Annotated in this window: 54 protein-coding genes and 1 tRNA gene (2 of these 55 running past the window's edge); 18 read left to right on the top strand and 37 right to left on the bottom strand. The window is 33.5% G+C overall.

Features of this window, described 5'->3' with window-relative positions; all coding sequences use genetic code 11:
- Positions 1–32, bottom strand: the beginning of a protein-coding gene (locus BUR17_RS09900; RefSeq protein WP_074230121.1) for a glycine zipper domain-containing protein. The gene continues 502 nt to the left of window position 1, outside the view; only the first 32 of its 534 coding nucleotides appear in the window; it begins with the start codon at positions 30–32; its stop codon lies beyond the left edge, outside the window.
- A gap of 240 nt (positions 33–272) precedes the next feature.
- Here BUR17_RS09900 and BUR17_RS09895 point away from each other — a divergent pair, with 240 nt between their 5' ends.
- The gene (locus BUR17_RS09895) at positions 273–452 is read left to right on the top strand and encodes a hypothetical protein (protein ID WP_074230120.1); all 180 of its coding nucleotides are present in this window, start codon (positions 273–275) and stop codon (positions 450–452) included.
- A gap of 97 nt (positions 453–549) precedes the next feature.
- On the opposite strand, the gene BUR17_RS09890 is transcribed toward BUR17_RS09895, so the two are convergent.
- From BUR17_RS09890 to folB, 4 genes are all read right to left on the bottom strand, one after another.
- Positions 550–620, bottom strand: a tRNA-Cys gene (locus BUR17_RS09890).
- Positions 621–669: 49 nt separating this feature from the next.
- Positions 670–1,179, bottom strand: a complete 510-nt coding sequence (locus BUR17_RS09885) for an RDD family protein (protein ID WP_074230119.1) — start codon at positions 1,177–1,179, stop codon at positions 670–672.
- Positions 1,180–1,198: 19 nt separating this feature from the next.
- The gene (locus BUR17_RS09880; RefSeq protein ID WP_074230118.1) at positions 1,199–2,560 is read right to left on the bottom strand and encodes a DUF4403 family protein; all 1,362 of its coding nucleotides are present in this window, start codon (positions 2,558–2,560) and stop codon (positions 1,199–1,201) included.
- A gap of 26 nt (positions 2,561–2,586) precedes the next feature.
- Positions 2,587–2,973, bottom strand: a complete 387-nt coding sequence (gene folB / locus BUR17_RS09875; RefSeq protein ID WP_074230279.1) for a dihydroneopterin aldolase — start codon at positions 2,971–2,973, stop codon at positions 2,587–2,589.
- Between the two features lie 54 nt (positions 2,974–3,027).
- On the opposite strand from folB, the gene BUR17_RS09870 reads away from it, so the two are divergent.
- Complete coding sequence (locus BUR17_RS09870; protein ID WP_074230117.1) at positions 3,028–3,228, top strand: bacteriocin-like protein; 201 nt, start codon at positions 3,028–3,030, stop codon at positions 3,226–3,228.
- Positions 3,229–3,290: 62 nt separating this feature from the next.
- Here the strand turns inward: BUR17_RS09870 and nadA are convergent, their stop codons facing one another.
- The 3 genes from nadA to BUR17_RS09855 all read right to left on the bottom strand — a co-directional run bounded on the left by nadA (position 3,291) and on the right by BUR17_RS09855 (position 5,914).
- Positions 3,291–4,310, bottom strand: a complete 1,020-nt coding sequence (gene nadA / locus BUR17_RS09865) for a quinolinate synthase NadA (RefSeq protein WP_074230116.1) — start codon at positions 4,308–4,310, stop codon at positions 3,291–3,293.
- A 99-nt stretch (positions 4,311–4,409) separates the two neighbouring features.
- Entirely contained in the window at positions 4,410–4,982 is a 573-nt protein-coding gene (gmk, locus tag BUR17_RS09860; protein ID WP_074230115.1) for a guanylate kinase, read from the bottom strand.
- A gap of 74 nt (positions 4,983–5,056) precedes the next feature.
- The gene (locus BUR17_RS09855; RefSeq protein WP_074230114.1) at positions 5,057–5,914 is read right to left on the bottom strand and encodes a YicC family protein; all 858 of its coding nucleotides are present in this window, start codon (positions 5,912–5,914) and stop codon (positions 5,057–5,059) included.
- A 295-nt stretch (positions 5,915–6,209) separates the two neighbouring features.
- Between BUR17_RS09855 and miaA the strand changes: the two genes are divergently transcribed.
- Complete coding sequence (gene miaA / locus BUR17_RS09850; RefSeq protein ID WP_074230113.1) at positions 6,210–7,130, top strand: tRNA (adenosine(37)-N6)-dimethylallyltransferase MiaA; 921 nt, start codon at positions 6,210–6,212, stop codon at positions 7,128–7,130.
- 357 nt (positions 7,131–7,487) lie between these two features.
- On the opposite strand, the gene BUR17_RS09845 is transcribed toward miaA, so the two are convergent.
- From BUR17_RS09845 to BUR17_RS09830, 4 genes are all read right to left on the bottom strand, one after another.
- Positions 7,488–8,900: an efflux transporter outer membrane subunit gene (locus BUR17_RS09845; protein WP_074230112.1), complete on the bottom strand. Its 1,413-nt coding sequence runs from the start codon at positions 8,898–8,900 to the stop codon at positions 7,488–7,490.
- A gap of 285 nt (positions 8,901–9,185) precedes the next feature.
- Positions 9,186–12,368, bottom strand: coding sequence for an efflux RND transporter permease subunit (locus tag BUR17_RS09840; protein WP_074230111.1), 3,183 nt, complete (start codon positions 12,366–12,368; stop codon positions 9,186–9,188).
- Positions 12,369–12,617: 249 nt separating this feature from the next.
- Positions 12,618–13,778, bottom strand: coding sequence for an efflux RND transporter periplasmic adaptor subunit (locus tag BUR17_RS09835; protein WP_074230110.1), 1,161 nt, complete (start codon positions 13,776–13,778; stop codon positions 12,618–12,620).
- A 347-nt stretch (positions 13,779–14,125) separates the two neighbouring features.
- Positions 14,126–14,749 (bottom strand): TetR/AcrR family transcriptional regulator, encoded by a 624-nt coding sequence (locus BUR17_RS09830; protein WP_228418658.1) that lies wholly within the window; start codon positions 14,747–14,749, stop codon positions 14,126–14,128.
- A 272-nt stretch (positions 14,750–15,021) separates the two neighbouring features.
- Between BUR17_RS09830 and BUR17_RS09825 the strand changes: the two genes are divergently transcribed.
- Complete coding sequence (locus BUR17_RS09825) at positions 15,022–15,576, top strand: thioredoxin family protein (protein WP_074230108.1); 555 nt, start codon at positions 15,022–15,024, stop codon at positions 15,574–15,576.
- Between the two features lie 1,314 nt (positions 15,577–16,890).
- Here BUR17_RS09825 and BUR17_RS09820 read toward each other — a convergent pair.
- Positions 16,891–17,793, bottom strand: a complete 903-nt coding sequence (locus BUR17_RS09820) for an AraC family transcriptional regulator (protein WP_074230107.1) — start codon at positions 17,791–17,793, stop codon at positions 16,891–16,893.
- Positions 17,794–17,915: 122 nt separating this feature from the next.
- Here BUR17_RS09820 and BUR17_RS09815 point away from each other — a divergent pair, with 122 nt between their 5' ends.
- From BUR17_RS09815 to BUR17_RS09805, 3 genes are all read left to right on the top strand, one after another.
- Entirely contained in the window at positions 17,916–19,145 is a 1,230-nt protein-coding gene (locus tag BUR17_RS09815; protein WP_074230106.1) for an MFS transporter, read from the top strand.
- A gap of 2 nt (positions 19,146–19,147) precedes the next feature.
- Positions 19,148–20,626: a trehalase family glycosidase gene (locus BUR17_RS09810; RefSeq protein WP_074230105.1), complete on the top strand. Its 1,479-nt coding sequence runs from the start codon at positions 19,148–19,150 to the stop codon at positions 20,624–20,626.
- 187 nt (positions 20,627–20,813) lie between these two features.
- On the top strand, positions 20,814–23,252 hold the full coding sequence (locus tag BUR17_RS09805) for a TonB-dependent receptor (RefSeq protein ID WP_074230104.1): 2,439 nt from the start codon (positions 20,814–20,816) through the stop codon (positions 23,250–23,252).
- Between the two features lie 88 nt (positions 23,253–23,340).
- Here BUR17_RS09805 and BUR17_RS09800 read toward each other — a convergent pair whose 3' ends face one another.
- Together BUR17_RS09800 and BUR17_RS09795 are read right to left on the bottom strand one after the other, a co-directional pair.
- Positions 23,341–24,129, bottom strand: a complete 789-nt coding sequence (locus BUR17_RS09800) for a hypothetical protein (RefSeq protein ID WP_143747552.1) — start codon at positions 24,127–24,129, stop codon at positions 23,341–23,343.
- Positions 24,130–24,175: 46 nt separating this feature from the next.
- Positions 24,176–24,814 carry an MBL fold metallo-hydrolase gene (locus BUR17_RS09795; RefSeq protein WP_074230102.1) on the bottom strand — a complete coding sequence of 213 codons (639 nt, stop codon included), beginning with the start codon at positions 24,812–24,814 and terminating at the stop codon, positions 24,176–24,178.
- 61 nt (positions 24,815–24,875) lie between these two features.
- On the opposite strand from BUR17_RS09795, the gene BUR17_RS09790 reads away from it, so the two are divergent.
- Positions 24,876–26,087 (top strand): type IX secretion system plug protein, encoded by a 1,212-nt coding sequence (locus BUR17_RS09790; protein ID WP_074230101.1) that lies wholly within the window; start codon positions 24,876–24,878, stop codon positions 26,085–26,087.
- Between the two features lie 171 nt (positions 26,088–26,258).
- Here the strand turns inward: BUR17_RS09790 and BUR17_RS09785 are convergent, their stop codons facing one another.
- From BUR17_RS09785 to BUR17_RS09770, 4 genes are all read right to left on the bottom strand, one after another.
- On the bottom strand, positions 26,259–26,525 hold the full coding sequence (locus tag BUR17_RS09785; RefSeq protein WP_074230100.1) for a hypothetical protein: 267 nt from the start codon (positions 26,523–26,525) through the stop codon (positions 26,259–26,261).
- The gene (locus tag BUR17_RS09780; protein ID WP_074230099.1) at positions 26,525–26,752 is read right to left on the bottom strand and encodes a hypothetical protein; all 228 of its coding nucleotides are present in this window, start codon (positions 26,750–26,752) and stop codon (positions 26,525–26,527) included. Before BUR17_RS09780 ends, BUR17_RS09785 begins: the two co-directional genes overlap by 1 nt.
- Before the next feature lie 215 nt (positions 26,753–26,967).
- Positions 26,968–27,990 carry a ferrochelatase gene (hemH, locus tag BUR17_RS09775; RefSeq protein ID WP_074230098.1) on the bottom strand — a complete coding sequence of 341 codons (1,023 nt, stop codon included), beginning with the start codon at positions 27,988–27,990 and terminating at the stop codon, positions 26,968–26,970.
- Positions 27,991–28,060: 70 nt separating this feature from the next.
- Entirely contained in the window at positions 28,061–28,939 is an 879-nt protein-coding gene (locus tag BUR17_RS09770; protein WP_074230097.1) for a NifU family protein, read from the bottom strand.
- 95 nt (positions 28,940–29,034) lie between these two features.
- Between BUR17_RS09770 and BUR17_RS09765 the strand changes: the two genes are divergently transcribed.
- On the top strand, positions 29,035–29,616 hold the full coding sequence (locus tag BUR17_RS09765; RefSeq protein WP_074230096.1) for a hypothetical protein: 582 nt from the start codon (positions 29,035–29,037) through the stop codon (positions 29,614–29,616).
- 3 nt (positions 29,617–29,619) lie between these two features.
- A complete protein-coding gene (locus BUR17_RS09760; RefSeq protein ID WP_074230095.1) occupies positions 29,620–30,135 on the top strand; it encodes a gamma carbonic anhydrase family protein in 516 nt (171 codons plus the stop codon).
- Between the two features lie 160 nt (positions 30,136–30,295).
- Here the strand turns inward: BUR17_RS09760 and BUR17_RS09755 are convergent, their stop codons facing one another.
- Positions 30,296–30,739, bottom strand: a complete 444-nt coding sequence (locus BUR17_RS09755; RefSeq protein ID WP_074230094.1) for a hypothetical protein — start codon at positions 30,737–30,739, stop codon at positions 30,296–30,298.
- A 65-nt stretch (positions 30,740–30,804) separates the two neighbouring features.
- Here BUR17_RS09755 and BUR17_RS09750 point away from each other — a divergent pair, with 65 nt between their 5' ends.
- From BUR17_RS09750 to ribB, 5 genes are all read left to right on the top strand, one after another.
- A complete protein-coding gene (locus tag BUR17_RS09750; RefSeq protein ID WP_074230093.1) occupies positions 30,805–32,931 on the top strand; it encodes a helix-turn-helix domain-containing protein in 2,127 nt (708 codons plus the stop codon).
- A gap of 53 nt (positions 32,932–32,984) precedes the next feature.
- The gene (locus BUR17_RS09745; RefSeq protein ID WP_074230092.1) at positions 32,985–33,266 is read left to right on the top strand and encodes a hypothetical protein; all 282 of its coding nucleotides are present in this window, start codon (positions 32,985–32,987) and stop codon (positions 33,264–33,266) included.
- Positions 33,267–33,368: 102 nt separating this feature from the next.
- The gene (locus BUR17_RS09740; protein WP_074230091.1) at positions 33,369–33,791 is read left to right on the top strand and encodes a hypothetical protein; all 423 of its coding nucleotides are present in this window, start codon (positions 33,369–33,371) and stop codon (positions 33,789–33,791) included.
- A gap of 102 nt (positions 33,792–33,893) precedes the next feature.
- Complete coding sequence (locus BUR17_RS09735) at positions 33,894–34,892, top strand: LLM class flavin-dependent oxidoreductase (protein ID WP_074230090.1); 999 nt, start codon at positions 33,894–33,896, stop codon at positions 34,890–34,892.
- Between the two features lie 227 nt (positions 34,893–35,119).
- The gene (gene ribB, locus BUR17_RS09730; RefSeq protein WP_074230089.1) at positions 35,120–36,241 is read left to right on the top strand and encodes a 3,4-dihydroxy-2-butanone-4-phosphate synthase; all 1,122 of its coding nucleotides are present in this window, start codon (positions 35,120–35,122) and stop codon (positions 36,239–36,241) included.
- 118 nt (positions 36,242–36,359) lie between these two features.
- Here ribB and fmt read toward each other — a convergent pair whose 3' ends face one another.
- The 5 genes from fmt to folK all read right to left on the bottom strand — a co-directional run bounded on the left by fmt (position 36,360) and on the right by folK (position 42,494).
- Positions 36,360–37,307, bottom strand: a complete 948-nt coding sequence (gene fmt / locus BUR17_RS09725) for a methionyl-tRNA formyltransferase (RefSeq protein ID WP_074230088.1) — start codon at positions 37,305–37,307, stop codon at positions 36,360–36,362.
- A gap of 153 nt (positions 37,308–37,460) precedes the next feature.
- Positions 37,461–39,362, bottom strand: coding sequence for a RecQ family ATP-dependent DNA helicase (locus tag BUR17_RS09720; protein WP_074230087.1), 1,902 nt, complete (start codon positions 39,360–39,362; stop codon positions 37,461–37,463).
- A gap of 78 nt (positions 39,363–39,440) precedes the next feature.
- Complete coding sequence (locus BUR17_RS09715) at positions 39,441–40,895, bottom strand: OmpA family protein (RefSeq protein WP_074230086.1); 1,455 nt, start codon at positions 40,893–40,895, stop codon at positions 39,441–39,443.
- A 50-nt stretch (positions 40,896–40,945) separates the two neighbouring features.
- On the bottom strand, positions 40,946–42,055 hold the full coding sequence (locus BUR17_RS09710; RefSeq protein WP_074230085.1) for a flagellar motor protein MotB: 1,110 nt from the start codon (positions 42,053–42,055) through the stop codon (positions 40,946–40,948).
- A gap of 25 nt (positions 42,056–42,080) precedes the next feature.
- Complete coding sequence (gene folK / locus BUR17_RS09705) at positions 42,081–42,494, bottom strand: 2-amino-4-hydroxy-6-hydroxymethyldihydropteridine diphosphokinase (protein ID WP_074230084.1); 414 nt, start codon at positions 42,492–42,494, stop codon at positions 42,081–42,083.
- 18 nt (positions 42,495–42,512) lie between these two features.
- Here folK and sppA point away from each other — a divergent pair, with 18 nt between their 5' ends.
- Positions 42,513–44,267: a signal peptide peptidase SppA gene (gene sppA / locus BUR17_RS09700; protein WP_074230083.1), complete on the top strand. Its 1,755-nt coding sequence runs from the start codon at positions 42,513–42,515 to the stop codon at positions 44,265–44,267.
- Positions 44,268–44,337: 70 nt separating this feature from the next.
- Here sppA and BUR17_RS09695 read toward each other — a convergent pair whose 3' ends face one another.
- The 5 genes from BUR17_RS09695 to rpmB all read right to left on the bottom strand — a co-directional run bounded on the left by BUR17_RS09695 (position 44,338) and on the right by rpmB (position 46,391).
- Positions 44,338–44,595, bottom strand: coding sequence for a GlsB/YeaQ/YmgE family stress response membrane protein (locus BUR17_RS09695; protein WP_074230082.1), 258 nt, complete (start codon positions 44,593–44,595; stop codon positions 44,338–44,340).
- 54 nt (positions 44,596–44,649) lie between these two features.
- Positions 44,650–45,603 (bottom strand): signal recognition particle-docking protein FtsY, encoded by a 954-nt coding sequence (ftsY, locus tag BUR17_RS09690; RefSeq protein ID WP_074230081.1) that lies wholly within the window; start codon positions 45,601–45,603, stop codon positions 44,650–44,652.
- Positions 45,604–45,789: 186 nt separating this feature from the next.
- Entirely contained in the window at positions 45,790–45,942 is a 153-nt protein-coding gene (locus BUR17_RS09685; protein WP_066674993.1) for a DUF4295 domain-containing protein, read from the bottom strand.
- 19 nt (positions 45,943–45,961) lie between these two features.
- Positions 45,962–46,144 (bottom strand): 50S ribosomal protein L33, encoded by a 183-nt coding sequence (rpmG, locus tag BUR17_RS09680; protein ID WP_027373683.1) that lies wholly within the window; start codon positions 46,142–46,144, stop codon positions 45,962–45,964.
- 4 nt (positions 46,145–46,148) lie between these two features.
- A complete protein-coding gene (rpmB, locus tag BUR17_RS09675) occupies positions 46,149–46,391 on the bottom strand; it encodes a 50S ribosomal protein L28 (protein WP_034760742.1) in 243 nt (80 codons plus the stop codon).
- Between the two features lie 239 nt (positions 46,392–46,630).
- On the opposite strand from rpmB, the gene BUR17_RS09670 reads away from it, so the two are divergent.
- Positions 46,631–48,343, top strand: a complete 1,713-nt coding sequence (locus BUR17_RS09670; protein ID WP_074230080.1) for a T9SS type A sorting domain-containing protein — start codon at positions 46,631–46,633, stop codon at positions 48,341–48,343.
- Positions 48,344–48,443: 100 nt separating this feature from the next.
- Here the strand turns inward: BUR17_RS09670 and lnt are convergent, their stop codons facing one another.
- Positions 48,444–50,087: an apolipoprotein N-acyltransferase gene (gene lnt / locus BUR17_RS09665; protein ID WP_074230079.1), complete on the bottom strand. Its 1,644-nt coding sequence runs from the start codon at positions 50,085–50,087 to the stop codon at positions 48,444–48,446.
- Between the two features lie 55 nt (positions 50,088–50,142).
- On the opposite strand from lnt, the gene BUR17_RS09660 reads away from it, so the two are divergent.
- Positions 50,143–50,565, top strand: a complete 423-nt coding sequence (locus tag BUR17_RS09660; RefSeq protein ID WP_074230078.1) for a VanZ family protein — start codon at positions 50,143–50,145, stop codon at positions 50,563–50,565.
- A 109-nt stretch (positions 50,566–50,674) separates the two neighbouring features.
- On the opposite strand, the gene proC is transcribed toward BUR17_RS09660, so the two are convergent.
- The 6 genes from proC to BUR17_RS09630 form a co-directional block, all read right to left on the bottom strand.
- The gene (gene proC, locus BUR17_RS09655; RefSeq protein ID WP_074230077.1) at positions 50,675–51,478 is read right to left on the bottom strand and encodes a pyrroline-5-carboxylate reductase; all 804 of its coding nucleotides are present in this window, start codon (positions 51,476–51,478) and stop codon (positions 50,675–50,677) included.
- A gap of 15 nt (positions 51,479–51,493) precedes the next feature.
- On the bottom strand, positions 51,494–52,063 hold the full coding sequence (locus BUR17_RS09650; RefSeq protein ID WP_074230076.1) for a hypothetical protein: 570 nt from the start codon (positions 52,061–52,063) through the stop codon (positions 51,494–51,496).
- Positions 52,064–52,141: 78 nt separating this feature from the next.
- On the bottom strand, positions 52,142–53,290 hold the full coding sequence (locus BUR17_RS09645) for a cytochrome-c peroxidase (RefSeq protein WP_074230075.1): 1,149 nt from the start codon (positions 53,288–53,290) through the stop codon (positions 52,142–52,144).
- A gap of 170 nt (positions 53,291–53,460) precedes the next feature.
- Positions 53,461–54,978: a DUF6850 family outer membrane beta-barrel protein gene (locus tag BUR17_RS09640; RefSeq protein ID WP_074230074.1), complete on the bottom strand. Its 1,518-nt coding sequence runs from the start codon at positions 54,976–54,978 to the stop codon at positions 53,461–53,463.
- Positions 54,979–55,009: 31 nt separating this feature from the next.
- Positions 55,010–56,236: a DUF4876 domain-containing protein gene (locus tag BUR17_RS09635; protein ID WP_074230073.1), complete on the bottom strand. Its 1,227-nt coding sequence runs from the start codon at positions 56,234–56,236 to the stop codon at positions 55,010–55,012.
- Between the two features lie 26 nt (positions 56,237–56,262).
- A protein-coding gene (locus tag BUR17_RS09630) for a TonB-dependent receptor (protein ID WP_074230072.1) crosses the window boundary here: on the bottom strand, positions 56,263–57,671 show its 3' portion. It continues 1,351 nt past the right edge of the window; the window shows 1,409 of its 2,760 coding nt (coding positions 1,352–2,760); its start codon lies off the right edge, out of view — the gene reads right to left on this strand; the stop codon is at positions 56,263–56,265.

Here is a 57,671-nt window from a genome sequence, read left to right as displayed (position 1 = left end):
GAGATTACACCTGCTAAAACTATATTTTTCATAACTCAAATTTTTCTATTTATTAAAACTTTTAAAGTCTATGTGATGATAATTTCAATTATGAAGCCAAGGTTTAGTTAAGGAAGTGTTAAAATCATAAAAATACTTTCATTTTGGATAATAAAAGGAGGTAATATTAATTTTTTTTAATACTTTTTTCTTAGCTTAAATCTCTTGTTGTGGAGAATTTGTTTTTTGTTACCGTCTGTTTTACATATCTTTATAATACTAAAAACTAACCAATGGAAACTTCAGATTATTTTTCACTCCTTGAAAATTTTATATTATTAGGGTTTGCTTTACTGTTTATTTTTTTTATTTCTTCTTTTTTGAAACACCGTAGTAGTAAATCAGGATTTTGGTATTACAGTCAAGGATTCCCTCATTATAAAAAATACTTTTCAAAAAGACAAGCTTATTAATTTGAATATCAATGAGTTGTTTTTTTTTTTTTGTTGAATGGGTGGAATTTTAAGAAATAAAAAATCCCTAAACTAATATAGATTAGGGATTGATTAGAGGTGCCTAGCGGATTCGAACCGCTGTAGATGGTGTTGCAGACCACTGCCTAGCCGCTCGGCCAAAGCACCATTTTTAGGTGGTGCAAATATAGGAAAATTATAATGTTCTCCAAATTTTTTACGCAATTTCTTTTATTCCGATGGCATCAATTTCGTTCTTGGTCTGTCTTTCAGCCTCATAATTTTTAATGTTAATGACTCTGGTATCACTCCAGCTATCGTGCCATCCATTTTCTCCAAAAAAAGATAAGGCGTCAAAAGGAACCAAACGTATAATGTTTCTCATAAAATAATCACTAATAGTAGGTTCTTTACCATCTGTCATGATCACTTTTGTTCCGGTAATGTATTTTCCGAGACTTCTTCCTTTGGTAAAATATTCAATTAAAAAAATATAAAAGAAAAATATAATACTAGTAATGATAATATCTGCAACTCTTCCTAACTCTGCAAGCTTATAAAAGAATTTAGTAAAATAATATATTCCAAAGATTCCGTCTAATATACCGCCTAGAAAACCTAAGGCTAAAAAAATACAATTAAATGCAATTCTGTCAACGAGAATATTGAAGAATCTCATCCATTTTGTAGCTCTGTGTCTGTCGATAATCTGTAAATATTTTCTCATAGTTATGTTAGTTTTTAGTTTAAAATCCTTTTAAAGTAAATCTCAAATTTGCATTCGTATCAATTACAGCTGTAATTCCTGAGTCATTTAAAAGAATTTGATGAGGTTTCAAATTAAAAACTTTACCGCTCATTTTCAGTCCTTTGTAATATTCTTTATTAAATGCTTCTTCGATGCTTTTTTTGGATGATGTTTCAAGTTCACTTGTGGGAATTCCGTATTCATCTTCAATCATCTTTACAATTTTGCCTTTGAAAAGAGAAGTTGCTAATTTCTGAAGAATGTTAGATGTTTTAAGCTTGAATTTTGTGTCCGAAAGCACTATTTTTTTCTTAGTTTCATCATAAATAGGAATCCCTGAAATAAAAGACGTTCCATTCACATAACCTTCTGTATCGGCTTCTATCATAATACGATTGGCTTCTCCATACACTTTGATATCCGTAATTTTAACTTTAGAATTTCTGACATCAAATTCTTTATTTAAAAATGTTTTTTTTGCGATTCCGGTAGCTTCAGAAAAAGGAATATTCGCAGTGGTCTGCAATACAAACTGATCAGCCAAAAGCGGAATAAAATTAAAATTCATCACCGCTTTTACAGGTTGAGACGATTCTGGTTTTGTTCCGGTATAAGTTTCTGAGAAAATATCGATGCCGATATTAGTATCAATTTGATTTCCGTAAAATTTAAGCGGGGTTATATTAACGTTGATAGGAGTTATTTTCAACCAGGTATTGTATTCCTCTGAAATATTGAAAGGTTGAGAAAAAGCGTTCCACGCTAAAACTGCATACTGCTGAAAATTAAGCTGTGCAGCCATTTGCTGATCAATGGTTTTAGAGAATTTGTATTGCTGTTCTTTCAGGCTTTTTTCAACCAAAGAAGTAATTGGGATTTTAATTTTTCCAAAATCTAAAACTGGTTTTTTTACCCATTTAAATCCCATTGGTTGTGTAAAAGTACTTACCGTCCAGTTATTTTTAAAACTTAAAGCTGTTTTAAAATACATTACGGTTTCAAAAGTCGTTTCCTGATACGTGTAAACCCCTAAAGTTCCAATCCCTTTTTCTGCCCAGATTTTTAAAGGAACTTCAATCGCAATATTTTGATTGGCATCTCCAACTAATCGTATTGGTCGGGTTTTCCAGACTTTTACTTTAAACTGATCATTGTCGTTATCGGTATAAGAATCATCCTGAAAGATCATATCTTTTACCGAAGCATTTATCATATTGCTGATTTCCGATAACGGAATAGTCACCGGCATTGTAATGCTAGATTTTATTTTCGGAAAATTGTAAATAGCATCACCTGAAGTATTGTTTTGCCCAAAAATACCGATAGAAAATAATAGAAATAATATTTTAAATACCTTCACTGTGTTTTGATTTTTAAAATTGAAAATTACTCATTTTCTGTAATTCCGCCTAATAAAAAACTTTTTTCAAGCTCAATACTTGCACCTTTCATTTCACCTTTCATTGGCGGACTTGTTTTGGTAATTCTTAATTTGATGTAAGAAATCTGACTGAATTTTTCGTTGATTTTAGTAATAATTCTTCCCGCAACGTGCTCCAACAATTTAGACTGAATTTTCATCTCATCATGAATGATTTCATTAATATCTGCGTAACTGATCGTATCATTTAAATTATCAGAAATCGCAGCATCCCACAAATCTGTGTGAATTTCAGTATTTAAAATATAATAAGTTCCGATAATATTTTCTTCGGGAAGAACGCCGTGGTAAGCGTAAATTTTTACATCTTCTAAAAAGATTTTACTCATGATTTTATATATATAAACAAAAGTATTATATTTAATAACTAAACAAATCAAATAAATATGAAAAATCTAAAAAAATTAAACCGAGGAAATTTAAAAGCTATTAATGGTGGCGCAGTTTGTAATGAAAATTGCCCTCCCGGACCTTATGGACCAGGTCCTGGTTTTCCACGTTCATGTGAAGCGTACAATGCTTTACCAAAATGTTGCCAATCTAAAGTTTTAGTACATATGGATTGTGTAGATGGAGGCCTTTCATAAATTGAAAATACTTTCTCAGTGAAAAAGTAAAAGAGCTGTCTCAAGTGAGGCAGCTCTTTTTATTATTTAATACTTTTCGAAAGATCGAGCATTGCCTCAATCGGTTTCAAAGCTTTCAGTCGAAGTTCTTCTTCAATTAAAATTTCAGGAAGCTCATATTTCATACACAAATATAATTTTTCCATTGTATTTCTCTTCATATAAAAGCATTCTGAACAGTTACAGCTTTCGTCAAAAACCAAAGCAGGAATCAATTCTTTGTGTGGTGCACGTTTTCTCATTTCGTGAAGAATTCCTTCCTCAGTTGCAATAATGAATTTCTGACAATCATCTTTTTCAACAAAATTCAAAAGAGCAGAAGTAGAACCGATGAAGTGAGCCAATTTCAAAACAGCTTCTTCACTTTCAGGGTGTGCAATCATTTTTGCATCTGGATTATCAGCTAACTGCTGTGCAATTCTTTCCATGGAAAATGCTTCGTGCACGATGCAGCTTCCGTCCCAAAGGATCATATCGCGACCGGTTTTTTTAGATAAATATCTTCCTAAATTTTTATCCGGAGCGAAAATAATTGGTCGGTCAGTCGGTAAAGCTTCAATCACGGTTTCTGCATTTGAGCTGGTTACAATGATGTCACTTTCTGCTTTTGTTTCAGCGTTACAGTTGATGTACGTTGCGATCAAAGCATTTGGATGTTGCTCACGCATTTTTCTCAAACCTTCACCTGAACAACCGTCTGCCAAAGAACAACCTGCCATTGTATCAGGAAGGACAACTTTTTTCGTCGGGTTCAAAATTTTTGCGGCTTCAGCCATGAAATGCACTCCGCAGAATACGATCATATCGGCATCTGTATCTTTTGCCTGTCTTGCCAATTGAAGAGAATCTCCTAAGAAATCAGCAATATCCTGAATTTCTCCTGGTTGATAATAATGCGCCAGAATAACGGCATTTTTTTCTTCTTTCAGCTGGAGAATCGCTTTTACCAAGTCTTCTCCTTGAGGAATGTCAATATCTTTCAAATCTAAAAATCCTTTTACAGGAAGGGTAGATTTAGCTTTTTCTAATGTTTCGGTGCTCATTTCAGCCTCAATGTTTTTCTTTTATAGAAGTTAGATTTTAGAAATTAGAAGTTAGTTTTTAGCCCAAATTTACGGGTGTTTTTTACTAACTTCTAATCTCTAACTTCTAGTTTCTCCTATAAAACTTTTTATTAAACTTTCTATTTCTATTTTTGCTTCACTCAAATCGCTGTTGATGACGATTTTGTCAAATTCTATCGCATAGGTAAGCTCTTCTTCAGCTTTTTCTACGCGGGTTTTTATGGTTTCGGCATCATCAGTGTTTCTTGAGATCAATCTTCGTTCCAATTCGGCAATCGAAGGTGGTTCTATGAAGATGGATAATGCTTTTTCTCCAAAATATTTTTTTAATGAAATTCCGCCTTTTACGTCTACATCAAAAATAACAACTTTTCCCTGATTCCAGATCTTTTCAACCTCAGATTTTAAAGTTCCGTAATATTTATCGGTATAAACTTCCTCAAATTCTACAAAAGCATCTTCAGAAATTCTTTGTCTGAATTCTTCTGGCGAAATAAAATGATAATCAACAGCGTGAGTTTCACTTCCTCTCGGCTGTCTTGTTGTACACGATATAGAAAATTCCAATTCAGGAATTACTTCCAGAGAATGTTTTACTAATGTCGTTTTCCCGCTTCCCGATGGCGCTGAAAATATGATAACTTTATTCATATAGTTGTTGGTTGATAGGTTTTAGTTGATAGTAGAAAAAATCCAACAACCATCAACAAAAAACTATCAACTAATTATAATACGTTTAACGTTTGCTCTTTAATTTTTTCCAAATCATCCTTCATCATCACCACCAATTTCTGAATTTCAGCGTGATTGGCTTTTGAACCTAAAGTATTGATTTCTCTCCCAATTTCCTGTGAAATAAAACCAAGTTTTTTTCCATTAAAATCTTCATTTTCCATTACTTCAGAATAATATTTCAAATGCTGAGAAAGTCTTACTTTTTCTTCAGAAATATCTAGTTTCTCTGTGAAATAAGCCATTTCCTGATAAAAACGAGTTTCGTCAACATTTTCAAATTCTTTTAGAGTTTTCATGTAACGTTCTTTCACAGAATTGATTCTCACTTCTTCATAAGGAATAACTTCTGAAAGATATTTGTCTATATTTTTGATATTTCTTTCCAGTTCTTCGTGAAGGATTTTTCCTTCTGTTTTTCTGAATTCCTGGAATTTATCAACCGCATTATTAACGATTTTCGCTAAAGCTTCCCATTCACCTTCAGTTAATTCGTCGGGTCTTGAAGTAATCGCATCCGGAAGTCTTACCGCCATTTTAAGGTATTCAAAATCAGGTCCGTCTGAAGCGATATTTTTAAGCTCATTCATGTAAGAATCAATTAAACCTCTGTTGATTTTCACATCATTGGTTTCTTCAAGATTCTCAATATTAATGTAGCAATCTACCTTTCCACGGATGATTCTATCGTTGAGAATTTTTCTTACTTCAAATTCTTTTTCTTTGTAACGTAAAGGAATTTTGATATTTAAATCAAAGCTCTTGCTGTTCAGTGATTTAATATCGATTGAAATTTTTTTTCCTTCAAAAACACTTTCGGCTCTACCGAAGCCGGTCATTGATAAAATCATAGTTTTTTATTGTTGTACAAAGATAAACATTTAAGTCTATAGTGTGATAAGATGAAATTTTAGCATCATACTTTGTAATTGTACAATTTTAAATTTATTTTGAACCATTAAGATTTTAATTAAGAAGTGAAGAATATTAAGATTAGCATCACTTTAGAATAATACTTTTTAAAAATCTATTTGATTTTTCTTAATTAAACTTAACCACTTAATTATTCTTAATGGTTCAATTGAATCATTCTTTTAAAGTATTTTGTGGTTAAAAATAAAGGCTCATTTTTCGTAAATTTGCAACGTGAAAAATAAAAATTTGATTTCTGTTGTAGGACCTACCGGAATTGGAAAAACAAGATTGGCCATTGATTTGGCGAAACATTTCAGTACAGAAATTGTTTCCTGCGATTCGCGCCAGTTTTTTAAGGAAATGATCATCGGAACGGCTTCTCCATCTGCAGAAGAATTAGCGGAAGCACCTCATCATTTTATTGGAAATCTTTCGGTTGAGGAATATTATTCGATCGGACAATACGAAGAAGATGCCTTAAAAAAACTCAATGAACTTTTTGAAAAATATGATACTGTCATTTTGGTTGGCGGAAGTATGATGTATGAAAAAGCGGTGATCGAAGGTCTGAATGATTTGCCTGAAGCTAATGAGGAGAATCAAGCTAAACTACAGGAAATTTTAGATAACGAAGGAATAGAAAAACTTCAGGAAATGTTGAAAGAACTCGATCCTGAATATTTTTCGGTTGTGGATTTTCACAATCATAGAAGGCTTTTACGTGCCATTGATGTAATTTGGCAGACGAATAAAAAATATTCTGAATTAATTGCTGTTTCGCAAGATTCAAGAGATTTTGAAACGATTCGAATCGGAATTGAAGCTCCGAGAGAAGAATTGTATGACAGAATCAATAGGAGAGTGGATATTATGATGGAGAAAGGTTTGCTGGATGAAGCAATAGGTTTAGAAAAATTTAAACATTTGACCGCTTTGAACACGGTTGGCTATTCTGAATTATTTAAATATTTTGATGAAGAATGGGATTTGGAATTTGCAGTTTCTGAAATTAAGAAAAACAGCCGAAGATATGCAAAACGTCAACTGACCTGGTATCGAAAAGCGGATGATATTCATTATTTGCAATTGGGATATTCTGAAAAAGATTTTAATGGTCTGATTGAATATATTAATGAGCAAACTCAAAAGTAATTTTTTTAACGCAAAGATTTATTTTTATTCTGAATATTTTTAAAGAGCAAAGAATTGAATCAATTTTATTGATTCTGATAAAGCTTGCTTAAGCGACTTTGTTGCTATTCTTTGCTCCTTAAAATTACATATCTTTTAAATAAAACTTTGCATTTAAATTTATACCATTAAGATTTTTATTAAGAAGTTAAGTTGAATTAAGAAAAATCAAATAGATTTGAAAGACAATGAGCCTAAAAGCGAGGCTAAACTTAATATTTCTTAACTCCTTAATTAATCCTTAATGGTTCAAAATGTATTCATATAAAAAATGCGATCCCGAGAGACCGCATTTCATTAACAATATAATTAAATTTACTACTTCCAACCGCCACCTAAAGCTCGGTATAGATCTACAATACTGCTTAATCTCTGTCTTTTTACCGACGCAAGATTCAATTCAGCCTGTAAAGAATTTCCCTGAGCTGTAATCACTTCTAAGTAATTTGCCATTCCGCCTTTGTAAAGCATTTCAGCGCTTTTAATTCCGTTTTTTAAAGTTGTTACCTGTTCGGTTGCTTTTTGTTCCTGAACTTTTAAACTTTCATTAGAGACCAAGGCATCAGAAACTTCACCAACTGCATTTAAAACGGATTGACGGAATGCCAAAACGTTTTTCTCTCTCTGAATTTTAGCAACATTCAAATCTGTTTTCAACTGTCTTTTTTGGAAAATAGGCTGAGTCAAACCGCCCAAAACTGAACCGAACAAAGATGCCGGAATTTGAAACCAGTTGTCAATTTTAAATGAATTGACTCCGCCGTTTGCGGTAATTTTCAGTGCAGGATACATATTTGCCTGCGCAATTCCTACCAAAGAATTTGATTCTAATAAAACCAATTCCTGCTGACGAACATCCGGACGACGACTTACCATCGCTGCTGGAAGTCCTGCAGAAATATCTTGTGGTAAAGAAGTATCAGACATTTCAATGGTTCTGTTGACTTTATTTGGATTTTCACCCACCAAAATACTCAAAGCATTTTCCTGAATCGCAATATTTTGTTCCAATTGAGTAATCAAAAGTTCTGTAGATTGCTTTTGAGCAGTCGCCTGCTGAACTCCTAAAGAAGTCGTATCACCGCTTTGCCACAATTTTTCTGTAAGAGAAAGGGTATTGGTGCTTAAATCTAAGTTTGATTTTGCAATCTGTAATTGTTTATCAAGCATCAATAAATTGTAATATCCCTGAGCAATTGCAGCAACAACCTGTGTCTGAATTGCTTTTGTCGCTTCATAAGTCTGCAGATACTGCATTTTTGAAACTTCTTGTTGGTTTTTAATTTTACCCCAAATGTCTGCTTCCCAAGATAAGTTGAATGCAGCATTGTAATCTTCAACGTGACTTTGACCTAAAAACAGATTTAAGCTTTGTCCGTTCATGCTGTTTTTGGAAGGCTTTGAGATTTGTGCGGAAACTCCGAAACCTACATCAGGATATTGAAGATATTTTGCCTGTTTCAGTTTTTCCTGTGAAGAAGCGACCTGTTTTAAAGCAATTTGTAGATCGTAATTGTTTTTAATTCCTTTTTCAATTAAATCCTGTAAAATGGGATCGTTGAAAAACTGTTTCCATTCTAAGTTTGCGACGCTTGCAGTGTCTGCGGTTACAGTATATTTGAATGTTTCGGGAAGTTCGGGTTTTGTTTCCTGATATGCCAATTTTGGCACACAGGAAACAGCACCTAATGCGATCCCAAAAGCGATGATTATATTTTTTACTCTTTTCATAAGTCTATATATTTAAATTGATCACAAAACTTTGAGTGATAAGCAAAGTTGTCTTTAGTAGGAGATAATATTTTGCTTGTTTTGAACCATTAAGGATATTTAAGAAGTTAAGTTGGATTAAGAAAAATCAATAGATTTTTTAAGAACTGTGCTTCAAGTGAAGCTCATCTTAATATTCTTAACATCTTAATAAAAACCTTAATGGTTTAGAAAATCTTTAAATTAAATTTGAAGAAAAATTTTATAAGATTTTTATTTCTCAAAGTTTTGTTGATCATTTTTTTATTAATGTGCTGTTGCCAAAAGTTCTTCCTCCAATTTTTGTTTTTGAAGTCTTTTTTGTTTTCTGCTTGGCATTTTTTCATGTAAATACTGGAAGATCACATACATCACCGGAATGATGAAAATCCCGAAGACAACTCCTGTAAACATTCCACCAACAGTACTGATTCCGATAGAGTGATTTCCTTTTGCTGCTGCACCTTGAGTCCAAACCAATGGAAGCATACCGATGATGAAAGCAAATGAAGTCATCAAAATGGGTCTTAAACGTAATCTTGAAGCCTGAAGCGCTGATTCAATCAATGTTTTTCCTGCTTTTCTTCGCTGAACGGCAAATTCTACGATCAGGATCGCATTTTTCGCTAACAATCCGACGAGCATGATCAATCCGACCTGAACGTAAATGTTATTGTCAATTCCCGCTAATCCTGTGAATGCAAACACTCCGAAAATCCCTGTTGGAATAGTTAAAATAACGGCAAACGGAAGGATGTAACTTTCGTACTGAGCTGCCAGTAAGAAATACACGAACAAAATACTTAGCATAAATACAAAAGCAGTTTGTCCACCGGTTTTGATCTCTTCACGAGTAATCCCTGTCCATTCGTAACCATAACCTCTTGGAAGTGATTTTTGAGCAACTTCTTCTACGGCTTTAATGGCGTCTCCAGTACTGTAGCCAGGTTTTGGAGTTCCATTAATGGTCACTGCGTTGAATAGGTTGTTTCTTGAAACCGTTTCTGGTCCGAAAGTTCTTTTTAACGTTACCAAAGTTTTTACAGGAACCATTTCGCCCGATTTATTTTTAACATAAATTCCTTCCATAGAATTAGCATCGGTTCTGTAAGGAATATCTGCCTGAGCCATTACTCTATAATATTTACCGAATCTGTTGAAATCTGAAACGAAACTACTTCCGTAATAAATCTGCATGGTCTGCATCAATTCTGTAATAGAAACTCCCAACTGATTGGCTTTATCGGTATCAACATCAATGGTATATTGAGGATTTCCGGCTGCGTAGGTTGTAAAAGCAAAAGCAATTTCCGGGCGTTTCATCAACTCTCCAATGAAAACCTGAGTATTGACTCCCAATTGTTCAAAAGATCCGTTGGTTTTGTCCTGTAACATAAATTCAAATCCTGAAACGTTACCAAAACCTTGTACGGTAGGGAAGTTGAAGAAGAATGCGTTTGCATCTTTTACCTGTGCTACTTTTCCGGTTAAAGCCGCTGCAATCTGATCCGGATCTTTCATTTCACCACGATCTTCGTAATCTTTCAATTTAATAAAACCTGCAGAATACGGTGAAGCATTGGCGTTACTGATAAAGTTCATTCCATCGGCTACCCAAAGGTGATTTTTAGCTTTTTCACCATTGATAATTTTATCAATCTGTTCAGTAGCTCTGTGCGTTCTGTCTAATGAACTTCCGGGAGGAGTATTCACAGCATACAAAACAAATCCCTGATCTTCTGTAGGAATAAATCCTGTTGGTGCTTTATTGATCAAGAAAACACTTGCTGTTGTGATTGCTGCTAAACCTGTAACCGCAACCCATTTATTTTTAATTAAAAACTTAAGGCTGTAAATGTATTTTTTGGTCATGTTATTAAAGTTCTTGTTGAAAGCATTAAAAAACTTTGCTCCAAAACCTTTTTTCTGACCGTGTTCTCCATGTTCTCCTTGAGGATCATTTAATAATAAAGCACATAAAGCAGGACTTAATGTCAATGCATTAATTGCTGAGATCATAATCGCAATCACCAAAGTAAAGGCAAACTGTCTGTAGAAAACCCCTGCAGGACCCTGCATAAAACCAACCGGTATAAATACCGCACACATCACCAATGTTATGGAAATAATCGCTCCCGAAATTTCACTCATTGAGTTTGTCGTTGCTTGCTCAACCGGCATTCCGGTTTGTTCCATTTTAGAATGGACAGCTTCTACAACGACAATCGCATCATCCACAACAATACCAATGGCTAGAACTAATGCGAACAATGTCAACATATTGATGCTGAAACCAAATAGCTGAAGGAAGAAAAATGTACCAACAATTGCTACTGGAACGGCAATCGCAGGAATTAATGTAGATCTGAAATCCTGAAGGAAAATATATACTACAATAAATACCAAAATGAATGCGATAATTAAAGTTTCTACAACCTGATGAATCGACGCATCCAAAAAGTCTTTGGAATTGTACATGATAATTGGCTCAACTCCCTTTGGAAGCGAAGGCTTCATCTGCTCAACCTGCTTTTCAATATCAGTTAAAATTTCGTTCGCATTAGAACCTGCAGTCTGCAAAATAGCAAAACCTGCAACTGGTTTTCCGTCAACTCTGTTCGCTGCCGTGTAGGTATATGAACCGAATTCTACTCTTGCAACATCTTTTAATCTTAAAAATGAACCGTCACTATTCGATTTGATGGCAATATTTTCGTAGTCTTCGTTTTTGTTTAATTTACCTTTATATTTTAAAATATACTCGTAAGTTTCCTTGCTTCCTTGTCCCAAACGTCCTGGAGCGGCTTCAAGATTGTGATCTTTTACAGCATTCAAAACTTCCTGCGGAGAAAGATTATTGGCAGCCAATCTGTCTGGTTTCAGCCAAAGTCTCATCGAGTAATCTCTCGTCCCGAAAACCTGAGCCTGAGCAACTCCCGGAATACGTTGTATTTGTGGAATCACATTGATCTTCAAATAATTTTGTAAGAAAAGTTCGTCATATTGTTTCGGGTCATTACTAGAAAGTCCCATGAACATGATCATACTGTTCTGAACTTTTTGAGTCGAAATTCCCGCCTGTACAACCTCCTGTGGAAGCTGGCTCATTGCTTTTGAAACACGGTTTTGAACATTTACCGCTGCATTATCCGGATCTGAACCTTGCTTGAAAAATACACTCAAGGTCATTGATCCGTCGTTACTTGAGTTTGACGTCATGTACGTCATGTTCTCAACACCGTTTACCGCTTCCTCAATCGGAACAGCAACGGAACGGGCGACAACTTCTGCATTCGCTCCCGGATAAAATGCCGTCACCTGAACACTCGGTGGTGCAATATCGGGAAACAGGGTTATCGGAAGGTTGAAAACCGACATCGCTCCCAATAGCAAAAGTATAATGGAGATAACCGTAGAAAGTACCGGTCTATCTATGAATTTTTTTAACATAAGAAGTTTATTTTTTAATGTTGTTTAAACTATGTTCTTACCACAAATCGAAGATTCGACGAAGTCAAAAGACACAATAGTTTTTAAACACATTAGTCACATTAAGTTTTAAGTATTGCTTTTAAAAAGAACACATTAGTTTTGAAAATCTTTGATCTTCGTTTTTGTGAACTTTATAATTTTAGCATTCTACTTTTTCAAACAGAAAAAAATATTTTGTGACTTTTGTGGTTAAAATTTAAACGGTTTTTACAATGGTCTTGCTTTCAAAAGACTGTCGGAAGAAATTGTTTTTGGTTGAATCATAACGCCATCTTTCAATGCACCAATTCCTGTGTAAACAATTTTTTCACCTGCTGCAAGTCCTTCAGAAATAAAATAATAACTGTCTGTTTTTCCAGAAATTGTTATAGGCTTGCTGGTTACTTTTTTATCCTTTCCAACAATATAAACATAGGTTTTATCCTGTATTTCGAAAGTTGATTCTTGTGGAATAACAAGCGTATTGGCGAATAATTGTGGCATACGAACTCTACCTGTATTTCCTGTTCTCAAAGCCCCGTTTGCATTTGGAAAAACGGCACGAACACTGATTGCACCTGTAGTTTTATCAAACTGTCCGTCAACAATGCTCATTTTACCTTTTTCAGGATATGTAGTGTTGTCGGCAATCACCAAATCTACCATAGGCATATTTTTAAGTTTTTCGTTTAAAGTTGCTCCGGGATATTTTTTCTGAAAACCGATAAAATCAAGTTCACTTAAAGAGAAGTACGCATAAATTTCACTGATGTCTGATAATAAAGTCAACGGATTGGCATCTGTTCTTGAAATTAAACTTCCTTTTTTGTAAGGAATTCTTCCGATGTATCCACTTACTGGTGCGGTAATCGTTGTAAATCCTACATTGATTTTTGCGCCACCAACTGAAGCTCTTGCTTGTGAAGCCGCAGCAACAGCTGCTGCGTAATTTGCTTTTGCAGTTCTCAACTGTACTTCAGAAACTACTTTTGCAGATACAAGAGGTTCAAGTCTGTCAACCTCAACTTTTGCTTTTTGAATATTGGCATTGGCAACCTGTAAATTGGCATTGGCCATATTCATCTGCTCTCCGTAAGCTCTTGAATCTATTTTAAATAAAGCTTGTCCGGCTCTTACATAAGCACCTTCTTCTACATAAATTTTATCTAAATATCCGTCAACCTGAGATCTTATTTCCACATTGTTTTTTCCTTCCAATGCGGTTGGAAATTCCTGATATATTGTTGCTGGAGATGTAGTAACAGTATAAACTGGCAATTCTGGAGCGGGTGGAGCGGCATTGGTACCTTCTGCTGCTTTTGTGCAATTTTGTAAAAGAATGATACTCGATATAAGTACGATTAATTTTGCTTTTGCAGTTGTTTTCATTTTAAGTTTTATTTTTTAATGAAGTGTTAATTTAAGTAATGTTGTTTTTATTTTAAATCATGTTATATTTTCTAACAGTGTTAATTGAGAAGTCAAAAAAATAACCTGATTTTAACTGGTGGTTTAGATTGTCATTTCCATGATTACAATTTTGGAGTTAAGTTTTTGGTTGAGTGGTTTTGCGTGTTATTTTTCTTAACAGTGTTAATGAGAAGGAAAAAAAAATGGCAAGAAATAATGTAAAAAAATCGTATTTCATTTTTAAAGTCTTTTATTTTTAATTTAAATTATGTTAATTGTTTCGTGTTACTTTTCCTAACAGTGTTAATTTTTAGTTCAAAAAAAATTTACAAAGATTTAATAAAAGCCGAAACCGTTTCGTCTAAAGTAGTTTTGTTCATCGTTGAAGGAATATCATCATTTCTCATCATCATAATCGAAATCAATCCATGAACTGCAGAAAATAAAGCGTGAGAAGAGTGACAAGCACTGTCTTCATTTGATCCTTTTTTCTTGATAATTTCATAAGTACAATCGAAAATCATATCCTGAAAAGAAGAAAACTCTTCTTTCATTAAACCTTTTCCGCTACACTGCATTCCCAAACCGAACATCAATTGGTAATATTCTTTATTCTTAAAGGCAAAATTCCAATAAGCGTCTACAATTGCTGTCAATTGATCTTCCGGACTTTCGTGTTTTTTCTGAGCTTTTAGTAATTCTATTTGAAGGCAATGAAATCCGTTGATAGAAATTTCATATAAAATCGCTTCTTTGTTTTCGAAATGATCATAAACAACAGGAGCACTGTACTCAATCGCATCAGCTATTTTACGAATAGAAAGCGATGCCCAACCGTCAGTTTTAGCCAAAGTGAATGCAGCCTGCAAAATATTTGCACGGATAGATTCTTTTTCTCTTTGACGACGTTCATGTAAGCCCATGATTTTATTTACTAACAGTGTTAGCAAAACTACAAACTTTTAAATACATCTTCCAAACAAATTTTAAGATTTAATTTTTTATGGAAGACTTGGTGAACTATTATAATTTACTGAATGCTGAAACAATGGGAGCTTGCAGAGAAAATTTTAATATTATTGTAAAAATAGATAGATTACATAGTCTAACTCGATTGATTGATCTTTTCAAAAAAAACTTATTAAACTTCCATCATCCAACTTCGGGCTTCCCTCTTAGATAAGAAAAGAAATCTTTATCTTTGTGGATAAATAAAAAAGATATGAATACTCCCTCAAATATGTTGGCATTAGGTACAAAAGCTCCGTTTTTTGAACTTCCGAATCCTTCAAAAAGCAATGAAGTTCAGTCATTAGATGATTTGAAAGGTGAAAAAGGTACATTGGTGATTTTTATGTGCAATCACTGTCCGTTTGTACTTCACATTATTGATAAGTTGACAGAACTGTATGAAGATTATAATGAGGCGGGAATTGAATTTATTGCGATCAATTCTAATAACGTAGAAAAATATCCTGCAGATTCTCCGGAAAAAATGATTGAGTTTCAAATCGAAAGAAAATTTGATTTTCCTTATTTATATGACGAAAGCCAGGCAATTGCAAAAGCTTACGATGCAGCTTGCACGCCGGATTTCTTTTTTTTTGATGATAAATTAGACCTTATTTACAGAGGTCAGATGGATGATTCAAGACCTGGAAATCATAAAGAAGTGACTGGAGAAGATTTAATTATTGCTTTTGAAAACCTTTTAATCGGTGAGCCTCAGGAAGAAATTCAGAGACCGAGCATGGGTTGCAATATAAAGTGGAAATAATTTTAAAGTTGATTGTTGCAGGTTAATTTTTCTTGCAAATAATATATAAGCTGTCCTTTTGGGGATAGCTTTTTTTGTTTTATTATTGATAATCAGAATGTTTCTGAGTTATCCACAATTTTATCCACATAGTTTCCACAACTATCTTAGTGTGAAAATTTTCTTTTTTATCAACTTATTGAAAATCTTTAATTTATAAAATTTAATAAAAATTAGAATTAATTATTTTTTTTCTAATTTCAATTGAGAAAAATAATATTATCTAATTGATAGATAGTCTATTATTGATTAGGCTAAATGTTGTCCACAAAGTTATCCACAGACTTATCCACAATTTATTGTTGATAAATATGTTTAAAATTTGGTTTTAATTTTAGGGTCGTTTTCAGCTTTTAAATTGTTGTATGATATATTGTTCCTCAGTTCATAAGACGTCATTTAAATTCACTTTTGCGGATTGTTAAAATATTTAAGTATTTGATATATAGAGTTGTATTGTTAATTCTGAAATACTTTTATCCTTTGTTATCTGCGATATGTTTTGTTGTATCATATCGGTGTACTTGCTGTGTAAATGTAATTTGAACCGCTTAAATAATGTAGGATTGATCAATTGGGTGATAATTTCATTATTGATCTCTTTATTGTAATTGTACTTTCATAAATGGAGGTTGTTTTTAGATAAGTACTATTAATATCTTCATAAGTTACTAACAATATAGAATCTTGTTATTTTTAAAAATAGCCTTCTAGATAGCTTATAGATAGATATTTTATAATGTTTTTGAGTTATCCACAATTTTATCCACATCATTATCCACAATTTAAAAGCTGATTTTATTTTAAGTTTTTTGAATTTTCAAGTCACATTTAACTTTTTATTAAAATAAACTCGTAAGATGTCTTTTGAATATATTTTTACATTTTACTAAAATAGGTGAGGTTTTTAAAACTAAGGCTGTAAATGTATTGAGAAGTACTTTTTCGGATATTATCAATAAAATATACTTTGTAAATATGTGATCTATTTGCAAATTTTGTAACTATAATTTAGTCTGGTTTAAAAAATTGACAGAGAAAAAGAAGCATAAGACTGAATAGTTTTGAGATACTTCCGATGTTAATTTCTTTATCATCGCTGTATTTTTAAATTAAAGGGAAATAAGTTTTTGTGGAAAATTGTTGATATCTTTATAGGTTATCAACAATGAGGAAAATATTATCTTAGCGATTTTTAAACTTATGTTATTTAAAATCAATAACTTGTAATGTAGTAAAGTTATCCACAATTTTATCCACAGAGTTATCCACAATTTAAAATCCAATTTTTATTTTAGGTTCTTCAACCTTCAAATCTACATTCACTTTACTGTGCGAGAAATTCTTCATAAACTCTGAAGGTGTTTTTTCTGTATATTTTTTAAACATTCTGTTGAAATAACTAACATTGTTAAAACCGCAACTGTAGCTACATTCAGAAATACTTTTATCCTGCGCCATTAATAAGCATGCTTTGTTGATACGATATCTATTTACAAACTCTGTAAAGGTGATCTGAGTTGCCTTTTTAAAGAAATTACAGAATGCGGGAAGTGTAAGATTTGCCAATTTAGCGACATCTTCAATATTGATTTCTTTGTCGTAATTGTGTTCTACAAACGTGAAAATATTTTCAAGCCTCGTTTTATTTTTTGAAATGATGGTGTAAGGCATGATTTCGTTATTCAAAAGCTCGTAATCTTTAGATTGTGAAAGTTCAAAAAGGATTTCAAGCAACAGTAAATATCTTTTGTAGCCTTCAGATTCCAGCATCAATCTCAATTTTGGAATCATTGCTTTTTTGATTTTTCGGTGAAATTTTATACCATATTTAGAAAGCTCCAGTAAGTCTTTGATGGATCTTGCTTCAACTTCCTGTTCTGGAAACTGCAAAATTTCCTGTTTGAACTGGAGTACAATTTCTTCATGTGGATCAATTGAATTTAAACCAAATCCGGAATGTGGAATATTTGAACCGATCAAAACCAAATCACCATTGGTATAATTGCTTTTATGATAACCGACGTGACGTGTTCCGCTCCCGGAAAGTACACAGACAAGCTCAATTTCGGGATGATAATGATATTCCCATTTGAATTCTGAAATAGGAGAGTTATTATGGATCGTCCGAAAAGAACTCTTTTCATTGGGGATCACTCGTTCAAATGTAACTTTCATTTAATTAACCTTCTTTTGTTGTCTAAAATAAGAATTATATTAATATAGTTCAAATATTCATTTACCGTGTTAAATTACCGTTAACCGGAATGCTTCTATCTTAGCCACCAAGAAATTAATTAATGAAAAATTTCAACATCAAGGCGGTTCTGTTTTTAAACTATTTCGTTTTTGCAATTCTTTTGAATTCGGTAGGAACGGTTATTTTACAGATGCAGCAAAACTTCGGAATTACAAAATCTTCAGCAAGTGTTTTAGAGGGTTTTAAAGATTTACCGATTGCAATTTGCTCATTTATTTTAGCATCGTTTTTACCGAAAATCGGGATTAAAAAATCAATGTTGATCGCATTGTTTTTGGTGAGCTGTATGTGTTTTGTGATGCCTTTTGCCAATGATTTCTGGTTTTTCAAATTATTGTTTACCATTGTTGGGATTTCTTTTGCGCTAATTAAAATTTCAGTTTTTACTTCAATCGGATTGGTGACCAATACAGATAAAGAACACTCAAGTTTTATGGGATATCTGGAAGGTTTTTTTATGATTGGAGTTTTAGCGGGAAATGTTTTATTTAGTCTTTTTATTGATGATCATGATCCTAGATCTACGCATTGGCTTAATGTTTATTGGGTTTTGGGTGGAGTTTCTACCTTGTCATTTTTGTTTTTATTCTTTACTAAGCTCAATGAAAGCGATGCAAAAAGTGAGAAAACAGATTTGCTTGGAGATTTAAAAAACAGCATTAGCTTATTCAGTTACAAAAAAGTATTGTTCTTTTTGCTGTGCGCTTTCCTTTTTGTTTTGGTGGAGCAAAGTTTCCAGACCTGGACGCCTACTTTTTATAAAGAAATTTTAAAAGTTCCGACCTCGATGTCTATTCAGGCAGGAGCAGTTTTAGCTGGAGCTTTTGCATTAGGAAGATTTTTATCAGGCTTTTTCTCTAAGAAATTCAGTTGGATCTATGTGGTTTCTTTCTGTGTTGTTGGCTTTGCAATAAGCATTCTTTTGGTCTTACCATTAACTCATAACATTCATATTAATACAAATACCAATTGGTTCAACGCTCCGCTCGTTGTGTATTTATTTCCATTAATGGGTGGATTGTTGGCTCCGATCTATCCGAGTATTAATTCTGTGATCTTAGCATCGATCCCAAAATATTTACACAGCGCAATGGCTGGTTTAATTGTCGTTTTTTCTGCAATCGGAGGTACGGTAGGTTCTATCATAACCGGTTTTGTATTTCAGGAATTCAGTGGACAACAGGCGTTTTATCTTTCATTAATTCCGCTTTCGCTACTGATTGTTTCTGCAGTTATCATGAATAAATTAAAAATAAATCCTAAAAAATAAAGATGAATAATCAACTATACATCAACGAAATTCAAACGCTTTTTGATGAGGTTCAAAGGTTTCAGATTTTTGAAGACCAAAAAACAATGACCGATGCGGTTCCATTATTTTCTGTTGCTGAAATTAATTCTAAATATGAAAATGAAAAAAATGCAGAAGGTTTTGATTTAAAACAATTTGTACTTTCTAATTTCGATTTTTTAGGAATTAAAATTTCAATTACAAGAGAAACACAATTACCGATTGATGAGCATATCGAAAAACTTTGGGACGAATTGACCAGAACAGCTTACGAAGAAAAAGGAACTTTATTAAAACTTCCAAAGCCTTATATTGTTCCTGGAGGGCGTTTTAACGAATTTTTTTATTGGGATAGCTATTTCATTATGTTGGGTTTGCAAACTTCCGGAAGAATAGAAATGATGGAAAATATCATTGAGAACTGTTCTTATTTAATTCAGACTGTCGGTTTTGTGCCGAATGCGAGCAGAACTCATTTCTTAAGTCGTTCTCAACCACCTTATTTTTCGTTAATGCTCGATTTGCTTTTTGAAACAACGAAAGATGAAAATATTTACATCAAATATTACGATACTTTAGAGAAGGAATATGCTTTCTGGATGAATGGTGAAAAAGATCTGGAGAACGGTTCAAGCATAAAAAGAATAGTGAAAACAGTTGATGGAGATATTTTAAACAGATATTTCGACGAAGAAAATGAACCGCGTCCCGAAAGTTATTTAATTGATATTGAAGATAGTGAAAATGCAAATGAAGAATTTTTCAGAAATATAAGAAGCGCCTGTGAATCGGGTTGGGATTTTTCAAGCAGATGGTTTGCAGACGGAGATACAATTCAGACGATTGAAACTTTAGATCTTGCTCAGGTTGATCTAAACAGTCTTTTATGGCATTTGGAAAACACTTTAGTAAGATCTTCATCATTTCAAAATTTATCTGAAAAAGAAAATTATTATTCAGAAAGAGCGACAGACAGAAAACAGATGATCGATAAACATTTTTGGGATGAAAACTCCGGAACTTATAAAGATTATCACATGAAAAAAAATATAAAAACTTCGTCTGAGCATATTGCAGCGCTTTATCCTTTATTTCTTGGTTTGGCGAGTGAAGATCAAGCAAAATCGGTTGCTAAAAATATTGAAGAAAAATTTCTTTATCAAGGTGGATTAGTTACCACGACCAAAAATTCCGGACAACAGTGGGATTTTCCAAATGCTTGGGCGCCTTATCAATGGTTGGGTTTTAAATCGATGAAAAATTATGGGTTTGATGATTTGGCTGAAAAAATTAAAAGTAATTGGTCTTCAAATGTTGAAAGAGTTTATAGGAATACCGGAAAATTAATGGAAAAATACAACGCTTTAGATATAGAAACTGTTGCAGGCGGAGGAGAATATCCCAATCAGGACGGCTTCGGATGGACGAACGGTGTTTATCTTAAACTAAAACGGAATTAAACATTAAGGAATTAAGATGATGAATTTCGATAAGAACAATTAAGAGATTTGACTTTGTCGAATAATTAAGCGCTTATGAAACATCTTTGATGTTTTCCTTAATTCAACTTAAAACCTTAAATCTCCTTAATGTTTTAAAAAAAACTAAAACAAAATTAAAAACAAACTATATAAAAACAATTTGGCTATGAAAAACAAATCAATTTTTTTGCTTGCCGGAATTGCTACGCTTTATTTCAATAATACGTATGCTCAGGAAACTCCACAGGATTCTACAAGAACTGCATCTATTGATCAGGTGGTAATAACGGGAAACTCAAATCCTAAAAAGAAAATAGAATCCAGTACTGCAATTTCTACGTTCAGTGCAAAGGAAATTCAGAAGCAAAACCCGATCAGTGCAGCAGCTTTGTTGCAAAGAGTTCCTGGTTTTGCCGTTGAAACTTCGGGTGGTGAAGTAGGAAATAATCTTTTTGCAAGAGGAATTCCGTCAGCTGGAGCATATGAATTTGTGCAGGTTCAGGAAGATGGTCTTCCGGTTTTTGAAGATGGAGCCTTACAGTTTGCAAATGCTGATAATTTTTTCCGTGTAGATAATTCTGTAAGTAGATTGGAAGCTTTGAGAGGAGGTTCAGGATCTATTTTTGCGACCAATTCTCCAGGAGGTTTGATTAACTTTATTACCAAAGAAGGTGGAAATGATTTCAAAGGAACTGCAAAACTGGAAACCAGTACTTACGGATTGATGCGTACGGATGTGAATGTTGGCGGAGCTTTGGTTCAGGATAAATTGTTTTTTAATGTAGGAGGTTTTTACAGAACAGATGACGGAATCAGAAAAACTGGTTTTAAGGCTAATCAGGGCGGACAAATCAGAATGAATCTGAAATATGTTTTCGACAAAGGATATGCAAAAGTGTATTACAAAAAATTAGACGACAGAAATACTTTCTATCTTCCAATTCCTTTGGTGCAAAATGGAAATGATCTGAAAGAATTTGCTGGTTTTGATGCCAATTATGGAACGTACAGCTACAGAAATATCAGTCAGTTAAATATTCCACAAGCGGGTGGAGGATTTTTCAGCAGAAATTTAGAAGACGGAATTCATCCGAAAGTTGATGTTTTGGGAGCTGAATTTAAATATGATCTGGGTGGGAATTTCTCTGTTTTAAATAAGACAAGATACACCAATATCAATATGAATTATACCGGAATTTTCCCTTCAGGAGGACCAACTTCAGCTGCAGATTTTGCAAGAAGTTATGGAATTACGGGAAATAATTTCCAATATTCTTCCGTAAGTTCTGGTGCAGTTATGAGTCCGGCTTTTGTTCAGAAATTAGGTTTCTGGGCGATCGATAAGCAGATGAATAATTTTGTAAACGACTTACAGTTCAGTTATAAATTTGATAAAGGAAATGTAACGGCAGGTTTCTATAAATCTAACTGGAAATCTCATCAAAATTGGAACTGGAGCAATATTTTAGCAACTGCTTCCGATAATCCTGAGTTGTTAAATTTAGTTGATACTTCACTTACGCCGAACAGTACAGGTTATTCTAAAACATACAATGGAGTTACAGAAATGTCTTTCCTGTTGAGGGATTCTCAGGTTCAGGGAAGTTTGAATGATCTATATGCGAACTTAGATTACAATATCACTGATCAATTAAGTTTCAACGGAGGAATTCGTTACAGTCGTGATTTCTACAAAGGTTATGGCGTAAACACCACTTCAGGAAATTTAAATAATTCAGGTTTAACGACAGACGGAACGCATAGTTTCTTAACGACCACTGCAGATGATAACATGTCCGTTTTGGGAAATAAATTCACCTATTGGAATTATGATGTCAACAGAGTTTCTTTTACAACGGCTTTAAATTATAAAATTAATTCAGAAAATGCGGTGTATGCTCGTTTTTCTAATGGTTTCAGATCTCCGAATGAAGAAGCGTATTACAATAATATGACGGATCTTTCAGCGATAAAACCAGTAACGACCAATCAGTTGGAAGTTGGATATAAATATTACTCAAGAACGTTTGATATTGCGGTGATTCCGTTCTATTCTACGTTGAAAAACCTATCATTTACCGATGTTTTCTCTGATGGAACTTCAGAAAATAAATTTGCCAACACCACCAATTTTGGGGTGGAATTAGAAGGTTATGCGAGATTATTTAATAATTTATTGGAAGTAACTTTTAACGGAACCATTCAAAATCCGAAATACAAAGATTTTGTAGGAAACAATGCAGATGGAACAACATTTAATTATGATGACAACACGGTAAGAAGAATGCCTAAGTTTTACTTTAATATTGCTCCGGCTGTGAATATTACAAAGCAATGGAGAGCGTATGCAAGTGTAAATTATTACGGAAAACGTTTCCAGGATGAGAAAAATGCGCAAACATTGCCATCGTTTTCAGAAGTAGGAGCGGGAACTTCTTATCAGCTTGGAAAAATCAGATTTGCGGTTGACGGAACAAATATCTTCAACACTATCGGAATTACAGAAGGTGACCCAAGAGCAGGATCTCCATCGGGAGACGGAACGATTATGGCAAGACCGATTATGGGGGCAGCTGTAAGAGCTTCGATTACTTTAGACTTTTAAATTAGTTTCTTCATAAACAATAAAACCGTCAGAGAGTTTCTGGCGGTTTTATTTTTTTTTAATCTGTTAAAAAAAATCTTGTGATTATCTATTTTCCACTTGGTGAATCAAGAATTGAAGTTTCACTTATAAAGGTTTTTTCTACAGATTTGTAGGGGATTTTGGTTCCGAAATTCTTCTTGTAACTTTCATTCTCGACCGATATTTTGGCATCTTGAATTTTTTTCAGTGTTTCAGCTGCCGTCAATTCTTTCTGTTTTATATATCTATCAACACCAATATAATAGTCTTTACTTTGTTTTGTAAGTGTTAAGGTCACAGGTTGTAAAATAGAATCTATATTTTCGATGATATAGTAATAATTATACTTTTTATCCATTGGAAATGTATAATTTATAGCATCAAAAGGATAGCTGATTTCATATTTTACTTTATTTTTATTGGCGGGAATGCTAAATGTAAGCCAGTTAGACTCATCATTTTTTTTCGTAATTACATATTTATTTTCTCTCAATTTTTCATCAACGTTAAAAACGGGCTGAAATTTTTTCGGAGAAATAGTATCTTTTGAAAAGTTTATGAAAGCATAAGTTTTAAGAGGTCCGTTTAAATAACCAAATAGGTTGATGGTAGTTGTTTCCTTTTTATTTTCATCAGATTTTCCATAAACCTCAATAGGAGGAATTTCAGATTTAATCTCAATTAATTCTATATTTTCCTTATCAATTTCATTCCATTTTCCATTTTTCCAGCTGCCATATTTGAAAAAATAAAATTTGTTGTCAGGTAATATAAATAACGAATAAGTTGGTATGTCTAAACCTTCGTCATCCATTTTGTAATATCCTACAAATTGTGCATTTACTCTTGTTATCAAAAAAACAAAGAGAAAAAGTAAGTAATATATTTTTTTTGATGTCATTTTATCTCAAAAATGGATTATACTGTTTCTCAAAACCAATTGTTGTAGGGTTTCCGTGACCTGAAAAAACCTGCGTTTCATCATCCAAAACAAAAAGTTTGGTTTTAATTCCATCAATTAATTGATCATAATTTCCTTTGTACAGATCTGTTCTTCCGATGCTTCCTTCAAACAAAACATCACCGGAAATCATAAATTTTTGAGTTTCATTATGATAAACCACGCTTCCCGGAGAATGTCCCGGAACATGATAGATTTTAAATTTTTCTCCATCAAAATCCAGTTCATCACCTTCATTGATGTATTCGGTATCAACTTTTACTGCAGGAATCTGAAAGCCAAACCTTGCTCCGCTTGCCTGAAGCATATCTAAAACTTCCTGATCTTCCTGATGCATCGTTACAGGTATTTTAAACGTATCAAAAGCCCATTGGAGACCCAAAACATGGTCAATATGAGCGTGAGTCAATATGATTTTTTCAATCTTCAATCCATTTTCTGTAATGAAACTTTTGATAGCTTTGGTTTCCTGCTCATTCATATTTCCCGGATCGATCAACCAGGCGTTTTTATTTTCATTAAAAAGAACATAAGTATTTTCACTTGCAAAATTGAACACGAAGGCCTGTATTTGAAACATATTCTGAATATTTTTTTATCAAAAATACAATATTCTTTAGAGATTCGTTATCTTCGTCATAATGAAAACGTTGCAGATATTTTTACTCAGTTTAGGTTCGCTGGCTTTCGGGCAGAACATTCAAAGTATTCAGTTGTTTAATCCTCAGACCAATGACGAAACGCCGGTTATCACGATGAATCAGCAATTGGTATTGAGTTTTGACGATTTAACCAATTCAAGTGAATTGTACCGTTACACCATCAAACATTTCGACAGAAACTGGGAAGATGACAATCTTTTTTTTAGTGAAATTGCCAATGGTTCGATGAATGCTTTGCTGGATCAGTTTCAGTATTCTTTTAATACGCTTCAGGCTTATACTCATTATACTTTAAAGTTTCCGAATGAGAAAATGCAGCCAAAAATCTCAGGAAATTTTGAATTGATTGTTTACAAAAGTTCGGTAGATCAGCCGCTTTTCAAAAGGAGGTTTTCTATTGTTGAAGAAAATGTAAATTTAGCACTGAATATTTCAAGAATTGCAGACGCTAAAAATCCAAATATCAACCAAAGGGTAGAAGTACAGGCTGTTTCAAAAGCCGGAGATCTTACTTCGAATGTAAATTCAATGACACTTACCGTGATGCAGAATAACAACCCGAATATGAAGATTACGAATCAGAAACCAAGCGCAACGATGGGAAATCAATTACTTTTTCAACAGTTGGGTCTTGCTTTTCCCGGAAATAACGAGTTTTATTATTTTGATAATAAAAACATGAAACTTGCAGCAGATATGGTTCGTGAAACTGGAATTGTTGACGGAGTTAACCAAACGTATCTTCATCCGGTTTGGGCGTATCCTTTAAATTACCAATATCAACCGGATGTAAACGGAGCTTGGTATTACAGAAGAAATGATTTGGGATTAGAAAGAGATGCGGCTCGTGAAGCTGATTATGCTTGGGTGCATTTTTCTTTAGATTCTGATTTGATGGATAAAGAACTCTATGTTGTGGGAGGGTTTAATGATTTTAAAGCGACCAAAGAATTTCAAATGCATTACGATGAAGCCGCTAAGAAATATGTTGCTAAAATTTATATGAAGCAAGGTTTTTACAATTATATTTTAGCGACAAAAGAAGCGAATGGTTCTTTAAATTTAGGTGAAATTAACGGTAATTTCTGGCAGACGGAAAATCTTTATCAGGCATTTTTATATTACAAACCTTTCGGTAGAAATTATGATGGTTTGGCTGGATACGGAGAATTCAGAACACCGGTAAGGTAATATTGTATGTATTTACTTTCTGAAATTTAGATTATAATTTAAAATACAAAACCTTCCAAACTTGCACATTCGGAAGGTTCTGTTGAAAGTGTTTAATGCCTTAAGAGAAGACATCAACAGAAAAATTAAACTATATAATAATGTCAAAAAAGTTCTATACTAAAGGCATTCTTAATTGCTTTCCTTAAAAACTGCCGTTATAAAAAGACTGTCGTTGTCTTCAAATAAATAATAAATCTGTACAGGGAAATTTTCCGTTTTATAAACCTGAAGTTCTCTGTTTTTTATATCTAATTTTTGGTAATCGCTCAAAATTGTATTGATCGATTCTTTTAAATCATTCAGGAAATCTTTGTCTTTATTTTGCTCTTCCGCATTGAAAACCCGCATCAACATTCTAATGTCATTTTTTGCAATTGATGACAGTAAAACTTTCATTATGCACAGTTTTTTTCTAATTCAGAAATGTTCTCAAAGAAATCAAGTTTTGTTGCTGGGTTCTCTGTGTGAAATTCAATTCTGCTAGAGACCTCATCCAACTGAAATTGTTGAATACTAGATCTTACAGCGGTATCTAAATTATCAACGATCTTAATGAATGCTTCTGCAAGTTCCGGAGTGAAATTTTCAATCTTCTTTTTTAATATTTCTAAACTTGTGTTCATTATTTGTAAAAATTTTAAGTAACCCTATCTTTTGATAGAGTAAAAGTATGAAAAAATATTAAAATACAAAACCAACCCCTGTTAAAATTGTAATTATTTTTAAAAAATATATTTTTATTTTATTTTGATTGTTTTTTTAGGGGGTATTGTTGAAAATAAATAAAAAAAAGACATCTGATTTCTCAAATGTCCTCTATATATTTTAAAAATAAGATTTAAACTAAATAAAACTCATTAAGCTTTTCTTCGCACAGTATTTTTACCACATCGATCCATCGGTCTTCATCATTCAGACAAGGAATGTAATGGAAATTTTCACCACCACCATGCTCAAACTGATGTTTTCCTTCTACAGAAATTTCTTCCAAAGTTTCAAGACAGTCAGAAACGAAAGCCGGACAAACAATAGCAAGGTTTTTAATTCCTTTTTTACCGATTGTTTCTAAAGTTTCATCAGTATAAGGCTCCATCCACTTGTCTTTTCCTAATCTTGACTGGAAAGTAACCATCACTTTTTCTTTCGGTAAACCTAATTTTTTAATCACAGAATTGGTCACATCAAAACATTGATGGCGATAACAAAACTGATGACTTGGATTGTTTTCTCTGGAACAACAGTCGTTCAAATTGCACGTATTGGTAGGGTCGGTCTTATAAATATGTCTTTCCGGAACTCCGTGATAAGAAAACTGTAATGCGTCAAAATTTTCAGGAAGTTTTTCTCTGATGCTTTCTGCAAGACAGTCGATGTAGATCTCTCTATTGTAAAAAGGTTGAATGTAATTGATTTTAATTCCGGGGAATTTCTTTTTTCTTACTTCCTCTGCTTTTTCAATCACCGTTTCTGTTGTACTCATCGCATATTGCGGATACAAAGGGAAAAGGACAATTTCCGAAACTCCCTGATCAACTAATTTTTGAATTCCAGCTTCAATACTTGGTTGTGCATATCGCATCCCGATTTCTACCGGAACATCAACCAGCTTTTGAAGTTTTTTCTGAATTCTCTGAGTGATCACAATCAATGGAGAGCCTTCATCTGTCCAAACCGTTTTGTAGGCTTCTGCAGATTTTGCGGGTCTTGTATTTAAAATAATTCCCTGCACCAAAAGTGCACGGAAAAACCATCGGTAATCAATTACCTTTTCGTCCATCAAAAACTCATCAAGATATTCTCTTACATCGGGTACAGACGTTGATCTTGGTGAACCGAGATTGACTAATAATATTCCTTTCATAAATATAAGTAATGAGTAATTGGTAATGAGTAATGCATTGCTGATTGCACATTACTCACTACTAATATTTTTATCCGTTTACAGCTTCTACGTGTTCAACTAACTCAGGAACGAATTGTTTTAAAATATTTTCAATTCCTCCTTTTAATGTTGCGGTTGAACTTGGGCATCCTGAACAAGCACCTTGTAGCAACATCTTTGCCGTTTTGTTTGCAGCGTCGTATTCCATCAAAGAAATTTTTCCACCGTCGTTTTCTACGGCAGGAGCGACGTATTCATTTAAAATATCTGAAATTTTCTGCTCGTCATCAGTATACTCTCTGTTGATGATCTTTTCTACAGGATTTTCGTGTCTTTGAGATTCAATATTAGAAATTTCACCTCCGCTTTGAAGATATTCTGCAATATAGCCACGAACAGCCATCATTACTTGATGCCATTCCACAGAATTATCTCTGGTAACAGCTACGAAATTGTCTGAAATAAAGACTTCCTGAGCAAAATCAAATTCAGTAAAAATCGCTTGTGCTAAAGGAACTCCTTCAGCTTCTTTTCTTGATTTTACTTCCACAAAACCATCCATCAGCATTTTGCTTGAAACAAATTTCATTGCATTAGGGTTCGGAGTCATCTCAGCATAAATCTGAAACATCTCTTTTTTCTTCTGAAGATAAATTCTCGGGTTGGCCAAAAGCTCGTCTTCAATTACATTTTTCAGACTTTCTGCAACATGTTCCCATTCTACAGTATCTTGTTTTGCAACTGCTACAAAATTAGCAGTGATGAAAACTCTTTCAACAAAAGGATAATTAAAAAGCTCTTGTGCCAAAGGAATTTCTGATATATCTGAATCTCTGTCCAACTCTAAAGACCCCGGAATCAAGTTGTAATCAGCTACAAATTTCATCACTTTTGGGTTTTCGGTAGGTTCTATAAGTATCGTACGCATTTTTTCGTTAAATTTGAGAGTACAAAAATACGGATAAGAACTGGGAAGTTAGAATTTGAGAGTTAGATTTTAGCTATGAGTTTAATTTAAATGTTATGGGATTAAATTATTCTTTGGGAATTACTTTTAATAATGAAAAAGATGCGAATTTTTGCTGTAGCGAATTTCAAAATCAGAAAATTACTTTACCAAACGGAAATTTTGTAAAATTGTTTCCATCTGTTTCTGAGCATGCTGATAATAATAAATTGAAAGAGAAACTTTACGTTTTATGCGTATTAGTAAATGGTTTAGGGAATGTTGATATAGATTTAAGTTTATTCGAAATTTCAAATTATTATACAATCAGAGATTTTTTTTACCAATACATTAAGAATCTAAAAGTTGATTTTGAATTTACTCATTTTGAACTTGAAGCTGCAGATTACTTAATGTGTGCTGAAGATATGACAAATGATATAGCTTTCCTTATAAAGAATTCGTCTGAAGGAGATGAAAATCTTCAAAAAGTTACAGGAATTGATAAGTTTAAATTTCTATCAAAAAGATACATAGACGGGATTGTTATTCATTCTAAAAATTATAATAAACTTACAACAAATACTCAATCAGAATTTCAAAATTTTAAACCTAATTATTATTGGCTTCCAAATAAAGAATTTAAATTTTCAAAATAAAATATGGCACTTATAAAAGAACTTCTAGGAAAGGCACCGCAAATTGGTGAAAATACATTTTTGGCAGAAACAGCAACGGTTATCGGAAATGTAACGATGGGAAAAGATTGTAGCATTTGGTACAATGCAGTGATCAGAGGCGATGTACATTATATTACGATGGGTAATAAAGTGAATGTGCAGGATAATGCGATGTTGCACTGTACTTACGAAAAATTTCCTTTAGAGATTGGAAATAATGTTTCAATCGGTCACAATGCAATTGTTCACGGATGCAGAATTCACGACAATGTATTAATTGGGATGGGCTCTATCGTAATGGACGACTGTACAATTGAAGAAAATTCTATTGTGGGTGCAGGTTCGGTAGTAACTCAGGGAACACATATAAAGTCTGGTGAAGTTTGGGGCGGTGTTCCTGCCAGAAAAATTAAAGATATTTCTGCGGCGCTTCTGGAAGGCGAAGTGAATAGAATTGCAGACAATTATGTGAAATATTCTTCTTGGTATAAGGATTAGTATTCACTTATTCTAAATAATATTTCTTATTAATAGAGAGGGCTTTAGCCAAAACTTTAAAAAGGTCTGAAACAAAATAATTTCAGACCTTTTTTTAACTTCTTTATATATTTTTGAAATTTGAATTTCAAATTTCAATCTGTTAGCTATCAACTATCGACTAATATACCAAAACTGCTTTTTCAGCTTGACATCTCACACCTGTAGGTTCTGCTGCCATCATACAGTCTGATGTTATACCATATTTTTTATTGAAATCAGACATGGTTTGTGTGTAATGCTCAATTTTTCTAAGAACTGAAGTTTCCAATTTTTTGGGATAAGCAATATATGAGATAGGTCCTCCGCAAGCTTTAGCTCCCATTGGTGCGAATGTCCATTCAGAAGCTGCAGTGCATTTTTCTTTTGCGATCTCAGATTCGATGATGCTTTTTAATTTATCCAGATTGGCTTCATCATATTTTTTGCTGCTTTCATCTGCAGGTCTGTCTGCGATATCTATGGGTAAATTTGTGCTGTTGCCAGAATTCGAAGAGGCACATGAACTGATTGTAAATGCGCTGATTAACGCAATGGTTGAATATTTAATGATCGAGTTTTTCATAAATTAATTTTTTTTAAGCAAATCAAAGTTTATGCCTATTCACATTTTCCGTAATTTTGCAAGCGATGAACAATCATTTTTTTGACTTAATTGAATACACCAGCCGAAGTGTTTTTCTTACAGGAAAAGCAGGAACGGGGAAAACTACATTTCTAAACGAATTTGTAAAGAAAACGAAAAAAAAGCATATTGTTGTAGCGCCCACGGGAATTGCTGCAATCAATGCAGGCGGAGTTACCATTCACTCGATGTTTGGTTTGCCTTTGCGTACTTTTTTGCCGACAACAGATCGTATCGACAGTAGTTTGGCCAATAATATTATCGATCTTCAGCAGCATTTCAAATACCGAAAAGATAAGCTTAAATTATTAAGAGAAGTTGAGGTTTTGATTATTGATGAGGTTTCGATGCTTCGTGCCGATGTTTTAGATATGATGGATTTTTCTTTGAGATTTATCCGTAGAAATAATCAGCGTTTTGGTGGCGTTCAGATGTTGTTCATTGGAGATCTGTATCAGCTTCCACCGGTGGTGAGAGATGAACATGTCTTGAAAATGTTTTACAATTCGCCTTTCTTTTTCGATAGTTTGGCGATTAAAGATATTCCTTTATTGACGATTGAATTAACAAAAGTTTACCGTCAAACCGATCAGGAATTTTTAGAAATATTAAATGCAATTCGTGACGGAGATGTTGCCAATATCGATTTTAATCATCTGAACGAAAGATATGATCCGGGCTTTGAGGCGGGAGAAGAACCTTACGTTTATCTCTGTTCGCACAACAAAATGGCAGACGATATCAATCAGGAAAAACTGAAGGATATAAAAGTAAGCCCCAAGTCTTACGAAGCTAAACTTTTTGGTGAGTTTAAAGAAAATCAGTTTCCGAATGAGCAGTTTTTAGAATTAAAAGTTGGAGCTCAAGTCATGTTTATCAGAAATGATATTACGGGTGAAAAGAAATATTTCAACGGTAAATTGGGCGAGATTTCTTCTTTAGATGAAAATGAAGTAAAGGTTATTCTTGAAGGAAGCGAACGTGAGATTACCGTAAAAAGAGAAGTTTGGGAACAGAAAAAATATTCTCTCGATACCGATAAAAATATTAAAGAAGAAGTTTTGGGAAGCTTTGAGCAGTTTCCAATAAAATTAGCTTGGGCAGTGACGATCCACAAAAGTCAAGGTTTAACGTTTGATAAAGTGATTATCGATGCCGGAAAAAGTTTTACAGCGGGTCAGGTTTATGTGGCGTTGTCGCGTTGCCGAACTTTAGAAGGAATTGTTTTAAAATCGCAAATTACACCTGAAGTTATTTTTAAAGACAACCGAATTCTGAAATTTCAGGGCGAAACGCAGGCAAATGATAATGTTGAAAGCATTTTAAATCAGGAAAAATACGATTACAGCATCAGAAAAGTGCTTCGTACAGTAGATTGCCAATGGTTTTTAAAAGAAGTGGAGCAGTGGAATAATCTTTCAATTGTTACCAAAAGTATCGACCGTACAAAATCGAATCAGCTGTATCTTCAGTTGAAACGGGATGTACTGAATTTAGGTAAAATCTTCGAAAAACTGGAGCGTATAATTTTCCAGAAAGTCAATTTATTTATTGAAAAGAAAGAAGATTGGAGCGAGATTGAAAGCAAATCAAAAGGTGCGGTCAATTTCTTTTTTACTGAGATCAGAGACAAGGTTTTTAATCCGCTGAAAGAATTTTATGCAGAAATAAAAGGTGCAAAAGGTTTAAAACAATACAATGAAGAGCTTAAGAATTGGCTAGAAGATATTGAAGAATATCTGAACAGTCTAAAAGAAATTCATTTGCTGGAAACCAAACTTCTGGATGAAAAAAACGATAAGGAAGTCAGCATGAAAATTGCAAAAGTTCCGTCTCAGGTTCTTACTTTCCAATTGTTTGAACAGGGAAAAACAATTTCAGAAATTGCCATGGAAAGAGGTTTGGTAAAAGAAACTGTGATCGGTCATTTGGCAAAATTTGCAGAACAAGGTTTGTTGGATATTGCGAGAGTGATTACTTCCGATAAGATCAAAGCGTTTAAGGAAATATTTCACAGAGACCCTAAAGAAAATCTAACCGATTGGAAAGCTGCTTTACCAAATGATTTTGAATTTAATGAAATAAGGATTTTGATTAATCATTTTACGTATCAGAAGGAGAAAAATAATTAAAATAAAAAAAGAATACTTTCTTAATATAATATTAATACACTAAAAGCTAAAAGATGACCAAAAAACAAATGAAATATATAAGACAAGGAAGCTATATATATCTTGATGGAAATGTTCAAGAAGTTGGATATAATTTATTAAAAGACATTGAATCTATTTTGTATTTTGATAATGATGATAAAAATAATTTATCTAATAGATTAGGATTTATTCATTTGAATGAGAAATGGTTTGAAGATTTTGGTCTGTATCAAAAATCTGGCGGATATACAGATTCTAACTTACTTCAAAAAAGCGATTCAAATATTGTAAATGTAGATGATGTTTATCAATAGGAAGGTTACTCTTTCGAATATGTTCATGAATTACAAAATCTATACAGGTCATTGACTGATCGATCTTTGAATGTTAAATATCCTGAAGAAGTAGAATTTAATATGAAGAAAGGTAATATTGTTTTCGCTGAAATAATGCCCAAAGTTAGAGTGAAATTTAGGATTTCACAAATTGAGGGAGACAATGTAAAAGGATTTACAATTGATCATGATTATGATGCTGAAGAAATAAATATTGAGAAAAAACAACTTTCTCCAATATTAATTGATGAGTCAAACTTAAAATTAATTGAGTTTGTAAAAAAAGATGTTTCTGAGCTTAACATTACAAATAATTCAGGTTTTGTTATTTTTGAAAAAAAAGATTATCTGATTGGTTCTAATTTATCCTCTTTATATGCATTATACCTAATTCCCTATAATGGATATGTCGAACTAAATTGTTATAGTGATCGAATAGTATATTTACATGAACTTCAAAATCATTATGATTCTTACAGAGAGTATAAAGGTTCATATAAATAATTCCCAATAGTTTTTCCCACAACACACCAATCAATTCCATCAATTACAAAAAGTAACTAATGCAATTTATTAGCCTTAACTTTGCTTGGTTAAATTTAATAAATGAAAAATTTTAATATATCCGTGCTTGATTTGGCTCCTGTAAAACAGGGGAAAACCATTCACGATACTTTTCAGGACAGCTTGTCTTTGGCAAATCACACTGAAAATTTAGATTATAAAAGATTCTGGCTTGCCGAACATCACAATATGGAAAGTATTGCCAGTTCCGCAACTTCAGTTCTGATTGGTTTTATCGCCAACGGAACAAAAAAAATAAGAGTCGGTTCAGGTGGAATTATGCTTCCGAATCACAGTTCGCTCGTTATTGCCGAACAATTCGGAACTTTAGAATCTCTTTTTCCGGGAAGAATTGACCTTGGTTTGGGAAGAGCTCCAGGTACTGATGGTTTGACGGCTCAAGCTTTGGGAAGAAACCCGACCATTATCAATGAACAATTTCCGAGACAGATTTTAGAATTACAGAAATATTTTTCAAAAGAAAATTCAAACGCTTTGGTTCGTGCAATTCCCGGTGAAGGTTTAGATATTCCGATGTATATTCTCGGTTCTAGCACAGACAGCGCTTGGTTGGCTGCAGAATTGGGACTTCCGTATGCTTTTGCGGGACATTTCGCTCCCGAACAAATGGATATGGCTTTTAAAATTTACAGAGAGCATTTTGAGCCTTCAAAATATTTAGATAAACCTTTTGTTTTGGCTTGTGTGAACGGAATTGCCGCAAAAACTTCTGAAGAGGCGCATTTTCTTTCTACGACATTGTTTCAGGCTTTCATCAATATTATCAGAAACGACAGGAAACCTTTTCCTGCACCGATTGAAGATATGGATACGGTTTGGTCAGCAATGGAAAAATCAATGGTTTTACAAAAACTGAAATTTAGTTTTATTGGAAATCAGGAAGAAATTGCTGAACAGATTAAAAACTTTCAGGAAAAATATCAGGTGGATGAATTGATGATTAATTCTCATATTTATGACCATCAAAAAAGACTGGAATCGTATGAGATTATTAAGAAAGCTACAGATTCTTTATTCTAATTTTGGTTCCCACGGATTTCACGGATTTACACAGATTATTTGAGAATAAAGAAAAATCAAAGATTTTTAAATCTTTTTTCAAAATTTTAAGCTAAAAACTAATGTGACTCCTATGCTAAAATGCTTTTGTGTCTTTTGTGGTTAAAATTTATGGCTTAAAACAAACCACTCATATTAATTGTTGATGCTTATTTTATTGAGTATCTTTGCGAAAATTTAAAGTAAAAATGTCAGATATTAAACTAAATACTATTCCAGAGGCGATTGAAGACCTTAAAAATGGTAAAATAATCATAGTAGTAGACGATGAAGACAGAGAGAATGAAGGTGATTTTCTTTGCGCTGCCGAATTGACAACACCTGCCTTAATTAATTTTATGGCAGTTCATGGTAGAGGGTTGATTTGTATGCCTCTTCCAGAAAAAAGATGTGATGAATTAGGTTTGGATGTAATGGTAAGCCGAAGCAGCGATCCTAAAGAAACTGCTTTTACCGTTTCTGTTGACCTTTTGGGTGACGGAACTTCTACCGGAATTTCTGCAGGAGACAGAGCGAAAACTATTTTAGCTTTGATGGATGAAAAATCTAAACCGACAGATTTTATGCGTCCCGGTCACATTTTCCCGCTTCGTGCAAGAAAAGGTGGTGTTTTGAAAAGAGCAGGTCACACTGAAGCTGCGATTGATTTAACGAGCTTGGCTGGTTTAAAAGAAGGTGGTGTAATCTGTGAAATTATGAACGAAGATGGTTCTATGTCTCGTTTGCCGGATCTGCATGTTTTTGCTCAGAAGCATGATATGAAAATTGTTTCTATTGAAGATCTGATCCATTATCAGCTTAAAAAAGGAAACTTGATCGAAAGAATTGAGGAAAGAAAAGTACAAACTGCTTATGGCGAATTTGATTTCTGTGCTTTCAGAGAGACTTCAAACGACCAGATTCACTTTGCTTTAACAAAAGGATCTTGGACGGTTGATGAGCCAGTTTTGGTAAGAGTACAATCTTCTGATTCTTATTTTGATGTTTTAACCAGATTGAATAACGGTGAAAAACCATTGTTGGAAAAAGTAACATCAATGGTGAATGAAGCAGGTAAAGGAGCAATTATTTTCATCAATAATGTTTCAAATTCTGAAAATACACTAAGAAAATTACAGCAGTTTTTAAATTATCAGGACGGTCAGCAAAAGCATCCGACTGCAGCATTTAATTACAGAGATTACGGAATCGGAACTCAGATTCTGAAAAATTTAGGAATCAATAAATTTAAAGTAATTACTCAAAATCCTAATATAAAACCTCAGGTTGGAGGTTATGATGTTGAGGTGACAGAGATGGTTCAACTTTAAAATGTGAATGATGAATTGTCAATTTTGCTTCGCAAGTGAATTTTTTATTTTCTTAAATTGACAGCGTAGCTAATTCACTATTGACAATTGACTTAATAATAAAAATGGCTTGAGTAAATCAAGCCATTTTTATTTCGTCAAAACTTCTAAAGCCGTTTAGAAAATCTTTGACATTCATTCTTTTTTTACCTTCCAATTGCAATTCTAAGGGAAAGTAAACTCCGTCTTTGGTATAGATTTTAAAGTCATTTTTAGAAATCTCTAAGCTTCCAACAGGTTTTCCGTGCTCTGAAACTTCGAATTTTCCATTGTATATTTTTAATCCTTTTTCTTCTTCTCCAATTTTTAAAGTGGTGAAAGCAGCAGGATAAGGTGACATTCCTAAGATAAACTGATGAACTTCTTTTGAATTTTTCGTCCAGTCGATCCTTGTGTCTTCTTTGAAGATTTTGTAAGCATTTTTTGGATGTTCAACTTCGGGTTGAGGTTTTTCAATGATTGAATTTTCGGCTAATCCATCCAATGTTTTGACCACTAATTTTGAACCCATTTCCATTAATCTGTCATGAAGACTTCCTGCGTTTTCATTTTCCAAAACCGGAATTTCTTCCTGCAATAAAATATTTCCTTCATCAATTTTTTCATTAATAAAGAACGTCGTTGCGCCTGTTTTTTCTTCGCCATTAATTACTGCATAATTAATTGGAGCAGCACCTCTGTAATCAGGAAGCAACGAAGCATGAAGGTTGAAAGTTCCCATTCTAGGCATTTCAAACAAAACTTTAGGCATCATTCTGAAAGCAACAACAACAAAAACATCGGCATCCAATTTTTTCAATTCCTCTAAAAATTCAGGATTTCTTAATTTTTCAGGTTGAAAAACAGGAATATTATTTTCTACAGCAAAAACTTTTACAGGAGATTGATTGATTTTTTGTCCGCGTCCGCTTGCTTTATCTGCAACGGTTACAACGCCTACAACTTCATGATAAGATTGGTGAATGGCCTCTAATGCAGTCTTTGCAAACTCGGGAGTGCCTAAAAAAACGACTTTCAATGATTTCATGATGCAAAGATAATCTTTGTTGATTTAAATATTTAAAGATTGAATAATTTAAACATTTTAAAACTGAATGTTACTAACGGTGTCATGCTGAGCGAAGTCGAAGCATCTCTCATAAAGCAGATTTCTCCCTTCGTCGAAATCACAAAGATGCGTTTACACTAAACTATAGGTTCTAAAATTCAGCATTTTTACTTTTCCGGAATCTAATAAGAAAATAAGATTTTCTAAAATATTTTCTTTAGAATGAAACTGTAGCTGTATAGAAATTTCTTCAACGGTTGCGGGCTTTTTATTTAAAACTTTAATGATTTCCAAAGAAACATTTTTGCCAAAAATAGATTGCTTATTTTTTTCACAAACGGTACATTGTCCGCAGTTTTTAGTGTTTTTTTCGCCAAAATAGGAGAGTATCAATTTCATTTTGCAGTATTGATTGTCTTCGATGAAAAATTTCATCTCTTCCCATTTCTGGATTTTATTTTTTTGAATGTGTTCAAAAAGATTCCAGTATAATCCGTTGATGGCTCTTTCGTCTCGTGGTTTTAGAAATTTTACACTCGCCAAAGCTCCATCAATATATTCCAAATAATTTTTCTGCTGTAATTCTTTCAGGCGTTCTTTAATCAGATGAACGCTTACTCCTATTTTATTGCTTACATTCTGCTCGCTAAACATTACTTTGTGTGTAGTAATTCCTGAAATAGAACGTAGAAGAAGTTCAATAAAATAAGCATCTTTCTGTGGAAGCTGATCAATTTCATCAGGTTTAATTAAAAGCTCAAGTGACGACAAACTTTTATTACTGTTGTGAAAAATGATTTCCTGAGTGTGAAGGAAATTCAGAACATTTTTAATCTTAGCTGTTGAAAGTTTAGTAAAACTCTGGATTCCTGAAGTATTTAATTGAAAAACCTTTTCGGGAAGCTCAAATTCAGCCACCTGAAATTTAGAATACAGATAAGAAATAATTTTTAAAAACTCTGCTTTATTGGGAATTTGATTTCTTAAAATCTGATCAAAATTTGAAATTTCCTGCTTATTCCAAAGCATAAATGCATAACTTTTTTTGCCATCTCTTCCTGCACGACCGATTTCCTGATAATAATTTTCAATCGACTGAGAAGGGGAGAAGTGAATGACGAAACGTACATTGTCTTTGTCGATTCCCATTCCAAAAGCGTTGGTTGAAATAAGTACATTTTGATCACTGCTGTTCCAGAAATTTTGTCTTTCGTTTTTCTCTTTTGTTGATAAACCTGCATGGAAATAATCCACATTCTGAATTTTATGTCGGTGAAGAAATTCGGTAAGTAATTCTGCGTCTTTTCGGGTTCTCACATAGATAATTCCCGATTCTTTAGCATATTTAAGGATGTTAAAAACTTTTTGATACTTGTCTGAAATTTCTTCAGAAAATAGTTTAATATTGTCTCTTTTAAAACTTTTTTGAAAAATCTTAGGATCTTTAAGCTCAAGCTTAGTTTTAATTTCCTCTAAAACTTTTGAAGTCGCTGTTGCTGTTAATGCAAGACATGTAATTTCAGGATTGTTTTTCCTAAAATCTTTGATATTCTGATAACTTGGTCTGAAATCTTGTCCCCATTCTGAAATACAGTGCGCTTCATCCACCGCAATAAATGATAGCTGAATTTCTTCAATTTGCTGAAGAAAAAGTTTATTGGTGAGTCTTTCAGGTGAAACGTATAATAGTTTTGTTAAACCGTCTTTGCATCTGTTGTAAATAACTTCGGCATCAAACTCATCCAGTTCCGAACTTAGATACTCTGCTTCAATTCCTCGGAATTTTAATTGGTTAACCTGATCTTTCATCAACGCCAATAAAGGTGAAATGACAAGACAAGTTCCTTCTTGTAATAAAGCGGGAAGCTGATAACATAATGATTTTCCGGCGCCAGTGGGAAGAAGAACTAAGGTGTCTTTTCTGTTGAGAACAGAATCAATAACCGGCTCTTGAGAATCTCTGAATTGATCATAACCCCAAAAATGCTTAAGGGTTTTATTTTTAAGTTCATTAAAATCTTTAGCGGAAATCATAAGGTAAATGTAAGGAAAGTATTGAAACAAAAAAAGCCACGCAATGCATGGCTTTCATTTTATAATAAGAAGTTTTTATTATTTAGCTTCGAAATAAACTCTTCTGTTTGCTCTGTTTTTCCATTCAGGACATTTAGTAGCAGGATCACACTCTGGGTATTTAAGGTCTTTTTCACCTCTACCTACAGCGTTTAGTTTAGAAGAATCTACACCATTTTTGATTAGATAATTTTTTACACTGTTTGCTCTTCTTTCAGACAATTTTTGGTTGTATTCGTCAGAAGCTCTGGTATCAGTTGCTCCAATTACAGTATAAGTACCGTTTGAAGAATTGATATAGTTTACAGCGTTGTTAAGAATTGGTGTGTTGTTTGGTAAAATTCTGTCAGAATTTAAATCAAACTCAATTCCTTCCATGTTGGTTACCGTTTCATCGATTGGTCCTACCGGAGTAGTTGGCGTCAATGGACAACCTTGATTTTCTACAGGTCCCGGAACTGTTACACATTTATCGTGAAGATCGATTACTCCATCTAAATCTGCATCAAGAGCTACACCAGCACCGTCAACTCTTGCTCCTGCAGGAGTATCAAGCTGTCTGTCCCAATCGTCGCAAACTCCGTCATTATCGGCATCTCCTTTTTTACAAACTTCAATATCCTGGTTTTTATTAGCCAAAACATCTAATTTGTAATAAATCTCCTGCAATGGATCATGCCACATTAGGTGAGATTCGTGTTTTCCTAATTTTAAAGATAGACCAATGGTAGCGTTAAAGAAGTTGTCAGAAACCTGTTCTTCTCTTTGATTAATAGCGCTGTATTGAGCTCCACCACCGTCAAATTCATCATCACCTGTGTAAACATACATTAGTCTTCCTTCAAGATCTAATCTTCTGTTTACTTTAAATTTAAGACCGGCTCCAGCTTGTCCAAAGAAAGAACCAAATTTAAATGGTTTAATCTCTGTCATTAATCTTTGTCCGTTTGCATCTTTTTGATATGCTCTATAGGCAATTGTACCAATACCTGCATAACCATGTAATGCCCATCTGTAAGTAGATTTGTTATCAACTCTTCTTAAAAGATTTGAAAAGTTAATATCACCTAATAACGAGATTGCATCATATTGTGTTCTTGCACCTACTTCATTTAAATTAGCAGAAGGGGCAGGATCTTTTGTATTAAACCAACCTTGTCTGGTTTCTCCTCTGTCGTATTGTAAGTTAATTCCGAAAGCATGGGTAATTGCTTTGTCAACACTTACATAAGCAGAATAACCAAAAAGGTTTTTACCGTTACCGTTTTTAATAGACGTTAAATCTCCTGATTGCAGTAAGGGAACCCCTGCACCAAATGAAACAGCCCAATCATTAAATCTTTTAGATTTTTGAGTGAAAGGTGAGACATTGGCAGAACCTGAAGAAAATGTATTTGGATACTCGTCGGTAGAAACTACGGCTATTGAATCTTGTGCATAGCTCACTGTAGGAACAGCTAATGCTAAGGCAACAATTGCTAAACTTAATTTCATAGTATGTATTTTTATTTATTTAGTTAATTAAATGAATTTTTATTGAATGCTTAGTTCACAGGACAACCATTGTTATCAGGAGATCCTGGAACGGTAACACATTTGTCGTATAAATCGATGACCCCATCAAGATCCATATCCAATGCTACACCCGCACCGTCAACTCTTGCTCCTGCAGGAGTATTCAGCTCTCTGTCCCAGTCATCACAAACGCCATCATTATCATTGTCTCCTTTTTCGCATACAACTAATTCGTTGGCTGTATTTTCAAGTACATTAGTTCTGTAATAAACTTCCTGCAAAGGATCATGCCAAGCTAGATGAGACATATGTTTTCCTAATTTAAATGATACACCTAAATTAACCGTTAACATATTATCTGATCTTTTATCGTTGATCATATTATACTTAGAGTTGGCGCTGCTTGCAACATAATCTGCAGGCTCTGCCCAACCGCCACCATCGAACTCATCATCACCACTGATAATATACATCGCTCTGGCTTCGATATCAATAAGTTTTGAAACTTTATATTTCAAACCTGCACCAAATTGATAATAAAATGAACTGATGTCAAGCTTTTGATCAATAAATAATGGTACTCTTCTAGGTGAATTACTCCATCTAAATTCATCATTATCATGTAAAGATGTTTTGAAGTTCATTAAACCAACTCCTCCATAACCATGAAAAGCCCATCTGTAAGGCGAGTGGTTATCAACTCTTCTCAAAAGATTTGAAAAGTTAACATCTCCTAATAAAGCAATTTGATTGTATTTTGTTTTTGCAACTCCTACACCGGCTAGTTGTCCACGTGCGCCATCCTGCATTCCTTTTTGGTTTGTTTCACCTCTTTGATAGGCTATACTTATTCCAAAAGTGTGCGAGATTTGTTTGTCTATACTCACATAGCTGTTGTATCCCCAGTTTACCTTTTTGTCATAAAAAGAAGTAAGATCTGAGTTCATCATAAATGCTGCACCTCCACCCACAGAAATAGACCAATCGTTGAATCTTCTTGCTTTGTTGTCAAATTTTTGAACATTTGCAGAACCAGAAGAAAATGTATTGGGATATTCGTTTGTAGAGTTAACGGAAATACTGTCCTGTGCATAGGTTGCCATAGGCAAAATGGACAATAATAATAAACCTAATTTCATACAATTGTTTTATGTGTTTGTTTTTTTAAATAAATTCTTTTAATAATATCTTAGAAAATTCCCTTTCAAAAAGATGTTTGTTATGAGGGATTTCTAACCTTTCTGATATAAATTTTAACTCATCATACTTCACAATATCAATGTCGATTATTCTGTCTGTGTAAACTTTCGAAACTGAAGAATCAGTAAGCCGACCCATTTCAATTTCTATTTTTTTCACGTAATCAAGCAGTTGAATAGGTGATAGGTGAGTAGATATTATTGTTGCAATATTACAAAAAATATTACAACTGGCAAATTCTACGGGTTCTGAAGTCAAATATTCACTCTTTTTTAATATTGTACAAGCTTCACTTATTTTGGTTAAAGCGAGGTCAATATTATTTTTTTGATTGCCAATGTTACTTCCGAGTAACAAAACCACCTTATGTTGCGACATATAGAAAAATGATTGTTTATGAAGAGTTTCTTTAAAAATGTATTAGCAAATATAGTGGCTATTGTTATATTATGCTTCGTGTTTTTCTTCTTTTTTATTATCATGATTGCTGTCAGTTCAATGAGTGGAGAGAAATCGGTGGATGTAAAAAAGAATTCAGTTTTAACTATTAATCTGAAGACTTCTATTATTGATAGTCCTACAGAAGAGCAGCAAAGTATTTTTAATATTAAAGATAAGAATCAGAATATTTTGATTTATGATGCTGTGGAAGCTATTCATAAAGCGAAAGATGATGATAATATTAAAGGTATCAGTATTGAAACCGACCATATTAGCGCAGGAACTACTCAGATTGATGATTTGAGAAATGCTATTGAAGATTTCAAGAAAAGCGGAAAATTTGTTTATGCTTACGGAAATGCGGTTTCACAGGCTTCCTATTATTTAGGTTCTGTTGCTGATCAGTATTATTTAAATCCATCAGGTGGAATTGAGCTTAAAGGTTTGGCTACAGAAGTAACTTTCTTTAAAGATTTTGCTGAAAAATATGGAATCGGGATTGAAGTAATCCGTCACGGGAAATTTAAATCTGCTGTAGAACCTTTCTTAAGAAATGATATTTCGCCGGAAAATCAGGAGCAGTTGAGTACCTTATTAAATGATATTTGGGGAAATACTTCATCTAAAATGGCAGCCTCAAGAAAAATGAATGCTGAAGAGTTCAAAACTGTTGTAGACAGCTTATACGGAATGATTCCAGATTTAACGGTAAAATATAAACTGGCTGATAAACTTATTCAGAAAACTGAGTACGATCAGTTAATCAAAACAAAACTGAGTATTGCTGAAAAAGATAAACTAAACAAAGTTTCGCTACAAAAATATATCGATTCTTTTAAAGATAAAGATAGCTCAGGTGAAAAAGTAGCAGTTTTATACGCGTCAGGTTCTATCAATAGCGGTGATGAATACAATGAAATTTATTCTGAAAAGTATATCAAGTATATTAAAGAACTTCAGGAAGACAAAAAAGTAAAAGCGGTAGTTTTAAGAATTAATTCTCCGGGAGGAAGTGCAAATGCCTCTGATGAGATTTTATTTGAACTTCAACGGTTGAAAAAAACAAAACCTCTGGTTGTTTCTTTCGGTGATTATGCTGCTTCAGGTGGATATTATATTGCAATGGGAGCGGATAAAATTTATTCTGAACCAAATACTTTAACAGGGTCTATCGGAGTTTTCGGAGTATTGCCTTACTTTAAAGATATTGCCAATAAAAACGGAGTGCGTTCTGATATTGTTGCTACCAATGCCAACTCGGCTTATTATTCTTCATTGCACGGTCTTACGCCTTATGGAGTGAATTTAATGACGAGAAGTGTTGAAGGAACTTATAAAAGATTTGTACATTTTGTGACTCAAAACAGAAAACAGACTTTTGAGCAGATTGATAACATCGGAGGTGGAAGAGTTTGGAGCGGAGTTCGTGCAAAACAAATCGGCTTGGTAGACGAATTGGGAACTTTAAATGATGCAGTGAAATTTGCTGCACAAAAAGCAAATTTGAAATCTTATAACGTTGCGTCTTATCCTAAAAAGATGACTGCATTTGAGCAGATTTTTGAAGATCTGAATGAAGACGATATCTCTGCAAGAGTCATCAAGAATAAAATTGGTAAAGCAAACTATGAGATTTTAGAACAGCTTACCAGTGAGAAATTAAAATCTGAGGTAAAAATGGAAATGCCTTACAGAATCAAAATAGACTAAATTATATTGTTCATAAAAATCCCGATTTGAAATTTTCAAATCGGGATTTTGTTTTTTTAAAAGAATTTATTTATTTCCTAGTTGCCATTCCGTAAAGCCAGAGTACAAGGATTGCACCACCAATGGCAAGGAACCAGCTTCTGAAATTCCAGAAAGAATCTACATCGCCCCAGTGAAGAATATATACTCCTATCAAGCCGCCGACGAAAGCACCAACGATACCTAAGATAATCGTAATCAGCCATCCGCCGCCTTGTTTTCCGGGCATAATCACTTTAGCAAGTGCTCCTGCCAATAGACCAAAGATAATCCATGTTATAAATCCCATAATTTTAATTTTTTTAATGTTAATAAATTTGTTTGATTTGTTTTCAAAAAGAATTTATCTCTTCTTGAAGAACGAATCTACAAACTCTGTACCATTAAAAAGTTGAAGATCTTGCATTTTTTCTCCAACACCAATATATTTTACCGGAATCTGAAATTGATCTGAAATACCAATTACCACACCGCCTTTTGCAGTTCCGTCTAATTTTGTTACTGCTAAAGCATTCACTTCAGTAGCTGCTGTAAACTGTTTTGCCTGTTCAAAGGCATTCTGACCTGTAGAACCATCAAGAACCAATAAAATCTCGTGTGGAGCATCAGGAATAACCTTTTGCATCACTCTCTTGATTTTAGAAAGTTCATTCATCAAATTAATTTTATTGTGAAGTCTTCCAGCGGTGTCAATAATAACAACATCGGCATCCTGAGCAACGGCACTTTGTACCGTGTCAAAAGCAACAGAAGCAGGATCAGAACCCATTTCCTGTTTTACGATAGGAACGCCAACTCTTTCACTCCAGATAACCAATTGATCAACTGCAGCAGCTCTAAAAGTATCTGCAGCTCCTAAAACTACTTTTTTACCTTCAGATTTAAACTGATGAGCCAGTTTTCCGATAGTGGTGGTTTTTCCAACACCGTTTACACCGACAACCATAATAACGTATGGTTTTTTACTTGTGTCAATGTTTCCGCTTCCTGCGTGTGGATTTTCTAAAAGAAGTCCGGAGATTTCTTCGCGTAGAATTTGGTCTAATTCATTTACGCCGACATACTTGTCTCTGGCAACACGTTCTTCAATTCTCTCAATGATTTTGATGGTTGTAGAAGCTCCAACGTCTGAAGCAATCAGTATTTCTTCCAGATTATCCAGAACTTCGTCATCTACTTTGCTTTTGCCGACTACGGCTTTAGTCATTTTTTCAAAGAAACCCTGATTCGATTTTTCCAAACCTTTATCTAAAGTTTCTTTTTCTTCTTTTTTGAAAATATTTTTAAACCAACTCATTGTATGAATTTCGGAATTTTAATTAATGTTGGAAGTTGGGAGCAGGAAGCTGGATGTTTACAATTATAATGTTTTATTTTGTAAACATCCAGCTTCCAACATCTTGCTTCCTGCTTAGAAAAGCAAAGATAACAAAAAAACTACCCAAAATATGAGTAGTTTTTGTATTGTAAATAAAGTTCTGGATTATTTTTTCAAAAAACCTTCAACTTCGTCTGCATTCATTACTTTTTCTTCGAAAACGTAAGCTCCTGATTTAGAAGACTTCACCATTTTCACGACTTTAGTCATTTTTTTAGACTGTCCGCTTTGTAGGGTTGCTACTACTTTCTTTGCCATGGTAAATTATATTTATAAATTACTTGATTTCTTTGTGAAGGGTAGATCTCTTAAGAACCGGATTGTATTTTTTCAATTCCAATCTTTCTGTAGTGTTCTTTTTATTTTTTGTAGAAATGTATCTAGACATTCCTGGCATACCGCTTTCTTTGTGCTCTGTACATTCAAGTATTACTTGAACTCTATTTCCTTTTTTTGCCATGATTTTAGTTCTTTTTAATCAATCCTTCTCTGATGCCTCTTTCGATAGCCTCTTCGATTCCAATCTTGTTAATGATTCTCAATCCATGAGCTGAAACTTTAAGCGTAACGTGCTTGTCTTGCTCTGGAAGGTAAAATTTCTTTTCCAATAAGTTAATTTCAAAACGACGCTTCGTTTTGTTATTAGCGTGGGAAACGTTGTTACCAACCATTGCACGCTTTCCTGTTATCTGGCAAATTCTTGACATATCTCGATGTTCTTATTTGTATAATATTTGAGGTTGCAAAATAACGAAGATTTTTTTAGATAGACAAGTCTTTGTATAAATTTTATAATAAATATTTATCATTTTTAATGACTTACCCATTCATTTGCATTCTTTAAAGTCTCTCGGATGTGGGCATGTGATAAATATCAGTCTCAATTTGAACGCTGAAATAATATTTGATATTATCTTTGTTTTTAATTAATCTAAATAAAAATAAAATGAAAAAGTTGTATGTTTTTGCTTTTTTTATTCCTATGATGTTTCAGGCTCAAACTTTTTCTGAAGTTTCCAGCAGTATAAAAAATTTCTTTTACGGATCCAGCGATATTGGTGATTTTAATAATGACGGAAAACCGGATGTTGTATATAATGGCGCTATAGATGTAGATGCAGACGGAGGTGCAGATGTTACCTTTAATGAAGCTTATATTAATAATAATGGCGTTTTTTCTGCTTATGGAGATTTAGGAACTGATGTTACGCATTTAGGAGATATTAAATTTATAGATTATAATAATGACGGATTATTAGATATTGTTTCTACTGGTTTGAGTTATCAGGATGTTGTTAATTACAAACACTATCGTTTTCTAAATAATGGAACTGGTTTTTCAAAAGTAGAAGATACTGCCGGAAAAGTGTACGGCTCTATTGAAGTTTTTGATTTTAATCATGATGGAAAACAGGATTATGCAATCAACGGACCTCAATATGTTCAAGGAACCGGTTTTGTGTATGATTTAAGTTTTTATAAAAACGCAGGTAATGGTTTTCAACTAACTCAGTCGTGGCTTCCCGGAACTCAGAATGGAAGTTTTAAAGTATTAGATCTGAATAATGATCAGCTTCTGGATGTAGTCATTTTCGGTTATGATAAAGATACCAATCCTGTTTTTAAAGTATATCTAAATTCGAATGGTACACTTCAGGAATCTCAAACTTTACTGCCTTTAGCGAGCGGGAAATTAGCGTATGCAGACTTTAATGCAGATGGTTTTTTAGATTTGGTAGCGATTGGTCAGGATGGAAATTATGACGAATATCTTGGTGTCTTTATGAATGACGGAACAGGTCAGTTTACAACTCAGGGGATTTCCGGAGAAGGGCTTTCTGCTTCAAGTGTAGATGTTGGAGATCTTAATAATGATGGATATTACGATTTTATAGTCATTGGTGATGATAAAAATAATGACGGAGCGGTGAATGTTTTTCTTTACAATCCGGCTTCCCAATCTTTTACAAAAGCAACCAATACTTCTTTGTATAATCTTGGCGGAACAGGAAATGTAAGGCTTTTTGATTACGACGGAAACAATCATCTGGATGTTTTAATGACGGGCTTCGATTGGGCTGATCCAGATTTAAATTCATTCACCAAACTTTATAAAAATACTTCTACGGCAGCCAATTTAAAACCAACTGCTCCAACCAGTTTACATTTAAACAAAAACGGAAATACATTCAATTTTACATGGAGTGGCGCAACGGATGATAAAACTCCGGTCAATGCTTTACAATATGAAATTAAAGTCGGAACAAGTCCGGGAGCGCAAGATGTGGCAAAGTATATTGTAACTACGCCATCTTGGTTTTTAACGCTTGATTCTTCTATTCAGCAAGTATATTGGAGTGTAAGATCAATTGATGCATCAAAAGTTTACTCTGATCCGTCAGTAGAAAATACATTAGGTGTAAATGATTTTTCAGCAAAAACACAACTGTCGATCTATCCAAATCCGGCTTCTGAAAAAGTTTTCATTAAAGGTGAAAAAGCAACTGCGGTGGAAATGTATTCAATGGATGGGAAAAAACTAAATGTACAGCTCAACAGCGATCAGTCGGTAACCGTTTCTGATCTTCCAAAAGGAATGTATATTCTGAAAATTAAAATTAACAACAACTGGGTGGTCCAAAAACTAATGATCAGGTAAATAGTAGTTTGAATTTGATTTTTTAAACTTAAATTAAACAGAGAAAACCAGCCAATTGGCTGGTTTTTTATTTATATGAAACTTTCCAATATTTAAAAGTTTACTTTTTGTTTTCCTTTTTCATTCTATTCTGAAACCTTTTAATCAGAAAATAAAACAGCAAAAACCCTAAAGCAAAAATAGAAACTCGGGAAAGAAAATCTCCTGTTCTTACATAAAACGTTTCGCCCTCATAAAGATTAACTTTAGCGAATAAGGTTGTCTGATCGCCATAAAAAGTGTCTTCTAAGATTTCACCTTTAGCATTAATATGCGCAGAAATTCCGCTGTTTGCAGCTCGTACAATTTCTCTTCTGGTTTCAATAGCTCTCATTCTTGCATAAGAAAGGAGCTGTTTGTGACCTTCTGTTACTCCCCACCAAGAATCATTGGTCATAATTCCGAGGAAGTTGGCGCCTTTTTTTACATAGTCGGTTACAAATTCACCATAAATACTTTCATAACAAATAATCGGTGCGATCTTTCCTTTATTATAAGGATTTGAAAATGCAACACGCTCTTTATCTGTTCCCAATGAAGCAACAGTTCCTCCCAAATTAATCATCGCATTACCTAAAAGTGGTTTTAAAACACTCATGTAAGGGAAAATTTCAACGCCCGGAACAAGCTTTCCTTTGTGGTAAACTTCAACTTTTTGATTCGGGATGATTTGTACTGCAGAATTATAACTTTCTACCCAAACTCGGTCATTAATTTGATAAGCATTTGTTGGAACAGTATTTTTATCTAAAAAATATTTGTGTGAAGAAATTCCCGTTGTAAAAACAGAACCGGGATGTTTCGCAAGAAAACCTTTTACATTACTTAAAAGTTCACTTTTTTCAAAAGCGGTCTCAGAAATAGAACCTCTTCCGGGAAGTGCTGTTTCGGGCGCAATGTAATAATCAATTTTTCCTTTGGTATTGTTTTCGGCTAAAGCTAAAAGATCATTCTGAATCGTGATGCTGTCTTTAGAATATTTTTCACCATAAGGATCAAGATCTGGTTGCAACATTAAAACACTGACTTCACCAATCGGTTTTTCATTAAAACTATTGAATTTTATTAATGAAATAATCATCGGAAGACCGATTAAAAGTACCGTTGCAGAAATATTAATAATTAAATCTTTCCTTTTTCTTCCGGCTTCCCAAATTCTGATAGTGTAAAATATGAGTAAATTGACCAATAAAATCCAAAAGCTTCCTCCGGTTGATCCTAAAGTATCGTACCACTGAATCAGTTTCGGGTAATCTGAAAAAGCATTTCCAAGATTCAGCCAAGGCCAAGTTAATTCCCAATTGAGATGAAATTTTTCAAAACTCATCCAGATTGCTACTAAAAAAGCCATTCCCCAATACGTTCCCTGTGCATTTTTATACCAATGATAACATTGAAAAACGAGTGAATATAAAAAAGAATTGACCAAAACCGGAAATAGGACCGCCATCATCGAATGACTTCCATCCGGATTTTTTGATCCGTACAGCCAGCCTGTGGTAACTACATTCCAAATCACAAAACACAGATAAGAAAGACCGAAAACAACCCAGCTTTTTCTGTTGTAATTTGAAAATTTAGAAACACCATGTTCCATCATCAAAAGCGGAACGAGGGCAAAGAATATAAAAAATGGAACTCCGTAAGTCGGCCAAGAAACCGATAGCAACATCGCTGAAATGAGCGTAAGTAAGACGTATTTCATTAAATTAGTTTAACACGCCAAATTTAGTGCTTTGAAATGAATAACTTTGCAAATGATGTTAAAGAAATTTTATAAATTCATCATTTTACCGTACACCATTTTTCTGCTCTATCTGATGTTTTTCGGGATGGGAAGATTGCAGTATGAAGATAATATTGTGAGAATTAAACCGATTGTTTCAACAATTTGGTTTATTCATGAAACAATAAGCTGGCTTGATATTATTAGAATTGTTTTGGGAAATGTGGTGATGTTTATTCCTTTTGGTTTTTTAGGATGGATTTTTCCACAGTTAAAAAATTTAAAAAGCCTCATCATCACTTTTGTTTCTGCCATTGTGATTGTAGAAGCACTGCAGTATTTTTCAAGATTGGGAGTATTTGATGTGGATGATGTTTTGCTGAATACTTTTGGAGTGTTTCTGGGATTTTTGATTCGGAATTTTTTAGAAAGAAGATTTGAAAGCTATGTTAAATAAATTGAGATGCTTCGACTCCGCTCAGCATGACATTTCCTAATACTAACTTTTATATTTCAGCAATAAATTTTTAGCGATGTCATGCTGAGCGAAGTCGAAGCATTTTTCATTACCCATTCAATTCCTTCGCTCGTTTTTCAGCATTTAAAATTCCTTGCTGCAAAATTCCCTTAAAATTATTTTCTTCAAAGGTTTTCAGTGCCGCTTCGGTTGTACCACCTTTTGAAGCAACATCTTTGATAAGATCTTCCAGGTTTTTATCAGAGTTATTGATTAAATGATAAGCGCCCAACATCGTTTGTTTTACGAAAAGTTTAGACAAATTTTCATCGATTCCCATTTCTGTTCCGGCTTTAATCATCGCGTCTACGATGTAATAAAAATACGCTGGTCCGCTTCCTGAAAGGGCAGTAACTCCGTCTAATAAATCTTCGTTTTCCAAATAAACAGATCTTCCGGTGCTGTTCAGAAGCCTTTCGATATTCATTAACTGATTAAATGAAATTCCTTCTGCAGAAGTGTAACCTGTGATTCCCATTCCCAAAAGAGTAGGAGAGTTGGGCATTGCTCTTACGACAGGTTTGTGATTTAATGAGTTCTGAATTTTTTCAATTTTAATTCCTGCCATAATCGACAAAATCATCTGATTTTCATTTAATGAAAACTGAAAACTTTCCGCTACTTTTTGGAAATCCTGTGGTTTTACGGCAATGATTATAAGATCTGCATCCAAATTTTTCACTTCTTCAAATACAGAAATTTCAGATTTGGGAAATTCTTCTTTTATTTTCGGAATTTTAGATTGGCTTCTTGTAATCAGGTGAAGGTTTTCAGGTTTAATGAGTTCATATTTCAAAAATGATTTTGAAAAAGATAAACCCATATTTCCGGCTCCGATGATGGCGATTTTCATATTTGTGTTTTTTATTTATTCGGTTAAATATTTTCTGAACGTTAGTGAATATCGGTCATTAAAAGTAATAAAATGGATATTTTTAAATAGAATTTTGTCAGATTTTTTTTCAATTTTTCCGGTAGCGTCATAGTTTTTAATCACTACATATTTTTCATTTATTTCTAAAATTTCGCCGATAGAAAATATGTTTTTCTTTTTTGTAGAACTTTCTACGATGCAGTGAAAATTTTGCTTTTTTAAAGATTTAAATAAGGATTCAAAACTCTTTAACGAAGTATTGCTAATGATTTTTTGATTAAAATTGATCAGACCTTCTTCTGAAAATATTTTCTCAGAAGTTTTTTCAAATTTCTTGTGACGGGTTCTTATTATCTTATTGTAAGGAACAATTTTTATTCCGTCTAAAGTAAAATTGTGAGACTCCTGAACCATTAAAAATTTTTCAGATACATTCAGAATAAAGCCTGAAGTAAACTCTTCCGGGCATTCTTCGGAAAAGAAAACTTTTACGTAATGCGTTTTATTGAGGTGATCCTGAATCGTTTTTTTTAATTCTTTATCAGAATGCATTTTATCTGCCATAGCTATTTAGAAATATTTGAACTAAAATAAGCTATTCTGTTAAAACGAACGAAGATTTGGTTTTAAAAAGAAATTAATTTATTCCACAGGAAACTCCGGTCTTCTCATTTTGTATTTTGTTCCTGAAAGAGATTCAAGAAAAGAAACTAAAGCTTTTACTTCTTCTTTATTTAAATTTAGTTTTTGCAACAAAGGGTCTGTTGAAGGATGAAGTGGATCTGCCAACTTTTTTTCTGCGTTAGGATCGAGTTGATGCATTCCGCTGTTGTACATGTTGACAACTCCTTCCAAATCATCGAAAAGCCCATTGTGCATCCAAGGTTGAGTGAGTGCTAAATCTCTTAATTGTGGTGTTTTGAATTTTCCAACATCTTCAGCTTTTTTGGTTATGTTGTATAAGCCTAGATCTTCGTATTTTCTTTTATAGTAAGTTAAACCAATATTGTGGAAAGATTCATCAGTTAAATATTTTCCGCTGTGACAGTTCATACAACGAGCTTTAGTACGGAAAATATGCATTCCGTAGATTTCTTCATCTGTTAAAGAGTTGTATTTTCCTTCAAGAAATTTATCAAAACGGCTTGGCTGACTTTTGATGGTTTTCTGGAAATCAGCAATGGCTTTTACGATTTTATCGTACGTTACTTTTTCGGTTCCGTAAGCATTTTTGAAAAGCGAATTGTATCCTTTTATATTCTGAATTTTTGCGGGAAGTGTTTTCACATCCATTGCCATCTCGTGATGTGCTCCAAGAGGTCCTGAAGCCTGCTCTTCAAGAGTTTTAGCTCTTCCGTCCCAGAAAAAAGAAGTTCTTTCGGCGATGTTGTAAAGAGAAATAGTGTTTCTGTTTCCTAAAAGGTGGTCGTTTCCAAGTGCAACACGTCTTCGGTCTTGCCATCCCATTTCGGGGTCGTGACAAGTACTGCAGGAAATCTGGTTGGACTTTGATAATTTAGGATCAAAAAAAAGCATTTTTCCTAAAATAACATTTGGCTTGTCCTGCTCTGTGAAATAAGCAGAATCTGTTTTGATGGCTGCAAATTCCTCCCATTTTACACCGTGGTCAATATTGGGTTTTGGCCATTCTGTAATTGCTTTTTTGTAGCTTTTTACTATGTCTTCAATAGATGGCTCCTGAATATTTGATAACTCATTTCCAACTTTTGAAGTGAAACTCCAAAGAATAAATAAAATCAATCCTAAACTCCAATAAATTCCTCTTTTCATTTTAAATTAAATATTCTTTTGATACTTTTCTATTATAAATTTATTTTAATTCTCTTACTATTTTAATTTTTAAACTATTAAGGTTCATTAAAAAGTTGAGACAAATTAAGTTGAGTTTCGCTTTAAGGACTACTTCTCATAAAATCTTTAATCTCTTAATCTTTCAATTTCTAAAATGTAATTCCTAAACTTGCGCCGACAAAATTATTGTTTTTTTTCTGAATTTTCTGTGATTGATATTCTACACTTACAAAGAATGCCGGAAGTTTCTCCAATTTAATGTCGTATCTTAAAGATGCTCCAAAAGTGCTGATGTCGCTTGCCTGAAATTGGTAATCCTGAAGAATCCAATCATTGATGGCAGTATTTCCAACTGATGTAATTGCCGAGATTGATTTATTTACAACTCGTTTTGTGAAATAAGGACTAAAACTCAATACTTGGTTTTTGTTTAATTTTTGCTGAAAATCTGCATTGATTCCAAAATAATTGTAAACAAATTTTTGTCCCGAAACCGGATATAATCTTCTTTCTTTAATTTCCTGCTGACTGAAAAATGGCGTTGCATTCAATGTGAAATTATCTTTTGATAATTGATACATCAGTTTGAATAAAGAAGCATAAGTCTCATTACGATAAGCTTTTCTCTGGAAGATCTGCTCTGTACGCTGAGTATTGATAGAATAACCAAACTCAGTTCCAGTTTTTACAGAAGCAGAGTAATTGGCAAAAATCCCGAATCTGTGATGGTTGTTTAGATTGAAAAATTTTGCACCTTCGAAAATAAACTGCTCGTTCTGTAAAGCTGAAGCTTTAAAAAATTGATTATTTATTTGGATGTTTTTGGTGTTTTTAGAATTTCCAGCAACTGCTTGAATGTAAAAATCTTTTCCTGCTTTATTAGTGATCTGAGCTCCGACTTGGTAACCTAATTCTTCAAATGCAATAGCATTTTTTCCTCCGTTAAAAAAGTTGTTAGAGTACCCTAATCCTACCATTTGGTAGAGGTAAGGATTTCCTAAAAGACTCACGAATGAGATGCTGCTGTTCTGTGTATATTTATTTAATCTTGTGAAAATTCCAACTTCATATTCTCTGAAAATATTGTAATTTAAACCTAGATTTACATAAAGATCTGAGGTTGTATTGTTAATTCTCGGGTCTCTTGAGCGGTAACCCAATTGTGCGGTATAGTTGGCTTCAAGTCCTAAAGTAAAACGGTTGAATTTCTCAGAATAACCTCCTGCAAAAGAATATCTTTCCAGTTTTAAATCTCCGCCTACAGAATCTGCCAAAACATAAGGTGCAACACGGTCAAAATCCAGATTTTCGTTCCATTTAATTTTTAATTGTTTCTGACTTTCGTAGCTTGCCTTTCCCCAAACCGCTCTTTTATCATTAAGCTTTTGAAAAGAATTGACGTAAATTTTCAAACCTTTATCTCCAGAACCAAGCTGTTCTCTGTAAATATCTTTTTTTTCTGAATGATAACCAATTCCGAATTCTGAGAAAGAAGTAGAACTATAATCCGACATGGAAGCCGGATTATAGTAAAACTGAGATTTTAAATTTCTTTCCGCACAGTATTGATTGCGATATTTATTAAAAAAATCAATACTGTCCTGAGCTTTCAACAAAGAAAAACAAATTACAAATAGTGCTGCGAAAGAAGTTTTAATATTGAACATAAATATGTTTTAAATAAATTTTAAACCGAGATTAATGTACAATCCCGTTTTTTAAACTCGGTTGAGAGTCTTTTACAAAATCTAAAGATGAGTTGTTGGTGTCTTTATATACGTTTTTGTTTTCTGAAGTTTTCCCAATTACTTTACGTCTTACTGATTTTCCGTAACGTGTTGCATCATTATTCATAGAACCAACTGACGTCCAACCAGCATCTATACTTGCGGAAGTAAGGGTCTGAACAAAATCTGTAGGAATACTGTTGTTTACTCCATCAATAATCCATGAGTTTGGAATTTTATATACACTTTTTGAAGTAACACTTCCAGCACTGTTTACAAAAGAATAATCGTATTTCTGATTTTGAAGGAAGGTGTTTTTATTTTCACCCGCAGGGAAACGAGCTATTACATAACTTTCAAAACCTCTGTTGTGAAGGAAAAACATATTGTATGTCATCTGAGTATAGATTACCTCTGCATTTGGTACATTTGGGTTATCAACCTGTCCTAAAGTAGGATTGGTAGAAGGGAATTCCCAGTCTGCATTCTGTAAATTATAGGCTGTTGAAGTGTTTTGTGAATGATCTACTGCGTTATCTGCTACAACGATAAAATCTCCTGGATGAATAATCTTAGGGGTTGCACTTGTAAGTACCATAACACCTTTTACAGGGAAATAGTCATTTGCATTGTACGGAGTAGGATTATCGTTTGATGTTGTGTAGAAATTAGATTGCCCAATAATTAGATTTGCGGCATCTAAATCTTCGTCTGTGTTATTTGTGATTTTAAAATATCTGCTTGAGTTGTAGTTTTTATTATCCGGAGTTCTCACTCCTGTAAAGAATACTTCTTCGATGATAAAATCATTACCAAATCTTTTTGCTAAAAGCGGAATGGTAATATTGGTAGCATTTACTTTAATATCTGTAACTGCAGTTGCACCTACATTAATCTGTTCCGAATCTGTTTTTACAACAATTCCGTTTACGGTAATGTTGTAAGATCCGAAAGGCAATTCAAGAGAATGTGCATTGGTATTTTGAATGGTAAATTCTGTTACAGCTCCAGTGTTGATTTCTTTAATTGAAATATCTAAAGTTTTGTAAATAGCAATTTCTTCTCCTGTGAAATTCATTGTTAAAACTCCTGTCTGAGAAACTGATTTCCCGAAATCATCATCGCTTGAACAAGATGTTACTGTAAATCCTGTTACCAAAGCTACTGCTAAACCTAGTAATAAAACTCTTCTTTTCATGTTGTTTTCTATTTGTTTAAATTATATTAAAAATTGTAGGTTAACTCCATCCCGAAATAAGGTCTGTTTGTTCCTATTCTTTCAATCTTAAGATTGTTGAAATAATAAGGTGCACTGTAATTAAAGATTCGGGTAACAAACATCGAAGTTCTGATGTCTTTATAAATACTTTTGGTCACTTTTAAATTGGCACCGAAAGTAAAAGTATATTCTCTGGCTAAATTATCTGATGTTGAAACATTTCTTACCAACCATTGTTTGTAAGTATCGGTTTTATCGACTTCGGTAAAAGTATGTATAATGCCATCAATTCCGTAATAAGATATTGGTTCAGCAATTCTTTGATCATTTCTATTATTGTCAAAGAAACTTCCCTGAAACGATGCTGAAATCGTTAAATCCAGTTTAGGGATATAGGTATCAACGAAAAGATTGTAATTCATATTTGAATTAACGTATCCATCGTCATTTTGGTAAATTCCGTAGTACGGAAATCCATCAGGTCCGATAGATGCGGTTGGTTGCTCAATAACAGGGATTGAATTTCTGTACTGTGTTTTAAAATAGGCACCGCTTAAAGTAAATCTTGTATTAATAGCTTTGATACGTGGAGAAGTGTAACCGAATTCAATTCCGTTTTTAATTGTTGCACTTCCGTTTTCAGTTAAAGAATAGTTGGCGTTGGTTTTTCTTTCAACATATGGCGTGGTGGCTAAATTCGGTCCGTTGTTCCATTGTGAAAGGTCGACTTGTGAAGCATTATATTGCTTGTAAGTATGTAATGTCGTATGAAGCATTTGACGAAAACCATTTGTCATATCTTCCTTGAAATAAGTTAAAAATATATTATGATTTCTGTACGAAAGATCTAGTCTGATTTCTTTTTTAATACTTTTAGCAGCTTCTAACGCTTTATTTTCGAGATTCTGAACATACGTCATGAAATTTACATAACGATATTGTGCATCATTGTGATAATAATTAAGCTGTGTATAATCCCAGAATTTTCTGTTAGGGTAGAGCATTAAAAGTGTAGGTTGCTTGTAAAACTGTCCATACCCTAATGTGATATCTGTTTTTAAAGGGAAATTATTAATCATTAAATGAGGAAGATTATATTGTAGATTTACTCTTGGTTCCACAAAAACTTTTTTACTGATGGTGTAAGATTTATCTATTCCCAATTGTTTTGAGAATCTTAATCCTGTATATAATGTAAATTTATGTTCATCAATGGCATAACTCATTTGGTCTCCTAAAAATGCAGCCATCAAATTAGATGCAGGAATATCATTAAATGGTCTTGGTCTGGAATTGCTAAATTCTGCAGCATAAGGAGAATTCATATCGTAAATCAACCCCCTGCCATTATTCTTAGAATACCTCCAGTCTAAACCTGCTTCATATTGATGATTGATTCCAAAAGTGCTTCTTG

It is taken from the genome of Chryseobacterium scophthalmum, from assembly GCF_900143185.1.
GTDB classification, from domain to species: domain Bacteria; phylum Bacteroidota; class Bacteroidia; order Flavobacteriales; family Weeksellaceae; genus Chryseobacterium; species Chryseobacterium scophthalmum.
The sequence above is the reverse complement of the archived record's forward strand: the minus strand, read 5'-3'. Positions and strand labels throughout refer to the sequence as shown.

Excerpts from the sequence above, each read along its gene's own strand:
- BUR17_RS09755 (WP_074230094.1), bottom strand. The coding sequence starts at position 30,739 with ATGAAAAACTCGATCATTAAATATTCAACCATTGCGTTAATCAGCGCA.
- BUR17_RS09770 (WP_074230097.1), bottom strand. The coding sequence starts at position 28,939 with ATGCGTACGATACTTATAGAACCTACCGAAAACCCAAAAGTGATGAAA.
- BUR17_RS09855 (WP_074230114.1), bottom strand. The coding sequence starts at position 5,914 with ATGATTTTATCAATGACCGGCTTCGGTAGAGCCGAAAGTGTTTTTGAA.
- BUR17_RS09740 (WP_074230091.1), top strand. The coding sequence starts at position 33,369 with ATGAAGAAAGGTAATATTGTTTTCGCTGAAATAATGCCCAAAGTTAGA.
- nadA (WP_074230116.1), bottom strand. The coding sequence starts at position 4,310 with ATGAGCACCGAAACATTAGAAAAAGCTAAATCTACCCTTCCTGTAAAA.
- BUR17_RS09645 (WP_074230075.1), bottom strand. The coding sequence starts at position 53,290 with ATGAAAAGAGGAATTTATTGGAGTTTAGGATTGATTTTATTTATTCTT.
- BUR17_RS09710 (WP_074230085.1), bottom strand. The coding sequence starts at position 42,055 with ATGAAATTAGGTTTATTATTATTGTCCATTTTGCCTATGGCAACCTAT.
- folK (WP_074230084.1), bottom strand. The coding sequence starts at position 42,494 with ATGTCGCAACATAAGGTGGTTTTGTTACTCGGAAGTAACATTGGCAAT.
- sppA (WP_074230083.1), top strand. The coding sequence starts at position 42,513 with ATGAAGAGTTTCTTTAAAAATGTATTAGCAAATATAGTGGCTATTGTT.
- gmk (WP_074230115.1), bottom strand. The coding sequence starts at position 4,982 with ATGAATAAAGTTATCATATTTTCAGCGCCATCGGGAAGCGGGAAAACG.
- BUR17_RS09750 (WP_074230093.1), top strand. The coding sequence starts at position 30,805 with ATGAACAATCATTTTTTTGACTTAATTGAATACACCAGCCGAAGTGTT.
- BUR17_RS09780 (WP_074230099.1), bottom strand. The coding sequence starts at position 26,752 with ATGAACACAAGTTTAGAAATATTAAAAAAGAAGATTGAAAATTTCACT.
- BUR17_RS09670 (WP_074230080.1), top strand. The coding sequence starts at position 46,631 with ATGAAAAAGTTGTATGTTTTTGCTTTTTTTATTCCTATGATGTTTCAG.
- rpmB (WP_034760742.1), bottom strand. The coding sequence starts at position 46,391 with ATGTCAAGAATTTGCCAGATAACAGGAAAGCGTGCAATGGTTGGTAAC.
- ribB (WP_074230089.1), top strand. The coding sequence starts at position 35,120 with ATGTCAGATATTAAACTAAATACTATTCCAGAGGCGATTGAAGACCTT.
- rpmG (WP_027373683.1), bottom strand. The coding sequence starts at position 46,144 with ATGGCAAAAAAAGGAAATAGAGTTCAAGTAATACTTGAATGTACAGAG.
- BUR17_RS09815 (WP_074230106.1), top strand. The coding sequence starts at position 17,916 with ATGAAAAATTTCAACATCAAGGCGGTTCTGTTTTTAAACTATTTCGTT.
- BUR17_RS09640 (WP_074230074.1), bottom strand. The coding sequence starts at position 54,978 with ATGTTCAATATTAAAACTTCTTTCGCAGCACTATTTGTAATTTGTTTT.
- BUR17_RS09870 (WP_074230117.1), top strand. The coding sequence starts at position 3,028 with ATGAAAAATCTAAAAAAATTAAACCGAGGAAATTTAAAAGCTATTAAT.
- BUR17_RS09825 (WP_074230108.1), top strand. The coding sequence starts at position 15,022 with ATGAATACTCCCTCAAATATGTTGGCATTAGGTACAAAAGCTCCGTTT.
- BUR17_RS09805 (WP_074230104.1), top strand. The coding sequence starts at position 20,814 with ATGAAAAACAAATCAATTTTTTTGCTTGCCGGAATTGCTACGCTTTAT.
- ftsY (WP_074230081.1), bottom strand. The coding sequence starts at position 45,603 with ATGAGTTGGTTTAAAAATATTTTCAAAAAAGAAGAAAAAGAAACTTTA.
- BUR17_RS09845 (WP_074230112.1), bottom strand. The coding sequence starts at position 8,900 with ATGAAAAGAGTAAAAAATATAATCATCGCTTTTGGGATCGCATTAGGT.
- lnt (WP_074230079.1), bottom strand. The coding sequence starts at position 50,087 with ATGAAATACGTCTTACTTACGCTCATTTCAGCGATGTTGCTATCGGTT.
- BUR17_RS09635 (WP_074230073.1), bottom strand. The coding sequence starts at position 56,236 with ATGAAAAGAAGAGTTTTATTACTAGGTTTAGCAGTAGCTTTGGTAACA.
- BUR17_RS09895 (WP_074230120.1), top strand. The coding sequence starts at position 273 with ATGGAAACTTCAGATTATTTTTCACTCCTTGAAAATTTTATATTATTA.
- BUR17_RS09820 (WP_074230107.1), bottom strand. The coding sequence starts at position 17,793 with ATGAAAGTTACATTTGAACGAGTGATCCCCAATGAAAAGAGTTCTTTT.
- BUR17_RS09760 (WP_074230095.1), top strand. The coding sequence starts at position 29,620 with ATGGCACTTATAAAAGAACTTCTAGGAAAGGCACCGCAAATTGGTGAA.
- BUR17_RS09660 (WP_074230078.1), top strand. The coding sequence starts at position 50,143 with ATGTTAAAGAAATTTTATAAATTCATCATTTTACCGTACACCATTTTT.
- BUR17_RS09720 (WP_074230087.1), bottom strand. The coding sequence starts at position 39,362 with ATGATTTCCGCTAAAGATTTTAATGAACTTAAAAATAAAACCCTTAAG.
- proC (WP_074230077.1), bottom strand. The coding sequence starts at position 51,478 with ATGAAAATCGCCATCATCGGAGCCGGAAATATGGGTTTATCTTTTTCA.
- BUR17_RS09735 (WP_074230090.1), top strand. The coding sequence starts at position 33,894 with ATGAAAAATTTTAATATATCCGTGCTTGATTTGGCTCCTGTAAAACAG.
- BUR17_RS09650 (WP_074230076.1), bottom strand. The coding sequence starts at position 52,063 with ATGGCAGATAAAATGCATTCTGATAAAGAATTAAAAAAAACGATTCAG.
- BUR17_RS09765 (WP_074230096.1), top strand. The coding sequence starts at position 29,035 with ATGGGATTAAATTATTCTTTGGGAATTACTTTTAATAATGAAAAAGAT.
- BUR17_RS09840 (WP_074230111.1), bottom strand. The coding sequence starts at position 12,368 with ATGTTAAAAAAATTCATAGATAGACCGGTACTTTCTACGGTTATCTCC.
- BUR17_RS09785 (WP_074230100.1), bottom strand. The coding sequence starts at position 26,525 with ATGAAAGTTTTACTGTCATCAATTGCAAAAAATGACATTAGAATGTTG.
- BUR17_RS09715 (WP_074230086.1), bottom strand. The coding sequence starts at position 40,895 with ATGAAATTAAGTTTAGCAATTGTTGCCTTAGCATTAGCTGTTCCTACA.
- BUR17_RS09745 (WP_074230092.1), top strand. The coding sequence starts at position 32,985 with ATGACCAAAAAACAAATGAAATATATAAGACAAGGAAGCTATATATAT.
- BUR17_RS09790 (WP_074230101.1), top strand. The coding sequence starts at position 24,876 with ATGAAAACGTTGCAGATATTTTTACTCAGTTTAGGTTCGCTGGCTTTC.
- fmt (WP_074230088.1), bottom strand. The coding sequence starts at position 37,307 with ATGAAATCATTGAAAGTCGTTTTTTTAGGCACTCCCGAGTTTGCAAAG.
- hemH (WP_074230098.1), bottom strand. The coding sequence starts at position 27,990 with ATGAAAGGAATATTATTAGTCAATCTCGGTTCACCAAGATCAACGTCT.
- BUR17_RS09695 (WP_074230082.1), bottom strand. The coding sequence starts at position 44,595 with ATGGGATTTATAACATGGATTATCTTTGGTCTATTGGCAGGAGCACTT.
- BUR17_RS09885 (WP_074230119.1), bottom strand. The coding sequence starts at position 1,179 with ATGAGAAAATATTTACAGATTATCGACAGACACAGAGCTACAAAATGG.
- BUR17_RS09835 (WP_074230110.1), bottom strand. The coding sequence starts at position 13,778 with ATGAAAACAACTGCAAAAGCAAAATTAATCGTACTTATATCGAGTATC.
- BUR17_RS09795 (WP_074230102.1), bottom strand. The coding sequence starts at position 24,814 with ATGTTTCAAATACAGGCCTTCGTGTTCAATTTTGCAAGTGAAAATACT.
- BUR17_RS09810 (WP_074230105.1), top strand. The coding sequence starts at position 19,148 with ATGAATAATCAACTATACATCAACGAAATTCAAACGCTTTTTGATGAG.
- BUR17_RS09685 (WP_066674993.1), bottom strand. The coding sequence starts at position 45,942 with ATGGCAAAGAAAGTAGTAGCAACCCTACAAAGCGGACAGTCTAAAAAA.